49 protein-coding genes and 6 pseudogenes (1 of these 55 only partly in view) are annotated in these 56,520 nt (G+C 69.7%); 28 read left to right on the top strand and 27 right to left on the bottom strand.

Annotated features, from left to right (window positions below; translation table 11 throughout):
• The 4 genes from ABZ898_RS27725 to ABZ898_RS27710 form a co-directional block, all read right to left on the bottom strand.
• A protein-coding gene (locus tag ABZ898_RS27725) for a sensor histidine kinase (RefSeq protein ID WP_361664500.1) crosses the window boundary here: on the bottom strand, window positions 1-1,153 show its 5' portion. 155 nt of this gene lie to the left of the window's left edge; only the first 1,153 of its 1,308 coding nucleotides appear in the window; its start codon is at window positions 1,151-1,153; its stop codon lies off the left edge, out of view.
• Window positions 1,154-1,211: 58 nt separating this feature from the next.
• Window positions 1,212-2,453 (bottom strand): acyltransferase, encoded by a 1,242-nt coding sequence (locus ABZ898_RS27720; RefSeq protein WP_361664497.1) that lies wholly within the window; start codon window positions 2,451-2,453, stop codon window positions 1,212-1,214.
• Complete coding sequence (locus ABZ898_RS27715; protein WP_361664494.1) at window positions 2,446-3,528, bottom strand: alpha/beta hydrolase; 1,083 nt, start codon at window positions 3,526-3,528, stop codon at window positions 2,446-2,448. The genes ABZ898_RS27720 and ABZ898_RS27715 overlap by 8 nt, the downstream gene beginning before the upstream one ends.
• 151 nt (window positions 3,529-3,679) lie before the next feature.
• Window positions 3,680-4,099 (bottom strand): ASCH domain-containing protein, encoded by a 420-nt coding sequence (locus tag ABZ898_RS27710; protein ID WP_361664491.1) that lies wholly within the window; start codon window positions 4,097-4,099, stop codon window positions 3,680-3,682.
• 160 nt (window positions 4,100-4,259) lie between these two features.
• Here ABZ898_RS27710 and ABZ898_RS27705 point away from each other — a divergent pair.
• Window positions 4,260-4,409, top strand: a pseudogene (locus tag ABZ898_RS27705) (hypothetical protein); the annotation flags it as partial.
• 242 nt (window positions 4,410-4,651) lie between these two features.
• Here ABZ898_RS27705 and ABZ898_RS27700 read toward each other — a convergent pair.
• From ABZ898_RS27700 to ABZ898_RS27690, 3 genes are all read right to left on the bottom strand, one after another.
• Complete coding sequence (locus ABZ898_RS27700) at window positions 4,652-6,454, bottom strand: cellulase family glycosylhydrolase (protein ID WP_361664488.1); 1,803 nt, start codon at window positions 6,452-6,454, stop codon at window positions 4,652-4,654.
• Window positions 6,455-6,661: 207 nt separating this feature from the next.
• The gene (locus tag ABZ898_RS27695) at window positions 6,662-7,135 is read right to left on the bottom strand and encodes an SRPBCC family protein (protein ID WP_361664485.1); all 474 of its coding nucleotides are present in this window, start codon (window positions 7,133-7,135) and stop codon (window positions 6,662-6,664) included.
• Window positions 7,136-7,215: 80 nt separating this feature from the next.
• Window positions 7,216-7,515: a UBP-type zinc finger domain-containing protein gene (locus ABZ898_RS27690; RefSeq protein ID WP_361664556.1), complete on the bottom strand. Its 300-nt coding sequence runs from the start codon at window positions 7,513-7,515 to the stop codon at window positions 7,216-7,218.
• Window positions 7,516-7,813: 298 nt separating this feature from the next.
• Here ABZ898_RS27690 and ABZ898_RS27685 point away from each other — a divergent pair, with 298 nt between their 5' ends.
• Window positions 7,814-8,155: a hypothetical protein gene (locus tag ABZ898_RS27685; protein ID WP_361664483.1), complete on the top strand. Its 342-nt coding sequence runs from the start codon at window positions 7,814-7,816 to the stop codon at window positions 8,153-8,155.
• Between the two features lie 71 nt (window positions 8,156-8,226).
• Here the strand turns inward: ABZ898_RS27685 and ABZ898_RS27680 are convergent, their stop codons facing one another.
• A complete protein-coding gene (locus tag ABZ898_RS27680; RefSeq protein ID WP_361664480.1) occupies window positions 8,227-8,526 on the bottom strand; it encodes a putative quinol monooxygenase in 300 nt (99 codons plus the stop codon).
• A 303-nt stretch (window positions 8,527-8,829) separates the two neighbouring features.
• Here ABZ898_RS27680 and ABZ898_RS27675 point away from each other — a divergent pair, with 303 nt between their 5' ends.
• The 5 genes from ABZ898_RS27675 (at window position 8,830) to ABZ898_RS27655 (ending at window position 15,642) form a co-directional block, all read left to right on the top strand.
• Window positions 8,830-10,716, top strand: a complete 1,887-nt coding sequence (locus ABZ898_RS27675; RefSeq protein WP_361664477.1) for a SpoIIE family protein phosphatase — start codon at window positions 8,830-8,832, stop codon at window positions 10,714-10,716.
• A gap of 361 nt (window positions 10,717-11,077) precedes the next feature.
• The gene (kdpF, locus tag ABZ898_RS27670; RefSeq protein ID WP_037659531.1) at window positions 11,078-11,167 is read left to right on the top strand and encodes a K(+)-transporting ATPase subunit F; all 90 of its coding nucleotides are present in this window, start codon (window positions 11,078-11,080) and stop codon (window positions 11,165-11,167) included.
• 7 nt (window positions 11,168-11,174) lie between these two features.
• Complete coding sequence (kdpA, locus tag ABZ898_RS27665; protein WP_361664474.1) at window positions 11,175-12,836, top strand: potassium-transporting ATPase subunit KdpA; 1,662 nt, start codon at window positions 11,175-11,177, stop codon at window positions 12,834-12,836.
• On the top strand, window positions 12,836-14,968 hold the full coding sequence (kdpB, locus tag ABZ898_RS27660) for a potassium-transporting ATPase subunit KdpB (protein ID WP_361664472.1): 2,133 nt from the start codon (window positions 12,836-12,838) through the stop codon (window positions 14,966-14,968). The genes kdpA and kdpB overlap by 1 nt, the downstream gene beginning before the upstream one ends.
• Before the next feature lie 5 nt (window positions 14,969-14,973).
• Complete coding sequence (locus ABZ898_RS27655) at window positions 14,974-15,642, top strand: potassium-transporting ATPase subunit C (RefSeq protein WP_361664469.1); 669 nt, start codon at window positions 14,974-14,976, stop codon at window positions 15,640-15,642.
• Between the two features lie 157 nt (window positions 15,643-15,799).
• On the opposite strand, the pseudogene ABZ898_RS27650 reads toward ABZ898_RS27655, so the two are convergent.
• The 4 genes and pseudogenes from ABZ898_RS27650 to ABZ898_RS27635 all read right to left on the bottom strand — a co-directional run.
• Window positions 15,800-16,504 (bottom strand): annotated as a pseudogene (locus ABZ898_RS27650) (APC family permease); the annotation flags it as partial.
• Between the two features lie 109 nt (window positions 16,505-16,613).
• On the bottom strand, window positions 16,614-17,528 hold the full coding sequence (locus ABZ898_RS27645) for an SDR family NAD(P)-dependent oxidoreductase (protein WP_361664466.1): 915 nt from the start codon (window positions 17,526-17,528) through the stop codon (window positions 16,614-16,616).
• Between the two features lie 396 nt (window positions 17,529-17,924).
• Window positions 17,925-18,584, bottom strand: coding sequence for an MSMEG_1061 family FMN-dependent PPOX-type flavoprotein (locus ABZ898_RS27640; RefSeq protein WP_361664463.1), 660 nt, complete (start codon window positions 18,582-18,584; stop codon window positions 17,925-17,927).
• A 405-nt stretch (window positions 18,585-18,989) separates the two neighbouring features.
• A pseudogene (locus tag ABZ898_RS27635) lies at window positions 18,990-19,169 on the bottom strand (transposase); the annotation flags it as partial.
• 379 nt (window positions 19,170-19,548) lie between these two features.
• Here ABZ898_RS27635 and ABZ898_RS27630 point away from each other — a divergent pair.
• The 3 genes from ABZ898_RS27630 (at window position 19,549) to ABZ898_RS27620 (ending at window position 21,005) form a co-directional block, all read left to right on the top strand.
• On the top strand, window positions 19,549-19,842 hold the full coding sequence (locus ABZ898_RS27630) for a hypothetical protein (protein WP_361664460.1): 294 nt from the start codon (window positions 19,549-19,551) through the stop codon (window positions 19,840-19,842).
• Window positions 19,843-20,064: 222 nt separating this feature from the next.
• Window positions 20,065-20,559 carry a MarR family transcriptional regulator gene (locus tag ABZ898_RS27625; protein WP_361664457.1) on the top strand — a complete coding sequence of 165 codons (495 nt, stop codon included), beginning with the start codon at window positions 20,065-20,067 and terminating at the stop codon, window positions 20,557-20,559.
• Window positions 20,556-21,005: a MarR family transcriptional regulator gene (locus tag ABZ898_RS27620; protein WP_361664454.1), complete on the top strand. Its 450-nt coding sequence runs from the start codon at window positions 20,556-20,558 to the stop codon at window positions 21,003-21,005. The genes ABZ898_RS27625 and ABZ898_RS27620 overlap by 4 nt, the downstream gene beginning before the upstream one ends.
• 282 nt (window positions 21,006-21,287) lie before the next feature.
• On the opposite strand, the gene ABZ898_RS27615 is transcribed toward ABZ898_RS27620, so the two are convergent.
• Window positions 21,288-21,671, bottom strand: coding sequence for a hypothetical protein (locus ABZ898_RS27615; RefSeq protein WP_361664452.1), 384 nt, complete (start codon window positions 21,669-21,671; stop codon window positions 21,288-21,290).
• Between the two features lie 652 nt (window positions 21,672-22,323).
• On the opposite strand from ABZ898_RS27615, the pseudogene ABZ898_RS27610 reads away from it, so the two are divergent.
• The 3 genes and pseudogenes from ABZ898_RS27610 to ABZ898_RS27600 all read left to right on the top strand — a co-directional run bounded on the left by ABZ898_RS27610 (window position 22,324) and on the right by ABZ898_RS27600 (window position 25,011).
• Window positions 22,324-22,847 (top strand): annotated as a pseudogene (locus tag ABZ898_RS27610) (hypothetical protein).
• Complete coding sequence (locus ABZ898_RS27605) at window positions 22,844-23,356, top strand: hypothetical protein (protein ID WP_361664449.1); 513 nt, start codon at window positions 22,844-22,846, stop codon at window positions 23,354-23,356. The pseudogene ABZ898_RS27610 and the gene ABZ898_RS27605 overlap by 4 nt, the downstream one beginning before the upstream one ends.
• A 530-nt stretch (window positions 23,357-23,886) precedes the next feature.
• Window positions 23,887-25,011: an NAD(P)/FAD-dependent oxidoreductase gene (locus tag ABZ898_RS27600; RefSeq protein ID WP_361664447.1), complete on the top strand. Its 1,125-nt coding sequence runs from the start codon at window positions 23,887-23,889 to the stop codon at window positions 25,009-25,011.
• 96 nt (window positions 25,012-25,107) lie between these two features.
• On the opposite strand, the gene ABZ898_RS27595 is transcribed toward ABZ898_RS27600, so the two are convergent.
• The 3 genes from ABZ898_RS27595 to ABZ898_RS27585 all read right to left on the bottom strand — a co-directional run bounded on the left by ABZ898_RS27595 (window position 25,108) and on the right by ABZ898_RS27585 (window position 27,990).
• On the bottom strand, window positions 25,108-26,418 hold the full coding sequence (locus ABZ898_RS27595; protein WP_361664444.1) for an MFS transporter: 1,311 nt from the start codon (window positions 26,416-26,418) through the stop codon (window positions 25,108-25,110).
• A gap of 65 nt (window positions 26,419-26,483) precedes the next feature.
• Window positions 26,484-26,966, bottom strand: coding sequence for a MarR family transcriptional regulator (locus ABZ898_RS27590; RefSeq protein WP_361664441.1), 483 nt, complete (start codon window positions 26,964-26,966; stop codon window positions 26,484-26,486).
• Window positions 26,967-27,048: 82 nt separating this feature from the next.
• The gene (locus ABZ898_RS27585) at window positions 27,049-27,990 is read right to left on the bottom strand and encodes a LysR family transcriptional regulator (RefSeq protein WP_361664439.1); all 942 of its coding nucleotides are present in this window, start codon (window positions 27,988-27,990) and stop codon (window positions 27,049-27,051) included.
• Window positions 27,991-28,140: 150 nt separating this feature from the next.
• Here ABZ898_RS27585 and ABZ898_RS27580 point away from each other — a divergent pair, with 150 nt between their 5' ends.
• The 8 genes from ABZ898_RS27580 to ABZ898_RS27545 all read left to right on the top strand — a co-directional run bounded on the left by ABZ898_RS27580 (window position 28,141) and on the right by ABZ898_RS27545 (window position 37,813).
• On the top strand, window positions 28,141-29,223 hold the full coding sequence (locus ABZ898_RS27580; RefSeq protein WP_361664436.1) for a tartrate dehydrogenase: 1,083 nt from the start codon (window positions 28,141-28,143) through the stop codon (window positions 29,221-29,223).
• Window positions 29,224-29,245: 22 nt separating this feature from the next.
• Complete coding sequence (locus ABZ898_RS27575) at window positions 29,246-30,520, top strand: MFS transporter (RefSeq protein ID WP_361664433.1); 1,275 nt, start codon at window positions 29,246-29,248, stop codon at window positions 30,518-30,520.
• Between the two features lie 65 nt (window positions 30,521-30,585).
• Entirely contained in the window at window positions 30,586-31,551 is a 966-nt protein-coding gene (locus ABZ898_RS27570; RefSeq protein WP_361664430.1) for a phosphoglycerate dehydrogenase, read from the top strand.
• 73 nt (window positions 31,552-31,624) lie between these two features.
• On the top strand, window positions 31,625-33,010 hold the full coding sequence (locus ABZ898_RS27565; protein WP_361664427.1) for an acyclic terpene utilization AtuA family protein: 1,386 nt from the start codon (window positions 31,625-31,627) through the stop codon (window positions 33,008-33,010).
• Window positions 33,003-33,332 (top strand): DUF4387 domain-containing protein, encoded by a 330-nt coding sequence (locus ABZ898_RS27560; RefSeq protein WP_361664424.1) that lies wholly within the window; start codon window positions 33,003-33,005, stop codon window positions 33,330-33,332. The genes ABZ898_RS27565 and ABZ898_RS27560 overlap by 8 nt, the downstream gene beginning before the upstream one ends.
• A gap of 319 nt (window positions 33,333-33,651) precedes the next feature.
• On the top strand, window positions 33,652-33,831 hold the full coding sequence (locus tag ABZ898_RS27555) for a hypothetical protein (protein WP_361664421.1): 180 nt from the start codon (window positions 33,652-33,654) through the stop codon (window positions 33,829-33,831).
• Between the two features lie 606 nt (window positions 33,832-34,437).
• Entirely contained in the window at window positions 34,438-37,143 is a 2,706-nt protein-coding gene (locus tag ABZ898_RS27550) for a fibronectin type III domain-containing protein (RefSeq protein ID WP_361664418.1), read from the top strand.
• Between the two features lie 178 nt (window positions 37,144-37,321).
• A complete protein-coding gene (locus tag ABZ898_RS27545) occupies window positions 37,322-37,813 on the top strand; it encodes a VOC family protein (protein WP_361664415.1) in 492 nt (163 codons plus the stop codon).
• Between the two features lie 140 nt (window positions 37,814-37,953).
• On the opposite strand, the gene ABZ898_RS27540 is transcribed toward ABZ898_RS27545, so the two are convergent.
• On the bottom strand, window positions 37,954-38,712 hold the full coding sequence (locus ABZ898_RS27540; protein ID WP_361664553.1) for a MerR family transcriptional regulator: 759 nt from the start codon (window positions 38,710-38,712) through the stop codon (window positions 37,954-37,956).
• Window positions 38,713-38,977: 265 nt separating this feature from the next.
• Here ABZ898_RS27540 and ABZ898_RS27535 point away from each other — a divergent pair, with 265 nt between their 5' ends.
• Together ABZ898_RS27535 and ABZ898_RS27530 are read left to right on the top strand one after the other, a co-directional pair.
• A complete protein-coding gene (locus ABZ898_RS27535; protein WP_361664413.1) occupies window positions 38,978-40,204 on the top strand; it encodes a serine hydrolase domain-containing protein in 1,227 nt (408 codons plus the stop codon).
• A 473-nt stretch (window positions 40,205-40,677) separates the two neighbouring features.
• Complete coding sequence (locus ABZ898_RS27530) at window positions 40,678-41,001, top strand: hypothetical protein (RefSeq protein WP_361664410.1); 324 nt, start codon at window positions 40,678-40,680, stop codon at window positions 40,999-41,001.
• A 330-nt stretch (window positions 41,002-41,331) separates the two neighbouring features.
• Here ABZ898_RS27530 and ABZ898_RS27525 read toward each other — a convergent pair whose 3' ends face one another.
• The 3 genes from ABZ898_RS27525 to ABZ898_RS27515 all read right to left on the bottom strand — a co-directional run bounded on the left by ABZ898_RS27525 (window position 41,332) and on the right by ABZ898_RS27515 (window position 43,831).
• Window positions 41,332-42,054: a tetratricopeptide repeat protein gene (locus ABZ898_RS27525; protein WP_361664407.1), complete on the bottom strand. Its 723-nt coding sequence runs from the start codon at window positions 42,052-42,054 to the stop codon at window positions 41,332-41,334.
• Complete coding sequence (locus tag ABZ898_RS27520) at window positions 42,051-42,587, bottom strand: hypothetical protein (RefSeq protein ID WP_361664405.1); 537 nt, start codon at window positions 42,585-42,587, stop codon at window positions 42,051-42,053. Before ABZ898_RS27520 ends, ABZ898_RS27525 begins: the two co-directional genes overlap by 4 nt.
• Before the next feature lie 284 nt (window positions 42,588-42,871).
• Window positions 42,872-43,831, bottom strand: a complete 960-nt coding sequence (locus tag ABZ898_RS27515) for an SGNH/GDSL hydrolase family protein (protein WP_361664402.1) — start codon at window positions 43,829-43,831, stop codon at window positions 42,872-42,874.
• A 134-nt stretch (window positions 43,832-43,965) separates the two neighbouring features.
• Here ABZ898_RS27515 and ABZ898_RS27510 point away from each other — a divergent pair.
• Window positions 43,966-44,166 (top strand): annotated as a pseudogene (locus tag ABZ898_RS27510) (phosphodiesterase); the annotation flags it as partial.
• A 56-nt stretch (window positions 44,167-44,222) separates the two neighbouring features.
• Here the strand turns inward: ABZ898_RS27510 and ABZ898_RS27505 are convergent.
• Window positions 44,223-45,005 carry a helix-turn-helix transcriptional regulator gene (locus ABZ898_RS27505; RefSeq protein ID WP_361664399.1) on the bottom strand — a complete coding sequence of 261 codons (783 nt, stop codon included), beginning with the start codon at window positions 45,003-45,005 and terminating at the stop codon, window positions 44,223-44,225.
• A gap of 65 nt (window positions 45,006-45,070) precedes the next feature.
• Here ABZ898_RS27505 and ABZ898_RS27500 point away from each other — a divergent pair, with 65 nt between their 5' ends.
• Both ABZ898_RS27500 and ABZ898_RS27495 read left to right on the top strand, forming a co-directional pair.
• Entirely contained in the window at window positions 45,071-46,531 is a 1,461-nt protein-coding gene (locus tag ABZ898_RS27500) for an MFS transporter (protein ID WP_361664396.1), read from the top strand.
• 119 nt (window positions 46,532-46,650) lie between these two features.
• Window positions 46,651-47,553, top strand: a complete 903-nt coding sequence (locus ABZ898_RS27495; RefSeq protein ID WP_361664393.1) for a carbon-nitrogen hydrolase family protein — start codon at window positions 46,651-46,653, stop codon at window positions 47,551-47,553.
• A gap of 758 nt (window positions 47,554-48,311) precedes the next feature.
• Here ABZ898_RS27495 and ABZ898_RS27490 read toward each other — a convergent pair.
• From ABZ898_RS27490 to ABZ898_RS27480, 3 genes are all read right to left on the bottom strand, one after another.
• Entirely contained in the window at window positions 48,312-49,472 is a 1,161-nt protein-coding gene (locus tag ABZ898_RS27490) for an NAD-dependent formate dehydrogenase (RefSeq protein ID WP_361664390.1), read from the bottom strand.
• Window positions 49,473-49,539: 67 nt separating this feature from the next.
• A complete protein-coding gene (locus ABZ898_RS27485; RefSeq protein WP_361664387.1) occupies window positions 49,540-50,520 on the bottom strand; it encodes an NAD(P)H-quinone oxidoreductase in 981 nt (326 codons plus the stop codon).
• Window positions 50,521-50,579: 59 nt separating this feature from the next.
• The gene (locus tag ABZ898_RS27480; RefSeq protein ID WP_361664384.1) at window positions 50,580-51,203 is read right to left on the bottom strand and encodes a flavin reductase family protein; all 624 of its coding nucleotides are present in this window, start codon (window positions 51,201-51,203) and stop codon (window positions 50,580-50,582) included.
• An 18-nt stretch (window positions 51,204-51,221) separates the two neighbouring features.
• Here ABZ898_RS27480 and ABZ898_RS27475 point away from each other — a divergent pair, with 18 nt between their 5' ends.
• Window positions 51,222-51,599, top strand: a complete 378-nt coding sequence (locus tag ABZ898_RS27475; RefSeq protein WP_361664381.1) for a hypothetical protein — start codon at window positions 51,222-51,224, stop codon at window positions 51,597-51,599.
• On the opposite strand, the gene ABZ898_RS27470 is transcribed toward ABZ898_RS27475, so the two are convergent.
• A complete protein-coding gene (locus ABZ898_RS27470; protein WP_361664379.1) occupies window positions 51,562-51,960 on the bottom strand; it encodes a hypothetical protein in 399 nt (132 codons plus the stop codon). The two genes, ABZ898_RS27475 and ABZ898_RS27470, sit on opposite strands and share 38 nt — an antisense overlap.
• On the bottom strand, window positions 51,957-52,385 hold the full coding sequence (locus tag ABZ898_RS27465) for a hypothetical protein (RefSeq protein ID WP_361664376.1): 429 nt from the start codon (window positions 52,383-52,385) through the stop codon (window positions 51,957-51,959). The genes ABZ898_RS27470 and ABZ898_RS27465 overlap by 4 nt, the downstream gene beginning before the upstream one ends.
• A gap of 331 nt (window positions 52,386-52,716) precedes the next feature.
• Here ABZ898_RS27465 and ABZ898_RS27460 point away from each other — a divergent pair.
• Window positions 52,717-52,929 (top strand): annotated as a pseudogene (locus tag ABZ898_RS27460) (cold-shock protein).
• Between the two features lie 526 nt (window positions 52,930-53,455).
• Here the strand turns inward: ABZ898_RS27460 and ABZ898_RS27455 are convergent.
• The gene (locus tag ABZ898_RS27455) at window positions 53,456-55,969 is read right to left on the bottom strand and encodes a Helicase associated domain protein (protein WP_361664374.1); all 2,514 of its coding nucleotides are present in this window, start codon (window positions 55,967-55,969) and stop codon (window positions 53,456-53,458) included.
• Window positions 55,970-56,520 lie beyond the last annotated feature (551 nt).

The following is a 56,520-nucleotide window of genomic DNA, read 5'->3' as shown; positions in this document are numbered from 1 at the left end:
TGCCCGGCGAGGACCGGACCGGACCGTCCGCGCCGGAGTCGACGACGTCCAGGGATATGCCGTCGTCGAGGCACTCGACCTCCACGCGCACCACCGAACCGGGCGCGTGCCGTAACGCGTTGCTGAGCGCCTCCTGAAGAATCCGGTACGCCGACAGCTCCACCCCCGGCGGGTACGGGCGCCGCTCGCCCCGGAACCGGGCGGTCACGGTCAGACCGGCGGCCCGGATGTTCTCGAACAGGTCCTCCAGCCGCCCGAGATCGGGCTGCGGGGTGTCGGAGACGTCGGGCACCTCCGAGCGCAGCACGCCGAGGACCCGGCGCAGTTCGGTGAGGGCCTCCAGGGCGTTGGTACGAATCCCCTCCAGGTTCTCCCGCAGCTCGTCCGTGGGATTCGCCACGAGGTGTGGGGCCACCTGCGCCTGGATGGAGATGACCGACATGTGGTGGGCGACCACGTCGTGCAGCTCCCGGGCGATCCGGCCGCGCTCCTCCAGCAGCGTGCGCCGCGACCGCTCCTCCTCGGTGAGGCTGGTCTGCTCGACCAGCTGGGCGCGGGCGACCCGGCGTCCGCGCAGCGCGGTACCGAGCACCACGACGACCACGGACAGCACCACCGCGACGACCCCGGTGGACTGATGGGGCCCCGCACCCCACACGCCCTCCAGCAGGAACGTGTACAGCACCGTCACGGCCAGCGCCTCGAGCGCGACCCGGGTGGGCACCCGCAGCGCCAGCAGCAGCAGGACGATCAGGTGGGCGATGATGCCGGCGGCGGTCCACGGCCAGATGACACCACCCCTGCCGGTCCCGTCGGCCAGCCGCGCGTGGATGCCGGCGGCGCCCGCCACGACGGCGGCGGAGGACAGCCACCATGCCGCGAGCGGCCACCGCAGCGCGATCACGACGGCGACGCCCGGTGCGAGACCGGCCACGAAGGCCGCTCCGGGCTGGAGACCGGCGTTGTCCATCAGTTGAGCCACACCGCCGAAGCCGATCCCGAACGCGGCCAGGCACAGCAGGCCGTGGGGGAGCCACCGCAGCCACACGAACGCGGGCAGCGGATCGGAGCGGAAGGTCAGCAGGTCCTCGCGCAGCAGCCGCAGACGCAGTTGCAGCCGCCCCGCCCCCCGGCCCAGGAGCGTCACGGACATCCGGCGGCCCCCCGTCTCCGTCACACGCCCCACCCCGGTCACGATGTTCCGTCCCACCCTAGACACGCCGTACCTCCCGCGCAGCCTCCTTCTTCGGACCCCGGTGCGTTCGTACGACCCTGTTCCACCCGCGCCGCCTCCGCCCGGCCACGGGATGCGGGAAGCGCTGCTCGCACCGACGGAACGCCGTCCACAACAGGGCCAGTACCAGGGCGAAGACGGGCAGCCAGAGCAGTCGCGCGGCCACCCAGGCCGCACTGTCCGGCCGGGTGTGTAGCCCGGGGAAATCGCCGATCAGCAGGACGGCGGAGGTCGTCACCATGAGGGCCGTCTGGTGCCAGAGGTAGAGCGTCATGGCGCTGACGTTGGCCAGGGCGACGCCCGCCCACACGAGCGGACGGCTCATGAGTCGGCGCAGCGGTTCGCGCAGGAGCAGGGCCAGACCGCACTGGGCCAGGCCGAAGGTGACGGCCGCCAGGGTCGGCGGGTCGAGATTGGAGACCGCCGCGCCCGGGACCCCCACCATCGAGGCGGGATACCCGGCGACCGTCACGAGCAGCGCCGTGGCCACCGTGCCACCGGAAAGAAGCAACAACCCCGCCCGGCGGCCCGCCAGTTCACCCCGGGCCCAGGCGGCGCCCAGCGTGAAGGGGACCAGCCAGCCCGCTGCCACGTTCACCCAGCCCGTCCAGGACGGACCGGCGTGCAGGCCGAACCTGAGGACGTCCACCTCGAGGACGGCGGCCAGAGGCCACAGCGGATGCAGGCGGCGTACGAGCGGAGTGGCGGCGGTCAGCGCGACCAGGACCAGCAGGAACCACAGCGGCGAGAGGGCGAGCCGCAGCAGGGAGTGGACCGTGTCCAGGGGTGCCCCCGAGAGCAGCAGGGACAGCGCGGCCACCGCCCACAGGCCGAGGAGGGCCGCCACCGGCCGGGTGAGACGGCTCAGCCGGGCCCGCAGCCACTGCGCGTACGTCAGCCCCCGCGCCCGGGCCCTCGCATGGCTGAGGGTCGCCCCGTGCCCTCCCGCCAGGAAGAACACGGCCAAGGTCTGGAACAGCCAGGAGACGGGGGCCAGCCTGGGCAAGTACTGGAGGGGGCTGTCCGTGCGCAGGGCGCCGTCCTCGGCGACCAGAGCCGTCACGCACCAGTGGCCCAGGATCATGCCGAGGATCGCGAGGGCGCGCAGCGCGTCGACCGCCCGGTCACGTGAGCCCGGGGTGGCCGCGTCGATACGGAGGGCTCCCCGCCGGAAAGCTGTGCGTAAGCGGCTTGAGGAGAAAGGGACTTGGTCAGCCACGGGCACCGGTCACCTCCCCGCGCTCTCCCAGGGTGATCCGGGCGAGGTTGGCCAGGGAGACCGAGCCGGGGGCGAAGTAGCCGCTGTGGCCGGCGTCAGCGGCGTCGAAGACCCGGGCGCCGAAGGACGGGGAGACCGGGTCGGTCCCGAACCCGACCGTGCCGAAGGGGAGGACGACCCGCAGGTGCGGCACGTGGGACACCCAGTCCCGGCTGCCACGGGCGGCCCAGACACGGGCGGAGGTCCGCAGCCCGGAGACGTCCGCCGCGCCCGTTCCCGGGCTGCCGACCAGGACGAGATCGTCCACGTCCACCGCGTGCGCGGCACGAGCGCAGACGACGGACCCGTAGGAATGGCAGAGCAGGGAGAGACGGGCCCCGGCGGGCGCGAGGGCGCGCAACTCCCGCGTGAGCGCGGCGAGGGCGGGGGCCGCCCGGTCGGCGCGGGTGGTGGTCGTCACCGCCGTACCGGCCGTCGCCGGAGTGTCGTAACCGAGCCACGCGACGACGACCGGGCGCGGTTCGGCCGGGGCCCGGTGCGCGAGGTCCGCGTACAGCGCCGTCGCCGTCGCGAGGAAGCGGCCGTAGGTGTCCAGCGAGGTGTCGGAGCCCGGGACCAGGACGGCGATCCGGTCGGCGTGCCCCAGGTCGCCCAGGACCTCGGTGACCCGTCCGGCCCCCCGGCCGTCGAAGGCGAGCAGGTTCCGTCCGGGCACGGTCAGCGCCCGCTCGGCCGCGGCTCGCCGCCGGTCCCCGTGCGCGGCGGCCAGGCGGGCGGCCGCGACAGCGTCGGCCCGGTGCGCGCGGTACGCCTCCGGGAGCGCCGCGGCGGCACGGGGCCGGACAGCGGCCGGGGGCGGAGCCGGAACGGCGGGCTGCGCGGCGGCGGTGAGGGCGGCCGCGGTCGCGGCGGTGAGCAGCGCCGGCAGGAGCCCGCCAACCAGCCGCCGACGCCGGGCCGGGGCCGGAGCGCCGCGCCCGTTCCCCCGATCCCGCCCCACCTGACCCCGCGCCTCCGGGCGTCCGGCCGCGGGCGTTTGCCGGACGCCTCCGGCCGACGGCGATGCGCTTCCCATGTCGCTCCTCCCCGGCCGCCCGCCCTCCGGGCCTGCCAGGAAGGGACGTTAGGAAGGAGAGCCCGTCGTCGGCGTCCCACCTGGGAGCCGTCTTGGGATGTGGCTCTCAGGTATGACCGGTACGACGGGCCGACCCTCTCCGACGTTCACCTCATTCCGAAACGGTCGGTTGACCGGCGTCCGCCCAGTCGTTGACCTGGAAGGTGATGACGTCGACTTCGTCGCTTCCCGCCAGGTCCGGGTAGTGCCTCTTGAGGGCTGCGCGGAGTTCGGTCACGGTCGTCAGCCCCTCGTCCCGGGCGTCCTGGTCGGTGAGGTCGCTGACCAGGCAGTGCCTGATGCCGGTCACCTCCGCCGGCAGGACGACCTCGGGTTCGCTCTCGAACACCAGCCGTGCCGCGCCAAGTTGGGCCGGATCGCGGAAGCGGGTGGTCTTGGTCTTGACGCCGGAGCGGACGTCTTCGAGGTAGCGGGGGTTGAAGCGGATGACCGGGGGACCGGCCGTCTCGGAGTCCTGGTGGGGCGAGGGGTCCTGGTCATCAAGAGCTCGCGCGGACGACGGTACGTACACCTTCTCAGCCTTCCCCTGTGTCAGCAGTAGCCGAAGATCATTCCACGCCGGGCAAGGCGGGCTCCAAGGGTTTTCGGCCTGCTGACGGGGCCGCTACCGGAGGGTCGAGGAGACAGGACCTGCCTGCCGTGCGCATCCCGACCCGCGGGTGCGCGGCCAGATGCCGTTGATGCTGCGCAGGTCGCGACACGCCTACACGCACCCGGAGGCATTGGACGTGCTGGCCGAACTGGCCCGGGACCCCGACGCCGCCGTCCGCGTGACCGTGTGCGAGCAGCTCTACGAATTCGAGGGCCGCAGCGCCTTCGTCGCGGACATCCTGGCCGGGTTCCTGGACGAGGACGACCAGTTGGTCCGCATCAAGGCCGTCAGCGGGCCTCGCCGACGCCGACGACCCTCGCTGCGTGGAGGGGGCCCGCTCGATAGGACCGGTCGATGCCGCGGAGTGGCCGGACACGTGGCTGCTGGATGCGGTGTCGCGGTACGAGCGGCGCCGGGACGCGTGAGCCGACGGGCCCCCGGCGGGCCGGACGGTTCACGTTGCCGCAGGGCTCAGCTCGTCCGGCAGGTGAGTGCCGGTGTGGCGGCGCCTCCCGGGGCCGCGCCGAACCCGAACGAGGCGGTCGCACCGGGAGCGAGCACTCCGTTGTGCCCGGCGTCGGTGGCGGTCACCGCCTTCCCGGTCTGGGTGTAGGAGGCGTTCCACATCCCGCTGACGGTCTGCGGACCCGCCCAGGTCCAGCTGACCTGCCAGCCCTTCGTCGCCGCGCCGCCGGTGTTCTTGACGGTGACATCGGCGTTTAAGCCGCTGCCCCAGTCGCTGCTCACCTTGTACGTCGCCGTGCAGCCCGCGTCTCCTCCGCCGGTGCCCGAGGTCTTCGCCGTGACCTGTGCCGAGGCGGCGGAGGTGTTGCCCGCCGCGTCCCGCGCCCGCACGGTGTAGCCGTAGCTCGTGCCCGCGGCGAGGCCGGTGTCGGTGAAGGAAGTACCGGTGGCCGAGCCGGCCTTGGCGGTGCCCCGGTACACGTCGTACCCGGTCACGCCGGTGTCGTCGGTGGACGCCGACCAGCTCAGCGAGACCGAGGACGCCGTCGTGCCGGTCACGGCAAACCCGGTCGGCGCCGACGGTGCGGTGGTGTCGCCCCCGCCGCCCGAGCCGCCGACGGCGAAACCGGGAGCCTTGATGCTCGCGAGGTAGCCGTCCTTGACGGTGTCCACGCTCTGCCAGTCGTCCTTCAGAATGCCGCCGGTGTCACCGGAGTTGGGGTTCCACGACCAGAACGTCCACTGGAAGCCGTCCGCACCGGCCGTCCGGGTGGGGCGCAGGTAGTCGACCAGAGCGGCGAGCCACTTCTGGTCCACGCCGGCCTGCAGGGTGGTGCCGAACTCGCCGAGCAGCACCGGGGCGATGTTCTGCTTGACGAGGTAGCCCCAGTGCTCGTCCCAGATGGCCGGCATGTTGGCCGGGAACGACGGGTCGCTGAACCACGGCTGCTGAGCGACGCTGGTGGCGTAGTCGTGCGCGGAGTACACCAGGCGGCCGGGGACGCTCAGCCGTACCGGCGCGGCGCCCGCGCCCGCCAGGTTGCCGCCCCACCAGTAGCTCTTGCCGCCGACGGTCTGCACGCCCTCCACGAAGATCAGCAGGTCGGGGTTGGCGGCCAGTACCGCGTTCCCGGCCCGTTCGGCGGCGAGGCGCCAGTCGGTGGCCTGGTCGCCGCAGCCCCAGCAGGCCGGGTCGTGGGGTTCGTTGTGCAGGTCGATGCCCACCACCGCCGAGTTGCCCCGGTAGCGGGTGGCCAGGGCTTCGAGGTCGCTGATCCAGGTGCTCTCCGGGACGGCGGAGGTGTACCAGAGCGCCGACTGCGCCGAGGAGTCGGGCCGGTGGCGGTCGAGCACCACCTTCAGGCCGATCGAGCCTGCGTAGTCGACGATCTTGTCCATGACCTGGAGGGAGTTGAGACCCTGGAGGTCGGCGTTGAGGCCGTTCGCGTACGAGATGCCGTTCGGGGTCGTGTTCTTGAAGATGTCGTCGCTGTAGGGCAGGCGGATCGTGTTGTATCCGAGCGACTTCATCTGGTCGGTCATGGAGCGGTAGTCGCGCGACCAGAGGCCGTGGGCCACGTAGTTGGCCGTCTCGAAGCCGAACCAGTTGATGCCGGCCATCCGCACCGGCTGGTTCTGCGCGTCGAGCAGTCGCCGTCCATCGGTGTGCCAGGGACCGGCGCCCGGCACGGCGGCGTCCCGCGCGGGGGCGGCCTGTGCGGAGACGGCGGTGAGCGGGATCAGCGCGGAGACCGCCAGCAGCAGGGCGACGGTGGCGTGTCGGAGGCGTCGTACGAGCGGGTGTCGCATCGCGGAGTCCTCTCCGGAGAGGCATGGGAGCGCTCCCATTGCGGGAACTGAGCCCATGGAAGCCACTAAGCGTGCACACGTCAACACTTGGCGCACTTGTCGCTCATGACCCCGACGGATACGCCTGGAGGGGGGAGGCGAAGGAGCAGGCGGTCTCGTCTCGCCCCTCCAGGGTGCCCGGTCACTGCACGAAGAGCGGTTACGCCGTCACGAGTTCTTCTGTGCGACCGTGCGCGCGAGAATCCCTAGCGTGGCACGCAGGCCGGCCTCCGGGATGACGGGGAAGATGCCCGCCTTCCGGTACTTGTCGTCGATCTGGCTCCAGTCGTAGTACGAAGTGACCAGCGTGCCCGACTCGTTGGGGGTGAGGCGGTAGCCGTAGAGGTGGCGGATGGGCGGCTGGATGGTGCCCGAGATCGTCCACTCCAGCAGGGCGTCGGGTTCGTAGCGGGTGATGACCACGGTCACGTCGTAACGGCCCATGGGGAGATCTCCGAGCGCCTCACGGTCCATGTGGACGAGGAACTGATCCCCCACCGCACCCACCGGGTCGCCCTCGGCGGACTGGAGCATCCCGGAACTGTCGATGGCCACGTGGCCCTGCGGGGAACGCAGTACGTCGAAGATCGTGGAGGGGGATGCGGCCATCTGGCGTGTGACTTCAAATCGGTCCGTCGTCATGCCACACCCTTACACGCTTCCCCAGGTCAGCCTGCGGTGGGGACCGCTGACGCGGACGCCAGGTGGATGTCAGCGCCGTGTCACCCCGGCCGCAGGAAGACCTCGTCGACGTAGCACCACGCCCATTCCTCCCCCGGCTCGGCCGAGCCGGCCACGGGGTGTCCGGTCGCTTCGTGGTGGGAGGTGGCGTGGGCGCCGGGAGAGCTGTCGCAGCAGCCGAGGTGTCCGCAGGTGAGGCATCTGCGCAGGTGCACCCAGCGCCGTCCCGCGGCCGCGCACTCTTGGCAGCCGGTGCCGGCCTCCGGGGCCGGGTCGGGCTGGTCACCGTGAGAGCAGAACCGGCCCTCCGGTCGGCCGCCGTCCGTTCGCGGCACCCACATGGTCATGGCTCAAGTTTATCGGCCGTGGCGGCTGGGACGCGGTCGGCATCCTGGAGGCCGGGGGTGAGGGTACGCACCTGCACCGGGGGAGTGCGCCCGCTCGGCTCGTCGATCTGGGCTGACCTGGTCCGGGGTTGGCGCCCTGGTGTCCGAGGCCGCGCTCACCTCCCGGCGAGCAGGCCGACCCGCGATGTGATCCACGTCTCGCCGCCGTTCAGGCCGTGAATGTCACAGGCCGAGCCGCCGCATCGTCTTGGGTTCGGAAGCCACCTGCTGCCGCAAGAGAAAGATCACTGACATGGAGATCCTCCGGTACGTCTTCCTCGTCTTCCACCTCTTCGGCTTCGCCGCGCTCCTGGGCGGCATCTTCTACCAGACTCGTGGGAAGGACCCGGTGACCGGCGGGTACATGGTGACCAGCGCGGCCGTCCAACTGGTCACTGGGGCGGGGCTCATATGGACCCGCTCGTCCCTGGACCTCCCGGTGAACGACGCGAAGATGTGGGTGAAGCTTGCCCTGGACGCCCTGATAGCCGCGCTGGCGTGGACAGGCATGCGCAATCAGCGGCCGTGGGCCTTCTACGCCGTCGGAACGTTCACGGCCGCCGCGGCAGTCGTGGCCGTCGCCTGGACGGCGTAGGCCGACGGGAGCGGACATGACTCGCGGCGCAGGTCGGGAAGTAGACCTGCACGGGCCGCACGCAGCCGCGGTCAGATACCAAGACCGCCCGCGACGCGCGTCTCCTGGCGAGTGAACTCACCTGTCAGCAGCGGCATGACCTTGCTGATTGCCGCCTTCGCCTCGGGCGACTGCAACGAGGCGGCGTGATGCTCTTCGCTCTCCCACACCTCGCTCACCCACACGGTGTCCTCGTCGGTGGCCGATTCGGTCACGACGTAGAGATGGCATCCCGCTTCGCGCAGACCATCAGCGCCGGCGACCAGTACGGCGACCACCTCCGCGCGGTGGCCGGGTTTGACCTTCATCGAGCCGATGTAGCCGTAGCGCATGTCACTCCTCATCAGTCATGAACGAGACGCGCCCAGGAAACTACCGGACATGCAAACGAGTGGTGGTCAGTACAGGATGAGAGAAGCCCCGTTGGCGGCCTCACCCCGGCCGCACCAGAGGTGCCGTCCGCGAGGTGATCGACCGCGCTCTCCAGCGGCACCCCGCCGACCGTCCGGCCGTCCTCATAGCCGGAGATCCCGGGGCCGCTTGTTGTGTCAGGGTGGGTCGATTACTGTTGCCGCCCGTCAACGAACTTGACAGTCCCGATGCGCGCGGGACCTTGTGTGTCCAGGAGCAGTCGGGTGACGGAGCGGGAGACGGTCTCTGCGGTCGGGGAGCCGGAGCGACTGGCGGCCTTGCGGGACACGGGTCTGTCGTCCGTGGCGGACGCCGGGATGGACCGCTTCGCCCGTCTGGTGTCCAACCTGCTCGGTGTGCCCGTGGCGCTGGTGTCTCTGGTGGAGGAGGGCCGGCAGGTCTTCCCGGGGATGATCGGCCTGGACGAGCCGTGGGCGGCGGCACGGCAGACCCCGCTGACGCACTCGGTGTGCCGGCACGTCGTAGAGGACCGCAAGCCCTTCACCGTGTCCGACATCCGCACCCACGACCGTACGGCGCGGAGTCCGGCGATCGACGATCTCGGCGTGATCGGATACGCCGGGGCGCCGCTCACCGACGGCGACGGCCATGTACTGGGCTCCTTGTGCGCCATCGACACCCGGCCACGCGTCTGGAACGCGGGCGAGCTGGAGATCCTCGAGGACCTGGCCGCTGCCTGCAGCGCGGAGCTGCGGCTGCGGATCGTCTCCCGCCAGCGTGAGACGGCCCGCCGAGGAGAGGCCGAGGCCCGCCGGGCCGCGGACGAGGCGCACGAACGGGCCCGCACCGCGCTGAAACGCTCACAGCTCATGCTGCGTGCCGCGGACGCCCTCGCCGACACCAGCAGCCTGGCCGACGTGCGCCAGCAGGTCCGTGACCTGATCACCAGCGACCTCAAGCCCGTCTACGTCGGCCTGGTCCTGGCCGAGAAGACCCAGATGCGGCGCCTGGTGGACCGGACGGGCAGCGCTCCCGTGGAGCACACCCACGAGACCTACCCCATCAGCGCGGCCTGGCTCACGGCTCACGCCGCACGCGAGAACTGCATGATCATCATTCGTGATCCCGACGAACTGGCCGCCCGGTACAGCGCGGAAGCGGTCGCCGCGTACGGTGAACTCGGCCTCCACACCGCGGCATGTGTCCCGCTGCCCGGCACCGTCATCCCCCTCGGCACGCTCGTCCTGGGCTGGGACCGGCCCTACGACGTCGACATCACCGAGCGGGCCGTGCTGTCCGTGATCGCCGGGTACACCGCCCGCGCGGTCGAACGCGCCCTCTTCGTCGAACACCGCATCGACGTGGCCCACCAGATGCAGCAGGCCATGCTCACCGAACTGCCGACGGTGCCCGGTCTGGAAACCGCAGCCCTGTACCGGCCGGCCGTCGCGGCCGAACTGGTCGGAGGCGACTGGTACGACCTCTACCGGCTGCCCGGCGGCCCCGACGGCGAGCGGAACCCGGCCGCCGTCGCCCTCACCATCGGCGACATCACCGGACACAACATGCACGCCGCCACCCTCATGGGCCAGACCCGCAGCATGCTCCGCCAAGCCGACCTCGACCACCTCGGCACCAGCCCCGGACACATCGTCACCGCCCTCGAACGCGCCAACCTCGCCCTGGGAATCCACTCCAGCGGCACTCTCGTCCACGCACATCTGCGCCCCGCCGATTCCGCCGATCCAGCCGAGGACGGCAGCTGGGAACTTACCTGGACCAACGCGGGCCACCCACCCCCACTGCTCGCCCTGCCCGACGGCCCGGTCCAACGGCTCGACGAACACGGCCCCCTGATCCACCCCACCTTCGGCGGCGCCCCTCGCCCCACCTATCGCCGCACCCTGGAGCCCGGAAGCCTGCTCCTCCTGTACACGGACGGCCTCGTCGAACACCGCGGCTCGGACCTGGACGCCCTGACCGACAGCACCGCATCACTCCTCGGCGCACACCGTGACAGCGCCCTGCCCACACTCCTCACCCACATCGCGGACCGCGTGGCCGGACCGGCCCCCGGCGACGACGTCGCACTGCTCGTCGTACGCGTCCCAGCCCCCGGCACAGCCGGTACCTCGGCCATGGAGGCGTAGGCACGCACAAGTTCGCCGTGCCGGCGGGAAGCGAGGCTCCCCGCCCAGCCCCGTCGACACGGCGGCGGGGCACACCGCCTTCGCTTCCGGCTGCCGTAGCCCCGCCTGCCAGGACCGTTACGGAGGTCGCGCCCGCCCCCGGTACGGATCAGCGGCCGTAAGAGATCCGTCAAAGCCGAGGGCGGCGCCGTATGAGAGCCGTCAACGGGCGACCGATCCGGCCAAGGAGGCGCTTACCTCTACTTGTCCCTGTTCACCGAACCTCACCCCAGGAGTTCGCGATGGCCGATCTGGCCTTCGTCCTCGCCACGATCGCGGGTTTCGCGCTGGTGGCCCTCGTCGCCAAGGGGGTGACGAAGCTGTGACCGCCGAGAACATCGTCGGCCTGATCGTGGCCGTCGCCCTGCTGGGTTATCTCGTCCTCGCCCTGATCTTCCCGGAGAGGTTCTGAGCACCCCATGGGTCCCGTACTCGCCGGCGTCCTCCAACTGCTCGCCCTCATAGGGGCACTGGCGCTCGCCTACATTCCCCTCGGCAACTACATGGCCAGGGTCTACTCCTCCGACAGGCACTGGCGGCCGGAGAAGTGGATCTACAAGGCCATCGGCGCCAACCCCGACGCCGAGATGACCTGGCCCGCCTACCTGCGCGGCGTCCTCGCCTTCTCCGCGGTCAGCGTCCTCTTCCTCTACCTGCTGCAGCGGCTGCAGGGCATCCTGCCCGGCTCGCTCGGCTTCGACCCGGTCGGCCCGGCCCAGTCGTTCAACACGGCCGTCTCGTTCGTGACCAACACCAACTGGCAGTCGTACTACGGCGAACAGACCATGGGCCACGTCGTCCAGACGGCCGGTCTGGCCGTGCAGAACTTCGTGTCGGCCGCCGTGGGCATGGCCGTCGCGGTGGCCCTCGTGCGCGGCTTCGCCCGGTCCCGCTCCGGTGAGCTGGGCAACTTCTGGTCCGACCTGGTGCGCGGCACGCTGCGCATCCTGCTGCCGGGCGCGGCCATCGGCGCCATCGTCCTGGTGGCCTTCGGCGCGATCCAGAACTTCTCCGGCATCCACGAGGTCGGGCAGTTCATGGGCGGCACCCAGCAGTGGAACGGCGGCGCGGTCGCCTCCCAGGAGGCCATCAAGGAGCTGGGTACCAACGGCGGCGGCTACTTCAACGCCAACAGCGCCCACCCGTTCGAGAACCCGACCCCCTTCACCAACCTCTTCGAGATCTTCCTCATCCTCGTGATCCCGTTCTCCCTGACCCGCACCTTCGGCGTCATGGTCGGCTCGGTCAAGCAGGGCTACGCGATCCTGGCGACGACGGGAACCATCTGGCTCGCCTTCGTCGCCCTGATGATGTGGACGGAGTTCACCCACCACGGCCCGGCGCTGCAGGCCGCGGGCGGTGCGATGGAAGGCAAGGAGGTCCGCTTCGGCGTCGGCGGCTCATCGATCTTCGCGGTGTCCACGACACTGACGTCGACGGGTGCCGTGGACTCCTTCCACTCCTCCTTCACCGGGCTGGGCGGCGGGATCACGATGCTCGGCATGATGCTGGGTGAAATCGCGCCCGGCGGTACCGGTTCCGGGCTCTACGGCACGCTGATCATGGCGATCATCGCGGTGTTCATCGCCGGACTCATGGTCGGCCGTACTCCCGAGTACCTCGGCAAGAAGATCGGCGCCCGCGAGATGAAACTCGCCGCCGCCTACATCCTGATCACGCCGGCCCTGGTCCTCGTCTTCACCGCGGCCTCCCTGGCGCTGCCGACCCCGCCGGACTCCATGCTCAACTCCGGTGCGCACGGGTTCTCCGAGGTTCTCTACGCCTTCACCTCGGCCTCGAACAACAACGGCTCGGCCTTCGCCGGGCTGAACGCCAACACCGACTGGTTCAACACCATGACCGGGCTCGCCATGCTGCTCGGACGTTTCCTGCCCATGGTGTTCGTCCTCGCGCTGGCCGGCTCGCTCGCCGGCCAGAGCCCGGTGCCGGTCTCCGCGGGCACCCTGCGTACCGAGAAGCCGCTGTTCACCGGCCTGCTCGTGGGCGCGATCATGATCATCACCGGTCTGACCTACTTCCCGGCCCTGGCGCTGGGCCCGCTGGCCGAGGGGCTGGCGTGATGACCACCCGGATAGAGAAGCCAGAGGACTCGATGTCCACAGTCACCCCGACCCGGGCACCGCACAGCGACGTACCCTCCGGGCACAAGCCGGCCGAGGGACGCGTCGGCGCGGGCCTCTTCGACCCCAGGGCACTGCTGAAGTCGCTGCCGGACGCCGTCCGCAAACTCGACCCGCGAGTGATGGTCAAGTCACCCGTGATGTTCGTGGTGTGGATCGGCTCCGTGCTGACCACGGCGTTCTCCTTCACCGACCCCACCGACTGGTTCGGCTGGGCCATCAGCGCCTGGCTGTGGCTGACCGTCCTGTTCGCCAACCTCGCCGAGGCCGTCGCCGAGGGGCGGGGCAAGGCCCAGGCCGACACCCTGCGCAGGGCCAAGACCGACACGGTCGCCCGCCGGCTGAACGGCGCGGCCGAGGAGCGGGTCCCCGGTACCGAGCTGCGCGTCGGTGACCTCGTCGTCTGCGAGGCGGGGGAGGTGATCCCCGGCGACGGTGACGTGGTCGAGGGCGTCGCCTCCGTCGACGAATCGGCGATCACCGGCGAGTCCGCACCCGTCATCCGCGAGTCCGGCGGTGACCGCAGCGCCGTCACCGGCGGCACGAAGGTGCTCTCCGACCGGATCGTCATCAAGATCACCACGAAGCCCGGCGAGACCTTCATCGACCGGATGATCAGCCTGGTAGAGGGCGCGGCACGGCAGAAGACGCCCAACGAGATCGCGCTGAACATCCTGCTGGCCTCGCTGACGATCGTGTTCCTGCTGGCGTGCGCCACGCTTCCCCCGCTCGCGGACTACGCCGGCACCCGCCTCTCCATGATCGTTCTGATCGCCCTGCTGGTGTGCCTGATCCCGACCACGATCGGCGCCCTGCTCTCCGCCATCGGCATCGCCGGCATGGACCGCCTCGTCCAGCGCAACGTGCTGGCCATGTCGGGCCGGGCCGTCGAGGCGGCCGGTGACGTCTCCACGCTGCTGCTGGACAAGACCGGAACCATCACTCTGGGCAACCGGCAGGCAGCGGAGTTCGTCCCGGTGGCCGGCACCACCGAGGCGGAGGTCGCCGACGCCGCCCAGATGTCCTCGCTCGCCGACGAGACCCCCGAGGGCCGTTCCGTCGTGGTCCTCGCCAAGGAGAGGTACGGGCTGCGCGAACGCCGCCAGGGCGAGCTGACCGGCGCCGAGTGGATCGGGTTCACCGCCCAGACCCGCATGTCGGGTGTCGACTTCGACGGCAGGAAGGTGCGCAAGGGAGCGGCCGGGTCGGTCATCACGTGGGTGGAGGAGCGGGGCGGCACGGTCGCCGTCGACGCGGACGGAATCGCCAACGCCATCTCCGAGGCGGGCGGAACCCCGCTGCTCGTCGCCGTCGAGGACGCCCGCGGCGCCAGGGTCCTGGGTGTCATCCACCTGAAGGACGTCGTCAAGGACGGCATGCGGGAGCGGTTCGAGGAACTGCGGCGCATGGGCATCAAGACGGTCATGATCACCGGGGACAACCCGCTGACGGCCAAGGCCATCGCCGAGGAGGCGGGCGTCGACGACTTCCTCGCGGAGGCCACTCCCGAGGACAAGATGGCCCTCATCAAGCGGGAGCAGGCAGGCGGCAAGCTCGTCGCCATGACCGGCGACGGCACCAACGACGCCCCCGCACTCGCCCAGGCGGACGTCGGCGTGGCCATGAACACCGGCACGTCTGCCGCCAAGGAGGCCGGCAACATGGTCGACCTCGACTCGAACCCGACCAAGCTCATCGAGATCGTGGAGATCGGCAAGCAACTCCTCATCACCCGGGGCGCGCTGACCACGTTCTCCATCGCCAACGACGTGGCCAAGTACTTCGCGATCATCCCGGCGCTGTTCGCGGCGGTCTACCCGGGCCTGGACAAGCTGAACATCATGGGGCTGTCCTCACCGGACTCCGCGATCCTCTCGGCCGTGATCTTCAACGCGCTGGTCATCATCGCGCTGGTCCCGCTGTCCCTCAAGGGCGTCCGGTACCGGCCGATGAGTGCGGACCGGCTGCTGCGGCGCAACCTGACCGTCTACGGCCTCGGCGGCCTGGTCGCCCCGTTCATCGGCATCAAGCTCATCGACCTGCTCATCTCCCTCATCCCCGGAATCGGCTGATCACCATGAACAACTCCGTTGCGGGCACGGCCCGGCTGCTCGGGGCGGGACTGCGTGCCCTCCTGGTGCTGACCCTGGTGACCGGTGTCATCTACCCGCTGGTCGTCACCGGCGTCGCCCAGGCACTGTTCCACGACAAGGCGAACGGCTCCGAGATCAGGTCGGACGGCAAGGTCGTGGGCTCGTCCCTGATCGGGCAGTCCTACGCCCTCCCTCTGAAGAAAGGGCAGGAGACTCCCGAACCCGACCTGAAGTGGTTCCAGGGCCGGCCGTCCAACGGACTCGGCTCCAACAGCGTCAACACCCGGTACAAGCTGATCCTCTCCGGCGCGACCAACCTGTCCGCCGACAACAAGGACCTGGTCGAGCAGGTGAAGGACGCCAAAGCCGCAGTCGTCAAGGACAACTCCGTGCCAGGTCACACGGTGAACGCGTCCGAGGTGCCCCCGGACGCGGTGACGTCCTCCGGCTCCGGTCTCGACCCGGCCATCTCCCCGGCCTACGCGCAGCTCCAGGTCCACCGGGTCGCCGCGAGGAACGGCCTCCCGGTCGCCCGGGTCGAGAGGCTGGTCGCCGCACACACCGAGGGCCGCACGCTCGGATTCATGGGCGAGCCCCGCGTGAACGTCCTCGAACTCAACATCGCGCTCAAGGACATCGCTGCCGGGAAGTGACGGCCCTGCACGAGACAGGGGGAGGCGGCGCCCGGAGCAGCGCCCTGGGCGCCGCCTCTCGCCGCCATGAGAACGGGAGAGGCACACACCCATGACCAGGTGGGCCTGCCCGACGAGGTGTCGCTCGCGAACGCGTGAGGCCGGGCACCTCCAGCGCCGCGACGGCGACGGCAGCGTAGACGACCAGCGTGAGGCCCAGCGCGAACGGGATCGCCCGGGGGATGGTGCGCGCGGGGTCGCGGACCTCCTCGCCGAGGGTGGCGATGCGCGCGTAGCCGGCGAACGCGAAGAACAGCAGGCCGGCCGCTCGGAGCACCCCGCCGGCCGTGGCGTCCGAGCCGACGGCGAGACGGGCCGCATCCGCCTGGGCCGAGGTGAGGGAGGCGACCACCACGGCGACGAGCACCGCCAGGACCACGGCCACGATCGTACGGGTCAGCAGTACGGACTTCTGCACCCCGGCATAGTTCACCCCGGTCAGCGCCACCACCGCGGCCACCGCGACCGCAGGCGCCTGGCTGGGCCATACGTACGCCCCGACCGTGAGCGCCATCGCCGCGCAGGAGGCGGTCTTGCCGACGACGAAGGACCACCCGGCCAAGTAGCCCCAGAATGCGCCGAGTCGCTCGCGGCCGTAGACGTAGGTGCCGCCGGAGGCCGGGTAGCGGGCCGCGAGCCGGGCTGAGGAAGTGGCGTTGCAGAAGGCGACCACGGCAGCGACCGCCGGGCCGATCACCAGCCCGGACCCGGCGGCGTTCGCGGCCGGTGCCAGGGCGGCGAAGACCCCCGCGCCGATCATCGACCCCAGACCGATCACCACGGCATCGGACACCCCCAGCCGCCGCCGGAGTTCGTCCGGCACCCGGCGCCGGTCGTTGACTCGGACATGGCTTACTCCCTCGGCCGCTCAGCCGTACACCGACATCGGCAGACCATAGGGGAACGCAGAACTCCGAACAGCGTTGAACGCTTCAGATGGTGGCGGCAGGCGCGACGCCGGTCAGCTCCGTGCTCGCCTGCCACAGCCGACGTGCCGTTTCGGCGTCCTCCAGCTGGGCCCACAGCCGCTCGCGGTGCGGCCGCCCCCGCAGTCCGAAGAGGCGTGGGCCCCACAGCTCGCCGCCGGCGATCCGAGGGTCGAGCACCGCCCGGACCGCGGGCCGGGCACCCGCGTGCTTGCCCTGAAGAACCAGCCCGGCCGCCGCCCCGCGCAGCGCCGCCCCGGCCTCGCGTACATGGACCGGCGGCCGCGACGGGGTGAGCGAGTCCAGCGCACCGCCAGGATGGACCACCACGCTCGACACCGTGCAGTCCGCGGCCCGCAGCCGGCGGTCGAGTTCCAGGCCGAAGTACATCTGGGCCAGCTTCGACCGGCCGTAGGTGCGCTTGGCCCGATAGCCGGTCCGGGACTGCAGATCGTCCAGGTCGATCCGCTCGGACTTGGCTGCGAAGCTGCCGACGGTCACGACGCGGGCGCTCGGCGCGGCCTGAAGCAGCGGCAGCAGCCAGTGGGTGAGCGCGAAATGCCCGAGGTGGTTCGTGGCGAAGTGCAGCTCATGACCGTCCCGCGTCTCCCCGCGTTCCAGCCCCTCGACGAGGACGCCGGCGTTGTGGACCACCGCGTCCAGGCGCTCCACCTCCAGGGACTCCGCAGTTCCCCGCAGCGATCCGAGGTCGGTGAGATCCAGGCCCACCGAACGCACCCGCGCACCGGGCACCCGCGCGCGAATCGCCTCCATGGCGGCCTCGGCCCGCTGGGCGCTCCGGCAGCCCAGCACCACCGTGGCGCCGGTACCGGCCAGCTGCTCGGCGGTGAAATACCCGATACCCGTGTTGCCCCCGGTGACCAGATACACGCGGTCAGCGGCGGACGAGGTCTGAGACATGGCGGCAACTCCCCCTGAGGTACGACGGCGGCTCCCGGCGGAGCAACCCGGGACCACGCTGACAGTTGCCTCCGACATGTCACCGATAGCCCTCCGACAGGGGAGGGCCGATCGCGCCGTGAACCGCGCCCGCCCCACCGTGAGGGAGGACGTGGGGAAGCCGGCCACCGCTTCGGGGGCGGATTGCCGCACGCAAGATCCGGCTGGTCGTTGACAGGTTGCAACTCTCCGTGAGGGAATCACCCGTCTGTTCGGATCATGGCGGGAAGGCACCTGGTGCACTGGTACATCGCGACGCAACCAACAGAGAGATCAGGGCTGCCCCCGCGCTGATCTTGGGGCGCCCTGGTCGGAGGTCGGCGGGCTGGTGTGGTTCAGCGATCACCGGTCGGCCCGCTACTCGTACCGATACCTCAGGGAATCCGCCTCAGCCTGCTCGATGTCGGCGATCGTCAGCTCCGGCATCCGCAGCTGGGCCAGCGTCACCTCGGCCGAGCTCGGCTGGGCGTCCGCCGGCAGCCACTGCTCCGGCTTCCAGGCTCCGCTGCGCAGGAGCGACTTGGGGCAGTGCGGGTAGACCTCCTCGATACCCAGCACCAGCGCACTGGCCGGCGGTCTGCCCACGGCGGTCAGCTGCGAGAGCAGCTCCGGGCGGGTGGAGACGCAGGCCCGGCCGTTCACGCGGAGCGTCGTGGTGCGCCCCGGGATGACGAACAGCAGTCCGGCCCTACCCGTGGCGATGACGTTCTTCAGGGTGTCCAGCCGCTTGTTGCCAGTCGCGTCCGGTATTGCCACCGTCCGAGCGTCCAGGACGGCGACGAATCCGGCGGGGCCGCCACGCGGGGAAACGTCACAGTTGCCCTCGGCGTCCGCGCTGGCGACCAGGACCAGCGAAGAGCATCCAATCAACTGCCGCGTCTTGTCGGTGAGTTCCGTCATCTGCTTGCGTACGGCCGCGTCGCCGGGAAGTTCGTAAGCCTGGCGCAGCGCCTCCTGGTCGGACACGGCGTCGAGGCGGAGCGAGTCGAAGGCACTGCCGACAAGTGATCGTGTCATGCCCACGACTTTAATGGGTGTGCCTCTCACGATCTTCGGAGTGTTCGTCGTCGCGTCCGTGGTCCCCTTGCGTCGCACGGTTGCAGTGAGGGCGGGCGTCACGGACCTCGATCGCTCCGGCCCGCGACGTGTACTGGATTCAGCATCGCGGGCCGAACGCGGGTGGGGGCGCATTGGTGTTGGGTGGGCGAGGAGTCCACGCCGGTGACGTGTGCGCCGAGGCCAGCATGCGAGCGGCGTGCCGGCCGGGGCCGCTGCCGAGGTCGAGTACGCGGAGCCCGTTCACGTCACCGAAGACTTCGTGGTGTGGGGGACCGGTGTCGGGGATGTCCCAGGCCCGTCAGTCGACATTCCCCAGGTTCCGTCGCCGGACCATAGCCGGTGACGTTCATAGACCGTTGTTCACGGCCCGAACCGCTCCGGTAGGTCTCGCCACCGCACTGCGGTCCGTACCCGGTGCAGAATCCCGTCGATCACCGGTCGCTGGTCACGCCACCTGCCGCACCGACCGTTGCCCACCAACAGGAACGGCCGCAGCCGCTCCCACTCGGCATCTGACAGATCACCTCGCTCACGCCGCCCCATGCTGCGGCCAACGATGTGAAACCGGCGGGGTCGCATGACCGGCCGGACAGCTCTGAGTTCTTACCGACGGATGACGTACCAGAACGTGAGGGCCCACCGAGCGGCGTTCGGCCTAACCTGGCCTGGTCATCACCGATGGCCTGCCTGGCGTGCGGACATCCGCGCCGAGGGCAGCACCGCGGTCATAGGAAGCGGCTGCCGCGGAGCGGTGCCCTGATCAGGTTCAGGGCACCGCACGATCGCAACGCACTGGCTGGGGCGTTCCGAGGACCTGCCTCCCAAGTCGCCCTCCGCTGGGCCCGCTTGCCCATTCCGGCAGCCGTGGTCACCGCCTGTGCCGATACTCTCCGGATACAGCCCAGACGAATGGTGAGACTCAGTGATCCGAGACCTGTACAACGTCCGCGTACACCCCGAAGAAGGCGGACCCACGCCGCTCACGGAGGAGGAAGAGCAGCGCGCTCGGACGGTGTTGTTCAGCGATCTCGGCAACATCATCGCCGAGCGAGGCTGGGTCCGGTTTCCCGCCTACTCACCGGAGGAACGCCGCCGGCTGGTCGACGTCGCGCACCGTCTGAGTGCTCACTGGGGGCAGCAGGTGTTCATCGAGGCCGAAGATCAGTGCGCCATGAAGCTCTATCTCTCCGGCCACGGACCGCAGCTGCTGCCGTAAGCGGGAGTCGTGATCTTGAACGATCCCAGCCAGTCGACCATCGCTGTTGCGCCGTGAGCAGTTCTGCGACCCGCTGAGCCGCCTCGTCCGGTGGTAGCTCGGCTGGCCCAGGGAGTCGTTCGGCGCCGGGGGGGAAGCCCGCCGCGGCGCCGAGTCCATCGTGTCGTCACATCCGCCGGAAAATAGTAGCCATGTACATAGTAGCCATGTACTCTACTTGTCATGAGCAAGGACTCTCCGGACCCCACGCCCGGCTTCCTGGTATGGCGGCTCGCCAACAAGTGGCGCGTCGCGGTCGACCGCGCGGTGGCTCCGCTGGGTCTCACGCACGCGCAGTACGTATTGGTCGCGTCGCTGCACGGCATGCAGCGCGCCGGCGAGCGGCCCAGCCAGCGCCGGCTCGCCGACCACACCGGTCTGGAGGCGCTGTACGTCTCGAAGCTGGCGCGCGTCCTGGATTCGGCCGGTCTGATCGAGCGCACCCGCGATCCCCGTGACCCGCGCGCCGTACAACTCGCCCTCACCGAGCAAGGACAGGCCGTCACGCGGCAGGCCATCGCCGTGGTCCAGGGGCTGCTCCAGCAACTCCTGGAGCCGCTCGGAGGCCTCAACGACCCGCGGACGCGCGCGTTCACCGAGGAGCTGACGACCCTGCTCGACGTACCTCTCGCTCCATCCGTACCGAACGACCAGAGCACGCAGAGGAGAACATCATGACCACCACCGCCACCCCGCCGGTTGCCGATGCCCGCGCCCTCGCCCTGGCCCACTACGCCGCCCGCGGCGTCCTGGAGCACGTCCTGGCCCGGCACGGCGTCACGTTCCAGCAGCAGGTCGCCCTGCGCGCCGCCATCACCACCGAGACCCCGCAGACGTCGGACGACCTCATCACCCAGGTCCAGGCCTCCCTCAAGGCCGATCCGGACGACATTCGCGCCACCCTCGACGAACTGCTGGCCAAGCAGTTGCTCGTCGCGGACGGCGCGCACCTTCGCCCGACGGACGCGGGGCGTGAGCTGCTCGCCGCCACCGGCGCGGAGACCGCTCCCATCTCCGCCCGCATCTGGGGCGGGATACCCGCCGAGGACCTGACCGCCGCCGGCCGCGTCCTCGCCCTGGTCACCGAGCGCGCCAACGCGGAGCTCGCGGCGCTGACGTCCTGACCTCGCGACCGGTCCTGTAACACGCGGAGACCGTCGCGCAGACCGAGGGGGCGGTCGGGGGATCGAGCGCCCCGACGGCCGCCAGCTGGGCGTTCGGTGACCTCGCGGGTGCTCAGTAGGACTGGTGCAGGCGTCCAACCGGCATCGGGTGGCCCGGTCTGCGGGTCCGTCGATCCGATGCCTACGAGCCCGCGGCAGCCGACTCAACGCGCACTGTTCGATTTTTCGACCCCCTGATGAGCAGGGCCAACGCCGCCTGACCTGCCACGGCGGCGACAGCTGTCACCACCTGTGAAGGAAGCTCCGGACGTCGTCATAGCCGTCGGCGGCCCGACCGTCCACGTCCGACGGGTCGGCCTCGGCCCGCGCCGCCAGGGACCTCGCCAGCGCGAGGGCTTCATCGCTCAGGCGCCCGAAACGTCGAGCGGTGTGTCCCAGGCACAGCCCGGCCAGCCCAAGCAACGGACTGCCCGACACGGCCCGCCTCCCAACCTGCACGCACCAGTGCTCGACGAACTCCGCGTCGTCGTCGTTCAATGCGGTCCCGACCAGAACACCCGCCGCCTCACCCTCCGCCGAGCGGTCCCGCAGAGCCCGCTCCATCGTTTCGATCACCACCCCGTGAGGCAGCGCAGGGGGGTTCTCGAAGCTCAGATGAGAATGCACCCCGCGAGACTACGCGGATGGCGTCCAACAGCTATCTGTAGCTGCCCCGTTCGCCAGACGGCGCGAACGTGGCTATATGCGGTACTAGCTCACAAGGCATCCGCACACGTGGTTGGTGATGCCCGCTGCCGCCGCGTGGCGGTGAAACCGGCCGACGAAAGCGCCCGGAGGAGGATGATCGGCTCGTGCATATGCGACGAGAGGTCCGCTGGGTCCTGTGGGGTTTGTGGCTTGCCTGTCTGGGGTTCTCCATTTGGTTCTTCGTGGAAGTGATCAGAGTGTTCTTGCAGGCCGAATCATGGTGATTCCTGCGCGATCCCCGCGCGCCAGGGCTTTCCCCGGTACTCGGGTGCCGGTGGGGCGGCTGGCATGACTGGGCAGAGTCGTCCGTATGGGGATGTCGTGGGGTGGACTCTCGCTCGGATCGCTTCGCTCGGCGTAGGGCAGCTGGTTGGGGCAGAAGCCTGCCGCCGAGCCTGCAGTCAGCGGCCCATTCGGCGCTGGCAGTGCACCCCCCAAGCCATGGCGTCTGGGGCCGGACAGCCTGACTCTCAGGTGCGCAGGCGCGGCTGTGGTGAGGGGCAGCGGCAGCTTGCCCGGCCTGGTGGGTACTCTCGGCCCTTCACCGATCTTGATTGCAGGGGAGTCGGCTATGCGTACCGCTACCGTGACGGGCGAGGGAGATCAGATCCGCTGGGTCGAGCTGCCCGGCCGGGAGCCCTCCCGCGTCTATATCCACGGCCTGGGCGCGACGTCGCCCGCCTACTTCACCGAGGTCGCGGTCCACCCCTTGTTGGCCGGTCACCGTTCGCTGCTGGTCGACCTGCTCGGGCACGGCATCAGCGACCGGCCGACCGGCTTCGACTATGGTGGTCCACCATGCGCCTGGCCGGACTCGAAGCCCTCCACCGCAGTGGCTCCCACCTGGTCCGCGGGACGGTTCCCACCATGCGCGAGCTACTGTTGGAGCTGAAGATCCCCCGCGCCTACCTGCTGCCTGAGGCCGACGGTCCGCTCGCGGGCACCGACGCACTCGCCCAGGCCGGGGTGACCGTCGTCCCGGTTCCGGACTGTGGCCACAACATCATGCTGGACAACCCTGAAGCCTTCGCACAGGCCACCGCAGCGGCGCTCGCGGACCCGGCTCATCCGTCGGCCCTGGAGGAACTGGGATGACTGGAGAGGAATTCATCGCCCGCGCGATCGCGACCGGTTCGCTTTTCGGCTCCGGAGTCGGGAGCAGCCTCGAGGAACTCGATCACGTCATCCCGCTCTTGCATGTGGACGACATCACCGGCCGCCGCGATTCGAGGACGCTGCGAAGGGACTACGGCCTCTTCGAGGTGACGTGCTCCGACGCCCCGAACTGGAGATGCCAGGCGTTCTCGCTGGAAGTTCAACGGCTTTTGCACCTGCCGGAGTTGAGGAGCGAGGTCGCCGATCAGCTCGGCATCCGGTTCGAGCAGATCACGAGCTGGACGGATGTGCAGAGGGCGCATGAGCGGATTCCCGGGCGTGGCACGCTGGAAGCACTCGACGAGTCACCGGGATACCGACTCTTCCAGGAACGCCAAACCGGCGTGACCATCCACGTCGTGCACGACCCGAGTGCCGTGCGCGGGGACTTCCCGGGACACGGCGATGTGTGGAGCTTGCAGATCACTTCTCCGGCTTTCCTCCGATAGCTCAGGAAGACACAGGATGGCCCGCGGACATTCCTTCTCGGTGTGCCATCGCTGGCTTAGCTTGTTCTTCATCTTCTGCGGTCTTCCACCAGGTAGGACGGGCCCCCACGAAGCACGAAGGCATCAAGCCCTTCGATACGGTCGTCCGCTCGCCGCTCGCCGCTCGCCGCTCGCCTCCGCCCTGCGGACGGTTGCCCCCAGCCGATGCCACCACCCGCCGGAACAGCACCCACCCACAACTCATCCAGCACAAGGCGCTCGACAAGGCTGGTCGGACCGGTTGCCGAGGACGAACGTGGCCGGCGAGGTCCATCGCAGCGTGGACGACCCCAGGTCACCGAGAGGCGGATGCGCGTTATAGTCCCAGGGTCGCGAAAAACGATGCTCCGAGGGTCCACTCCTCGGACGTCGCGCACACATCGCTGCAGATGGTTCTGTTCGGTGAGCGTCTCCTTGCCGAGATCGGGCACCCCGTCCGCTTTCGGCGCTGATCATCGCCGGCGCGTGCCGGCGCAACAGAGGAGCGCAGCATGCAGCGGACCATCGCCATTGTCGGAGCGGGACTGGGCGGGCTGACGCTCGCCCGGGTGCTTCAGGCGCACGGCGTCGCCGCGACGGTCTACGAGGCTGAGGCGTCGGTGGCGAGCCGCACGCAAGGCGGCCTGCTCGACATCCACGAAGAGACAGGCCAGGTCGCGCTTCGCGCAGCCGGTCTCCACAGCAGGTTCCTCACTCTGGTTCGCCCGGGCGAGGACGCCAAACGTGTGGTCGACCGCCACGGCAGGATTCTGCTCGACATACCTGCGGACCCCCGTTCGGCGCGTCCCGAAGTGGACCGCGGCGAACTCAGGCGCCTGCTCGTCGACTCGCTGGCGCCCGGAACGATCAAGTGGGGGCACAAGCTCGCCTCGATCCGGCACCGTGCGGAGGGCGGCTACGACCTCACCTTCGCGGAAGGTTCCACCACGTGCGCCGACATCGTCATCGGCGCGGACGGTGCCTGGTCGACGGTACGTCCGCTGCTCACCCCGGCCAAGCCGCTGTACAGCGGGACCTGCTTCATCGACATCGCGCTCGCCGCAGGCGGCCAGGACCGTCAGGCGAGCGTGGCCGCGATCGGCAATGGCACGCTGATGGCGGTCGAGCCGGGCAGAGGCATCATCGCCCATCGCGACGCCGACGGGCACGTGCGCGGATACGTGGCGTTGAACAAGCCCGAGGAGTGGATGAGGTCGGTCGACTTCGGCGACGACCCGTCCACGGGTCTCCGGCAACTCGCCGATGAGTTCGATGACTGGTCGCCGCTGCTCACCACATTCGTGACACGGAGTCACGCGGAACCGCGGCTCCGACCCATCTATGTCCTTCCCACAGGGCTCACCTGGGACAGGGTGCCCGGTGTGACGCTGGTCGGCGACGCCGCGCATCTGATGTCGCCCTTCGCCGGAGAGGGAGCGAACCTCGCCATGTACGACGGCGCGGACCTGGCGAGCAAGCTGGTCGAGGAACGTGACATCGAGGTCGCGCTGACCGCTTACGAAGAGCGGCTGTTTCGGCGGAGTAGCGACGCCGCCGGCCGCTCGGCGCGGAATCTGGAGACATTCTTCGGCCGGGAAGCACCGCAGAGCGTAGTAGCTCTGTTCGAGCACGCCTGATGCTTCAGTCCGATTTCGTGGTCTCGCTGCGGGCTTGGGGTGGGGGACAGGGCGCGGCCATCGCGTGATCATCAGGGGTGGTGCGCCCATCACCTGTCACAGCTTCGGCAGCGAACGGTCTCCCACGCACACCAGTAGGAACACACCAGCCACGCCGAGCAGCGGCCAGGCCATCGTGTGCAGCCCGGCACTGGTGGCTCCGTCGTCGAAGGAGAGTGCACTGGCGGCGGAGGCGAGAAGCGCGCCCAGGTACATGAAGGTCCGTAGCAGCCCGGCGGACGCGCCGATGCGGGCGGGCTCGGCCTGTGCGTACAACGCCGTCTGGTTGGCCAGGCCGACGAGCCCCTGCGGCAGTCCGAGCAGCACGCCGACGGACACGAGCAGCCACAGGGGACTGTTGTCACGAAGCAGCAGGAGGGAACCGCAGCCCACGCACTGCGCGATGGCGCCGACGACGAGCTTGCCCCGCACCCGGCCGCTGCGCCCGGCCAACGCGGTGACGCCGATGGCCGTCACCGACATCGGCAGGACCAGCAGACCGGCCTGCGGCGCGCTCAGCCCCCGGCCGTCCTGGAACCACTGGCTCAATCCGTAGAGGTAGGAATACGACGCGGTGTAGGTCAGGAGTTGTCGGGCGTACGTGGCGAGCAGCGGCGTGTTGCCCCTGAGGACGCGCAGTTCGAGGAACGGCCCCTCAGTGAGGAGTTCCCGGCGGACGAACGCCGCGCCGATGACGAGGCCGAGCCCTGGCAAGTACCAGCGTGCGGCGGCTGGGTGCAACAGGATGAGCACGAACGCGGTCAGGGACGCGGCGAACAGCAGCATCCCCACCACGTCGGTCCTCGTCGTCCGCGTCGTCAACCCCGCCGACCGCACGGCCGGCGGCAGCCGCAGCGCGCCCAGCACGAGACAGGCCAGGGACAGGGGCACGTTGATCGCGAAGATCCAGTGCCAGCCGCCGGCACCGATCAGCAGTCCGCCCAGGGCGGGGCCGGCGACGGAGATCGTCTGGTTGCAGATCGAGAGCGTGGCCAGGATTGCGCTCGGGTTCTGCCTCCCGGTGCGGTCGGACTCGGAGCGCAGCAGCGACATCGACGCTGGATAGGCGGCCGAAGTGCCGAGACCGAGGAGTACGCGCGAGACGACCAGGACCCACAAGTGCGGTGCGAGGGCACCGAGAAGGCCGGCGAGCCCGACCAGGGCCGTGCCCGCGAGGTAGGGCCGGCGCGGCCCGAACGCGTCGACGAGCCTGCCGACGACCGGCTGGCCGACGGCGGTGGCCAGATAGAGCCCCGCGACGAGCCAGGCCGTCTGCGAGGGCGGGGCGTCGAAAGCCCGCCCGATGGGGATCAACGCGACCGCCAGCATGGAGGAGTTGATCGGGTTCAATACCGATCCGAGGATCATCGGCGCGAGCAGGCGCCGGTCGAAGCTCTCGGATTCGGCCCGAAGCCGGCGCCCGGATATTCGCTTCACATCTGGGCCACTTTGTCGAGCAGGGCCATCGCCGTGACGACGGCCCGCACCTCCTCCTCGCTCCCCAGTTCCTGAAGCGCGCGGGCAAGCCAGGCCTGACGGGCACGGCGGTCCCCTTGGCGCCGCGCATGCCCCTGCTCGGTGAGCGACACCAGCAGGCGGCGTCCGTCGTGGGGGTCCTGGCTGCGCGCCACGAGCCCGGCCCGCTCCAGCGCCATGACGGTCTTCGCCGTGGACTGCGGCCGTACGCCCTCGGCGGCGGCGAGATCGCTCGCGGAGGCGGGCCCGTGCTTTGCCAGGCGGCGCAGGAGCGAGGCCTGAGCGGGAGTGAGCTCCTCCGATTCGCCTCCTTCCGGGCCTGCGGTCCCACCGATGCCTTCGAGGGCCATGAGTCTGCGCCGCAGCCGGGCCTGCACCACCCACACGTCGCCGGCCGCCTGGATCGCCGTCTCGGTCAGGGACTCCTGATCTGCCGTCATGCCCCGCAGCATAGAACGACACCCCAGACTGCACACCCCAGACTGCACACTTCAGGCTGTCGAATTACCCGAGTACGGCCGCCTACCGCGCGCCGTCCAGCCGTTCCGGCAGCCGTTGGGCGAGGTGGTCGATGAGCGCGCTGATCCGGCGCGGGACGTGGCCGTCACTCTCCAGCAGGGCGTAGATGTCGGCCGCCGGCGTGGGCACGTGCGGCAGGACATGGACGAGTTCGCCACGGTCGAGATGAGGCTGGACATGCCATTGCGAACGCATGATCACGCCACGGCCTTCCAGGGCCCACGCGGTCACCACGTCGCCGTCGTTGCTGGACAGGCTGCCGTGGACCCGTACCTGCCGGGGGTTGTCCTCGTCCCCGAAGCGCCAGAGCGCGAAGTCGCTCTCCTTCTCCCGCAGCACGATGCAGTCGTGGTCCGCCAGGTCCTCGACACGGCCCAGGACACCGCGCCCGGCAAGGTAGGACGGTGACGCGCAGGGCACGCGCCGGTTCCGGGCGAGGCGCCGCATGCGCAACGTCGAGTCAGGTGGCGCGCCCACATGCACCGCCACGTCGAACTCGCGCCGCCGCAGCGGGAGGGCGGAGCTCTGCATACGCACGTGCAGACCGGGATGCGCGGCAGCGAACTCACCGAGGAGCGGGGCGATGTGCGCGCGGCCGAGCCCGAGCGTGGCCTCCACGACGACGGTGCCGCGCAGCTCGCCCGCCGTGCCGGCGATGGTCTCCTCGAGTTCCCGGATCTGTTCCACGATGGCCGCCACACGCGCGGCGTACAGCGCGCCCTCCGAGGTCAGCGTCAGCCGCCGGGCACCGCGCTGGACGAGCCGGACGTCGAGGCGGCGCTCCAGCGCGCTGAGGCGTCTGCTGACGACGGGCAGGGAGCAGCCGAGCTCCCGCGATGCGGCCGTCAGGGTCTCGCTCGATGCCACCACATGGAAGAAGTACAGGTCACCCTGCTGTGCGGAGGCGGCGAGCGGAAAGCGGGCGGAGCCGGGGAGGCTTTCCATGGACGAAAACCTACCTTGCCTGTCATGCCCTTGTAACGTCTCGCGGCGGTCGCCAAGGTGATGTCACGCCGCGCAGCAGAGCAGCCCCGTCGATCGGGGTGGGCCCCCGCGGGTCACGTACGTCGATCGTCCAGGCCGAGGAGTCAGCCCGTGCCGAAGAGCTACCGCATCGCAGTGATTCCGGGGGACGGGATCGGCCGGGAGGTGGTGCCTGAGGGCCTGCGGAGTCTGCGGGCCGCCGCCGCGTCCCACGGGTTCGCCCTCGACGTGACCGAGTTCGACTTCGCGAGTGCCGACTACTGGCTCGAACACGGCACGATGCTGCCCGAGGACTGGCGGGACGTGCTCAGCGGCTTCGACGCGATCTACTTCGGGGCGGTCGGATGGCCCGAGGTCGTTCCCGACCATGTGTCGCTGTGGGGCAGCCTGCTGCAGATACGACGGGGTTTCGACCAGTACATCAACCTGCGCCCGGTCCGGCTGCTGCGCGGGGTGCGCGGTCCGCTGCGCGACCACCAGCCCGGCGACATCGACTTCTTCGTCGTGCGGGAGAACACCGAGGGCGAGTACTCCAGCATCGGCGGCCGGATCTTCGAGGGCACCGACCGGGAGACGGTGCTGCAGGAGACCGTGATGACGAGGACCGGCGTCGACCGTGTGCTGCGCTACGCCTTCGAACTGGCCGCCACCCGCCCTGCCAAGCACCTGACCTGGGCGACGAAGAGCAACGGCATCTCGATCTCCATGCCGTACTGGGACGAACGAGCCGCCGAGATGGCGGCCCGCTACCCGCAGGTGCGCGCGGACAAGGACCACATCGACATCCTGACCGCCAAGTTCGTCCTCCAGCCCGACACGTACGACGTCGTGGTGGCCAGCAACCTCTTCGGCGACATCCTCTCCGACCTCGGGCCCGCCTGCACCGGCACGATCGGCATCGCCCCCAGCGCCAACATCAACCCCGACCGGACGTTCCCGAGCCTGTTCGAACCGGTCCACGGATCGGCCCCGGACATCGCCGGCCAGGGCATCGCGAACCCCGTCGGCCAGATCTGGAGCGGCGCCATGATGCTCACTCACCTCGGCGAACTCAAAGCGGCCGAACGCATGGTGAACGCGATCGAGGGCGTCCTGGACGAGCGGCCCGACGTCGTCACCCCCGACCTCGGCGGCACCGGCACCACGGCCGGACTGGGCAAGGCCGTCGCGGACCGCATCGCGGCCTCGGCATGACCTCGAGGAAGGACGGACCCGCATGACCACGACGCCGGCAGAGAAACGCTCAGGCACCCGACGCGTCACCTTTCTGGTCGCCCTCGCGGTCTTCGCACAGGAGTCGACCTGGAACTTCTACGAGTCGCAAGTCCCGCCACTACTGCGGGAACACCTCACCAGCGCGGCCGTGGTGGGCCTGCTGATGGGCATGGACAACCTCCTCGGCATCTTCATCCAGCCGTGGATCGGCGCCCGCTCCGACCGCACGAGAACCGCGTGGGGGCGTCGCATGCCCTACCTGGTCGTCGGCATGCCCATCGCCGCCGTGCTGTTCGTCCTCATCCCGCACGCCGCGGCCTCCCTGCCGCTCCTGATCGCCGTCATGTTCTCCTACGCCCTGGTGGCCAACACCTTCAAGCCGATCGCCGAGGCCCTCGTACCGGACTTCATCGCGCCCGAACGACGCAGCCGCGCCAACGCCGCCGTCAAGATCGCCTCCAGCATCACCACGATCGTCGCCGCGCTCATCAGCCTCCTGCTGGTCGACGACCATCCGAAGACCGCGTTCGCGATTCCCGCACTCATCATGCTGATCTCCATCGGCGTGCTCTCCCTCACCGTGAGGGACAGCCGCTCCTCCGCCTACCGGTCCCTGCCGGCGAAGAGCGAAGACCCCCGTACCACGGAACCCGCCGCGCCCCGGGTGCGTGACACCTTCGTCGACATCATCAAGGACCGCGACCGCAGTCGGCTCCTGCTCCTGGCCGCGATCTTCCTGTTCGGCAGCGCCTGGGCGTCATCCCGGTCACTGATCACGCCGTACGGCATGGAAGCCCTGACCATGTCACGCGGCGACGCCGGAAGCCTCACCCTGCCCAGCGGGATCGCGTTCATCCTCGCGGCCTACCCCGCGGCCATGTTCGCCGAGCGCTTCGGCCGACTGCGGGTGATGGCCACGGGCATGACCGCGTTCGCCGCGGCCATGATCCTGGGGACAGCCGTGCAGAATCCCGCCGGGACTCTCGTGGCCCTGTGCGTCGCCGCGGCCGGCGGGGCCTGCTTCCTCGTCAACGGTGTCGTCGTCCTGTGGAACCTCGCCCCCTCCGCCCAGGTCTTCGCGGCCTACGGCGGCCTGTACACCGTCGCCTGGACCGGAGGCGGCTTTCTCGGCCCCGCGCTGGTGGGCGCGATGGTGGACGTCACCGGCTGGCCGCTGATGCTCGTCGACATCGCCGTGGTCGCCACTCTGTCGATCATCGTCGTCACCAGGATCAGCAGGCTGCGACGGCGCGCCGGCCTGGTGCTCACGCGCTAACCGGCCCTGTCGTCCCGCCGTGGCCATACGTCCAGCGACCGGCACAGCCTGAAGACGAGGAACACGTGTCCCACATCCTGATCACCACCGACTACCTGCGGCCCGGTGACGAGAGCGACCAGTACCTCCGCGGCCACGGCCACACGACCGTCCACGAGCCGATGACCGGCCGCCGCGACCCCGAGTCCCTCGTGGCCGCCCTCGCCGGGACCGACGCGGCCCTGGTCGCCAACGAGCCCCTGACCGCCGAGGTCCTGTCCCGCGCACCCCGACTGCGCGCCCTGGTGCGCACCGGCGTCGGCTACGACTCCATCGACATCGCCGCCGCGGGCAAGCTCGGCATCACGGTCAGCAACCTGCCGGGCGTGAACGCCAACGCCGTGGCCGAGTACACCCTCGGTCTGCTCCTCGCCGCGGCCCGACATCTCGTGCACAGCGCGACGGGGGTCAGGGCCGGCTCCTGGCCGAGGGAGGACGGTCATGAGCTGCGCGGCTCCACGCTCGGGCTGATCGGGTACGGGGCGGCGGCGCGGGCCGTCGTCCCGCTGGCCCGGGCGTTCGGCATGAACGTGCTCTGCACGACCAACGTGCCCGAGACCGAACGCACCGACCCGGCCGTGCGTTTCGTCGAGCTCTCCGAACTCCTCGCCACCGCCGACTACGTGTCGGTCCACACCGCACTCACGGACCGCACCCGCGGCCTGCTGGACGCATCGGCGTTCGCACGAATGAAGACGACGGCGATCCTGATCAACACCGCGCGGGGCGCGATCGTCGACGAGCCCGCCCTCGCCGACGCGGTCCGTACGGGAGGGATCGCGGGCGCCGCCCTCGACGTGGTGCACGAAGAGCCGCTTCCCGCCGACAGCCCCCTGCGCGACGTGGACGGGATCGTCGTCCACTCCCACCTCGCGGGACAGACCGCCGAAGCCCGCCGGGCTTCCGGCATCAAAGGCGCGGAAGAGGTGGTCGCCGCGCTCGACGGCCGACCCCGCTTCGCGGTCAACACCCTCTTCCTGCAAAGCCGCTGACCGGCTGCCACCGCCGGCCGCCACCGACAAGACAAGACCACCACAAGACCGACGACAAGAAGGAGACAGAACGATGGGCGACGAACCGGCCGGCTCCGTGCGGGTCCTGACACCGGCGGGCATGCTCGGCGCCGGCTTCCCTGACATCACGATCGAACGCGGTCTGGAACTGGGCGCCGACGTCATCTCCGTGGACGGCGGCAGCACCGACTCCGGCCCCTACTACCTGGGTTCCTCGCAGCCCAAGACCACCCGCGCGGCAGTCGCCCGCGACCTGCGCGTACTGCTCAAAGCCGCAGCCCGCGTGGACATCCCGCTGATCGTGGGCTCGTGCGGCACCAGCGGCACCGACGACGGCGTGGACTGGGTCGCGGGCATCGTCGACGACATCCAGGCCGAGGAGGGCCTGGACCTGCCGGTCGCACGCATCTACAGCGAGCAGGACGCCGGCCGCCTCAAGGAGCGGCTCGCCGCCGGCCACATCCGACCGCTGCCCCCGCTGGGGGAGCTGCGGCCCGAGACGCTCGACGACTGCACGCACATCGTCGGCATGATGGGACACGAGCCGATCGTCGCCGCCCTGGAGGCCGGCGCCCAGGTCGTGCTCGCGGGCCGCGCCACCGACACGGCCGTCGCAGCCGCCTACCCCCTCATGAAGGGCATGCCGGCCGGCCCGACCTGGCACGCCGCCAAGATCGTCGAGTGCGGCGGGCAGTGCACCAGCAACCCCCGCGAGGGCGGGGTGCTCGCCACCATCGACGCCACCGGGTTCGTCATCGAACCGCTCCACCCGGACGTCTCCTGCACGCCGATCTCGGTCGCCGCGCACATGCTCTACGAGACCGTGAACCCGTTCCGGATGCGCGAGCCCGACGGCACCATCGACGTCAGCGACGCCACCTACACCGCCCTGGACGACCGCAGGGTACGCGTGGAGGGCTCCCTGTTCCACGTCGCCGAGCAGCACACCGTCAAGCTCGAAGGCGCCCGCGTCACGGGCTACGAGACGATGTCCTTCAGCGCCATCCGCGACCCGCACATCCTCGCCAGGATCGAGGACTGGGCCGACCTGCTGCACGAGATCCTCACCCAGCGCGTCGAGCAGACCCTCGGCCTCGGCGCCGACAAGTACGCCTTCGACGTGCGCCTCTACGGCCACAACGCCGTACTCGGCAAGAACGATCCCGCCCGGACACCCCCGCGCGAGGTCGGCGTCATGCTCCTCGTCAGCGCACCGGACCAGGCCACCGCCACCGCCGTGGCGAAGATCGCCAACCCGCTGATGCTGCACCTGCCGACCCGCGACATGAACTACCTGCCGAGCCTCGCCTTCGCCACCTCGCCCGCCGAGACCGAGCGCGGAGCGGCCTACGAGTTCGTGCTCCACCACACCGTGGACAGCATCACCCCCACCGACATGTTCCGCATCGAGGCCCAGGAGCCCGCCCACCATGGCTGAGACCGACACCGTCACCCTGGCCGACCTGTCGCACGAGGTCCGCTCCAAGAACGCCGGACCCTTCTGGGTCACCATCGAACTCTTCCTGCGCGACGAGGACGCCTACCGCATCGCCGCCGACGAGACGTTCCTGGACGAGCACACCGTCGCCCGCCTCTACGGAGTGCTCCCGGACGACATCCAGATCTTCCGCGTCCCCTCGCTGAACGTCGTCAAGATCTCCTTCCCGCGCCCCGTCACCCAGGCGTCCCTGCGCGACCGCGACGTCCACTCCGGCCAGCAACACGTGCCGCTGGCCACGCTGCCCGTGCCCTCCGTCTGATCCCACCAGCCCCCACCACGAAGGGAAGCGGTGCCATGCCGACAGCGCCCAGCCAGCCGGTGCGCCGGCCCCGGCGCACACGACGACGCCGCCTGGCGGTGCCGGCCGCCGTGTCGGCGGCTGTCCTCGCGGGCACCTTCGGCGGGGCGAAGGGCGCACGGGCCGACCCCTCGCAGCCGTCGGCGGCGCCCTGCCCCGCCGGCCTGGTTGCCAAGGCCGCCTGCTATTCCGGCCGGGACACCAACGGCGCCTACTACACGATGGCCGTCCCCACGCGGTGGAACGGCGCCCTCGTCGTACACGCGCACGGCGGCCAAACATGCAGTACGCCACGTTCCTGTTCCAGAACATCGTGTTCAAGCGCCTGGACGGGCGCAACCCGTTCAACAACCGGGCCGTCCTGTACGACGGTTCGCACGACGACAAGGCGCTCAACGCGGGTGTCGCCCGCTTCACGGCGGACCCCACAGCCCGGGTGACGAAGAGGCCCCGGAGGTAGCAGCTGTCTTCCATCCAGAACGTCGGGTGGAACAGGCACGCCCGGACACAGGCCCACCGCCCCCGCGATCGCCCACTCCTGCATCACATTCGACGCCACGTACGGCACCGGCTGCCACTACGACCCCGAATACCGGCCGACGTCCTTCGCCACCGTAGCCCGTCCGCGTCCCGGTGACTTCCGCTGGCCAGCCATGTCCCCTGCACAAGAACGGACTTGGGGCCGGATCGACGGAATCGGCATCGCCCCCTGACCGTCCACGAACCGCCGGCTGAGCAGCCCCACCGATGAGTTCGTGCTTTCTTCACGTGACAGCGTTCCGGCGCGCGGCCCGAGGAGCGATGATGATCACGACGTCGGCCGGTGCGTTCTCCGTACTGCGGCGCGGAGCGGGTGCGTGCGGAGAGCGGCGGCCACGAAGGGGCCCTGGGGAGGCTCGGTCGAGTGCGGAGCGCGTGCCCGTGGCGCGCTCCCGCCGTGCGTTTGCCCCGGCGGCGCCACCTCTTGACGATCCGGAAGGAAACACGGTTCCCCATGCGTGCGTTACACAGATCAGCGAGACCACGGCGCAGGGTCGGCCCGCGCCGAACTCTCGCCGGTCACCTGGTGATATTCCTGCTCACCCTGGCCATGGTGGTGACCGGTTCCGCGCTCAGCGCGGGCCCCGTGTCGGCGGCCGAGGCGGGAGAAGCGGACTCCGGCGCGGCGTGCGCGGCGCACGCCACCTCGTTCGAGGCCACGGCCGACGCCCCGGCCATGAGCATCCGCATGGGCTGCGCCGGAGACGCGGGTGCACTGCGCACGCTCGCCCACAGCGACGGCGACCTCGTCGTCGCGTTCGACTACAACGTGCCCGAGCGCCGCGACGAGATCCGCGCCCTGGCCCAGGACGCGGTCGCGGCCGTCCAGGCCGACCAGGACTCCGGGCACACCCTCGCCCAGGCGCTCTACGACCACGCGCGGGACAACGCGGTGGGGCTCTACCCGGCGACGGACGCCGGTGACTACGACGGCCGGATCACGGCCACGGGCGACAGCATCGTTCTCGTCCTGCCGACGGCAGAGGTCGGAGCGAGCGCCACGTGGTGGCAGAAGTTCATCGCGAACGGGGTCGGCTGGGCCGTGAGCCTCGGGGCGAGCGCCATCTGCCTCGCCCTGATGGCTCCAGGAGCCCCGCTCGCCGCCCCCGTCTGCGCGGGCGTGGGAGGCGCGACCGGCGGGTTCGTCACCGAGGCGATGAACGCGGCCTTCGACAACGTGTCCTTCGGGGACACGGACACCTTGGCCGCCCTGCTCGGCGCGGCCTTCTGGGGCGCGGTGTCGGGTGCCGCCTCGGGCTACCTGGTCAAGTGGGCGGGCGACTCCGCCGGGGTCTTCGTCACCAGGCTCCAGCTCAGCCTGCGCGCCTTCGCCGCCAAGATCGGCAACCTCGGCAACCCCTTGACGTACATCAGCGACCGCCTGAACGAGATGGTGCCGGCCCTGCTGCGCCGCCTGAACGACCTCCAGCACGGCATCGGAGGAAACGGCGCACCCCTGCGGGTCATGGTCGTCGGCGACTCCATGACACAGGGATACGAGGGCGACTGGACCTGGCGCTACCGCCTCTGGAAGTGGTTCCACGACCAGCACATCGCCGTCGACTTCGTCGGACCGTACAAGGGCACAAAGGCGCAGGCCCAGCCGCAGCCCCCGGCGCGGCCCGCTCTGCAGGGCGAGACCCCCGGTGCCTCGCTGGACGCCCCGGACACCTCCGGCGGCTACGCGGCAGGCGTCGACCCCGCCTTCGACAGCGACCACTTCGGGGTCTGGGGCCGTCAGGCGATGCAGGACAAGAAGCTGATCCGGGGGATGGTGGCGCAGTACAACCCGGACCTCATCCTCGTCGGCCTCGGCTTCAACGACATGGGCTGGTTCGTGAGCGGCCCGCAGGGGACGCTCGACAGCATGAAGACCTTCGTGGACGAGGCGCGGGCCGCCCGTCCCGACGTCAAGTTCGCCGTCGCCGACGTCCCCCAGCGCACGTACATCGGCGGCCGGGACGACCTTCCCCTCAGCACCACCGACTACGACCTGATGCTGCGCCAGGCACTCCCGCAGTGGAGCACCCCCGTCTCACCGGTCGAGCTCGTCGACTGGTCGGGCAACTACAGCTGCGCCCGCAACGCCTGCCCCGCCGGCTACGACGGGCTGCACCCCAACGCGCTCGGCGAGTTCCAGATCGCGCACGCCTTCGAGACCACCCTCCACGACCGGTACGGCATCGGCCAGACCGTGCCCAACGTCCCCCGCACGGCCCCGGACCGACCCGTGGGCATCGCGGCGAACGTCCAGGCCGCCCCCAGCGACCTGGGCGTCACGGTCACCTGGAACCGGGTGTACGGCGCGCGCGGCTACACGGTCCGCTCCCGCATGGTGGGCGCCACCGCCTGGACCGAGACACCGGTCCAGGCGAACCGCTACGACACGACGGGGACCCAGGACGGCTGGGAATGGGAGTACTCCGTCCGCGTCGACGACGCGGACGACGGCATCTCCGCATGGTCCCCGATCGTCCGGGCCACCGCACACCCCCACACCGAGGCGGCACCCACGCACATCCTCACCAACCCGACCACGGACGGCGTGGACCTCTCCTGGGAGCCCGCCACGGGACCGTACAGCGACAGCGTGGAACGCTACGAGATCATCACCTGGGACAAGGACACCCCGGGCGCCTTCCTGCAGAGCACGGCCACGCGCGGCACCTCGGCACACATCGACGGCCTGACCCCGAACCATCACTACCTGATCGCCATGGTCACCTGGAACGCGGTGGGCGGCGGTATACCCAACGGCGCCCGCCCCGTCACCATCGGCGCCCGCACCCCACCGGTCCCGACGGACCTGCGCATCAAGTCCCTGGACGCCACGACGGTGCAGCTCGACTGGAGCGGTTCCCCGCAGGCCGCCGGATACCGCGTCTGGTACCGCAACCGCACGACGAACGGCCCCTGGCAGTCCGACGAGACCATCTCCGACACCCCCCAGCGCGGCATCGCCTTCCTCTTCCCCGGCAACTGGAACTTCGAGTTCGCGGTAACAGCAGTCAACGGCCAGACGGAATCGGCGCGATCCGGCACGGCCTCCATCCCCGCACCACCGAGCACCGGCACCGGCGGAACGGGCGCCTCCGGCACGGGCTCGAACAACGCCTCCCGTAAGGCGGTCCGCGCGGGCGGCGGTACGGACCCGGACCTCGCCCCGCTCCTCCTGGGCAAGGCCCCGACCGCCACCGCCGATTCGGTACCCACCGCACACCCTCACCCGTAGTTCCTCGCCGCCCTTGCGTGCCCGGCTCGTCGCCGGGGCACGCAAGGGCACTCAACGGGAACGCGTCCGCCTGATCCCTCTGCCTCTGGGCGACGCTTGACCTCAAGGAAACTTGAGCTTCTAGGTTCCTTCCGGAGCCGCAGGAACCGACCGGCGGTGCCTTTCAAGGAGGTTCGCCATGACCGAGCGCGCAGTCCCCACCGAGATCCCCGACCGCTACCGCTATGCCGTGATCCCGCACATCATGGTCGAAGACGCCGCCGCGGCGATCGATTTCTACGAACGGGCGTTCGGTGCCCGTGAGGACTTCAGGGTCGATGCTCCGGGCGGCGGGATTCTGCACGCCGAGATCACCATCGGACGGTCGGTGCTGATGCTGGGCGACGCCGGCGTGGACGGGGCGAAGACCGCCTCCTTCGCCGCGCCGACCTCGCTCGGCGGCGGTACGTCCGTCACGCTGCACGTCTTCGTGTCGGACGTCGACAGCCTGGCGGAGCGCGCGCAGGCGGCCGGCGCCGAGATCCTCCAGCCGCCGAAAGACATGTTCCACGGTGACCGCACCGTCATCCTCAAGGACCCTTCGGGTCACCTGTGGGTATTTCTGACCCATGTGGAAGACGTGTCGGGCGAGGAGCTCCGGCGTCGCCTGGCCGCCGCCGGGTTGGAGTGACTGGCGAGAGCGAGCGTGCTCCCGTGCTGTTGGTGACATGCAGCGAGCGGATCTGGCTTCGCCTCGGCGTTCCCGCTCGGTACCGGCACCGGCCCCGCACCCGCCGACCCGGCTGCCGTGCCGGGTCCGCCGAGCGACCGTCACTGTCTCGGAACGGTGATGCCCGCTGCGCGCAAGTGCGCCTCGACCAGGGTGTTCAACCGGGCGATGGACGGTGACTGGTCTGCCCGGTGATGGTTGACCATGGCGTACCGGGAGGCGGCGTCGGACTGGTCCTGAAACCCGGCCGGCATCGCCAGCAGCGCCTGTTGGGTCAGCAGTCTGTCGGCCAGAGCGGACGCCAACTCCTCGATCCGCGGGTCGTCCGGATCCCAGGCCCTCGCATCCCAACCGCGCTTGGTCAGCTCGACGGACTCGGGGTCGTCCAGGGAGTGTTCGAGCCGGGCGAGGAAACTGTCGAAGATCTCCGGAACCAGTGCCCGGGCCAGCACCAGAGCCTCCCGTTGACCGGCCACGTAGTCGGGACCGAAGCCGAGTTCGACGAGCCGCTCCAAGACCGCGCAGGCCCGGTCGGGCAGCAGGGCGCGGTCACCATGGTCGAGACGGTGCAGCCTGTCGCGGCGCGCGATCAGGTCGTCGATCCGTTCGGTGAGTTGCTGGTGGACGTCGTCCAGGGTGGCGGCGAACGTCGTGGGATCGGCATCGAGCAGGTCACCGATCTCGGCCAGCGGCACGCCTGCCGCGGCCAGGGTCCGGACCTGGACCAGCCGGAACAGCTCGTCCGACCGGTAACGGCGGTAGCCGGAGCCGTCGCGTTCCGGCTCGGCCACCAGGCCGAGCCGGTGATAGTGCCGCACGGTTTTGATCGTGACACCGACGAACGCCGCCGCCTGACCGATCGTGAGCCCTTCTGCTATCGGCTCGGCGCACCTCCGGATCGTGGGCGGCTACGGTCTCACGCACCGCGTCGGTGACGCCCGGGAAGTCCGGATGATCACCGGGATGAGATTAGCGCGCACCAGCGGTGCCGGTCACCCATTGATCCGTACAGAGGGTTGACCTTGACCTTGGGTCAAGGCTGCAGGCTCTGCACATGGCCGTTCGAAGGGCCAGGCAGCCAATCCTGGCCGCCGTGAGAACGACACCGTGAACAGGAGATTCATCATGGGGACAAGCAACAGCGGCTTCTCCGACGCAGGGCTGCGCCGGCTGCGCGAGGTGCTGACACAGCACGTTGAGTCCAAGAAGATTCCCGGCCTAGTCGCCCTCGTCGGCCGCGGCGGCCGGACGCACGTCGAAGCGATCGGGACGATGGGACATGACGGTGGCGCGCCGATGCGCCGGGACACGATCTTCCGTATGGCGTCCACGTCCAAGCCGGTCACGATGGCGGCGGCGATGCTCCTCCTCGACGAGTGCCGACTGCGGCTGGACGACCCCGTGGACCAGTGGCTGCCCGAACTCGCCGACCGGCAGGTGCTGAAGCGGCCCGACGGACCCCTGGACGACACCGTCCCGGCACACCGGCCGATCACCGTACGGGACCTGCTGACCTCCACGTTCGGGCTCGGGGTGGACTTCGAGTCGATGGCCTCCCCGATCAGGGCCGCGACCTTTGAGCGTCTCGACTACAGCGTGGCATCCGAGCCGGCCCCGGAGCCGGACGAGTGGATGCGCCGCCTCGGCGAACTGCCGCTGCAGTACCAGCCCGGAGTGCGGTGGCAGTACGACCTCAGCAACGAGGTGGTCGGTGTGCTGGTCTCCAGGGTCACGGGACAGTCGTTGGAGACGTTCCTGCGGGCACGCATCCTCGAGCCGCTGGGGATGAAGGACACCGCCTTCCACGTGCCCGCCGACAAGATCGACCGACTGCCGCCGCTGTACGGGCCCGACCCGCGGACCGGCGAGTTCCTCGTGTGGGACGAGGCGGCAGGGGGCAGGTTCAGCGCGCCTCCCGCGTTCCAGGGCGCCGGCGGCGGGCTGGTCTCCACCGCCGACGACTACCACGCCTACTTCCAGATGCTGCTGAACCACGGGATGCACGGGAGTGAACGGATCTTGTCCCGGGCCGCCGTCGAGTTGATGACCACCAACCGCCTCTCGCCCGAGCAACTAGCCGCCCGTGAGGCCATGTTCAGCAACGTCGCCCACCTCTCGTCCGGCCAGGGGGCGAACGGCGGCTGGGGCTTCGGGATGGCGGTGCGCACCTGTCGCAGCGACTACGCGCCCATCGGCCAGTTCGGCTGGTTCGGCGGTTCCGGCACCACCGCCTACGCGGACAGGACCAACCAGCTCACCGGAGTCCTGCTCACCCAGGTCGGCCTGTCCACCCCGGATTCGCCGCGTGCCATGAACGACTTCTGGACCACCCTCTACCAGGCCATCGACTGACGACGAGCTGGTACCGCATCAGGCAACATTCGCCCTGTCGACGACTTGGCGTAGGCGTTCGCCGGTGGCGTGGCGGTTTCGGCAGATGGGCCTAGATGCGGTTCAGCCAGGAGCTGATGGTTGATGTGTAGGCGAACTCGACGTTGTCGGCTGCGGCCCAGTCGCGCTGGTGATGGCATCAACCACCGCTTCTCCCTCTGTCGATCAACCTGATCGGGGGATAAGATCACCAGCAAGGCGGGGCCGTAGCACAGAGGTAGTGCGCCGCGACATCATCTCGGAGGACGTCGGTTCGAATCCGACCGCCCCGCCCCTTAAGCAACAGCGCCCTCTGACCGCCTCCGGCGGCCGGTGATTCGGCGCAGAAACAGCATTGGTCGCCCCGGTCCCTGTTCCTGTGGTCGCCCCATCATGCACTTCGCTCAGGGTTGGGTGCCACCACGCGACCTGCGCGGCATAAGGTCGGGTGCACCATGACCGACCACGACATCTACGGCACCAGGAGTCACACTGCCGACGAGCTTGCGTGCCTCGCCAGCAGCTCCCTCGGGCTGGTCTTCACCGAGCACGACAGCTCTTACCGGGGGATCTATCACCGCGCGGACGGCCCCGACTGCAGAATCGAGATCCAGCCGAACCCGATTCCCGGCGACGACGATGAAGACGACCTCTACGCCCCCGAGCATCCGACCGCACGGGTGTTGATGCTGACGACCACTTCAGAACCCAACGTCACCCTGCGGAGTCGACTGCTTGCCATCGAAGGGCTTACCCACCTCAAGCACGAGTCATGGTGACCAGATCGAAGCCTCACCCCGCCCGTCGGGGTCAGCCGGCGCAGGCTGGACACCAGGATGACGGTCGCCGGGGTGGGCTGTGACTGCGGGCGTCGCACTCGTCAACCACGGCCTGGTCGAAGCGCGGGAGCGCGGCTGGAGCCCCGGGTTTCACGCGTTGAGGATGGCGCCCTCGCCGCGTGAGCGTCGACCAGTGCTGTTGAACCGCGAGTACGGGTGATCAAGCTGGTGCATGGCGGACGCTCCAGGGCGATCATGACGGCGTCGACGCCGAGGTGTCCGATGACGTTGCTCAGCAGGTCGTGGTCGGATCGGCAGAAGCCCATCGACTCAGCCACGCATGCCCAAAGCGGCTTCTCGAGCGGAAGAAAGATTCCCGCGAACACCTGCAGTGCGGGGATGCGCCTCGCCCAGTACAGCCACAGAGTGGGTCACGGTCCTTTCAAGTAGGGCGCTGGCGCGGTCGAAGTCTCCTGCCGCCTGGTAGGCGGCGGCGAGGTTGTTGCGGCTGTGCAGGGTGTCGGGGTGGAGGTCGCCCAGGACCGTAACCAACGTGCGGGCGTCGAGTTCCTCCCGCACGGTGGGCGCAGTGTTCTTGGAGACGAGCTGCAAGAGCAGGTCGGTCGCGTCGTCGGGGTCGAGCGAGCTCAAGGGCCACGTGGCGACAGCATCAGGCCAGCCGGTAGCCCGACGGTCGGTGGCCAGGTGATGGCCGCAGTGCAAGGCGCCGAGGTAGGGGCTGAGGTCGTCGGGGTCTTCGACGTTGTCGTAGATGAGCAGCCAGTTGTCGTGCCAGGCCAGCCACTGCACTGCCCACGCCACCAGTACGCCGCGCTCGGCGGTGGCCGCCCATTCTGGAGTCAGACGGTGGGTGAGGGCGATCAGGGATCCTTCGATCTCGTCGGGGGAGGCGCCGTTGAACCACCAGATCAGCCCGTAGTCTCCGCGGTGGCGGTGGGCGTAGTTGCAGGGCCAGGGTGCTCTTGCCGATCCCCCCCCGAGCCCGTGTGCGGTCCCGCCCTGCGAGATCGCGCCCTCACCAGAGCTGATCAAGGTGCGGCGCAGCCAGGCCAGTTCCTCCTCGCGCCCGAGGCACAGACCGGCCGGCGGCAGATTCGAGGTTCCCGGAGCCGCCTCCGTCCGCTGTGCCGCCCGCAAGGCATCCGGGGGGGCAGGACGACATGCCCGCTGATGGCAGTCCCGATGTGCTGCGCGGCGATCGAATGCTCACTAGCCGCCGTGATTGGCACCCCACCCGCAGCCTGAGCGGGCAGCAGCCCGGCCCGCTCCTCCCGGAGCTCGACATCATCCTGCAGGGCCTGCTTGAGGATCCGGCTCAGTGCAGCGGTGGTGTACGCATCGCTGTCTTCGTCGACGGCTTCCTTTACAACCTGCTCCAGCTCCGCCCGCCCCGCGACATCGCGCCGACGCCATACCGCCTGCAGGATCCGCTGCCCCGCACTCACGGTGCTGTCCGCGGCCGCGTCCGTCGTCCGGGTCAGCACCGCGGCACCGTAAGCGCTCACCGCAGTGGTCACGGCCGGGCCGCCCTGCTCCATCCACTGCGCGATTTCGGCACTCACCATGACCCAACCCTTGGCCACCCCCTGGTGCCGAACATCTTCGGCACCAGCCCATACGGTGCGCTTCAGGATATGGATGCCGCCCTACGGCGCGCAGGGCTTCTGAGGAGTGCACCTATCTCCCGTTCCAGGCTCCGACCTGCCGGGCGACGGGGGCCGCGTCCGTGCCATGGCGCACGAATCTGGTCAGGTGTGAGAAGCCGAGATGGATGGGCGTGGAAAGAGGGACCCGCCCCGACTGGTGCCGGGGCCAGTCCCTCGGGAGCGTCCCGAGCGGCGTGGTGGGGTCAGTTGGTGGTGAGAGTGTTGAGCAGGGCTTCTTCGATGTGGTCGGCGGCGTTGCGGTGGCCGAGGGCGTTGGGGTGGACGAAGGACAGCTGGTCGGGGAGGGTGATGAATCCTTCGACCCACTTGGTGTTGTCACAGACACTGTGGTTCTGGGACGAGGGGGAGAGGTCGACGAAGTCGGCGTAGTCCTGAGTGCCGGCCGACTTCTCGATGGCCTGGTTGAGGGGGTCCAGGACGTCGGTGCGCAGCCAGGCCAGGTCGCCCTGGGTGATGGTGCCGAACTGTGTCAGGTCGCCGTAGGTGCACTTGGAGGCGTCGTTGGGGATGATCGTGGGGTAGCCGACGGCCAGGATCTTCGCCTTCGGGGCGCGCTCATGCAGAACGATGAGCATCCGGTCGTACTCGGTGCTCACCTTGTCCAGCCGGGCCTGGATGCCGGAGCCCAGGGCGTCCTTGCAGGGGGTTCCCTTGCCCTCCGCTTCCGCGCCCAGGGTCGGGCACTTCATGAGGATGTCGGCGAAGCCAAGGGTGTTGCCGCCTACGCCGACGGTGATGACGTCCGTGCCGGGCCCCACCGCCTCCGACTGCGGGGGCACTGCGGGGAAGGGGTAGCCCGGGTCTGCGGAGATGGGCGGCAGGTGGCGGCCGATCGGGTCCTGGGCCCGGTCGGTGATGGTCTCGATCGTGGCGGCACCGCAGCTGACATTGGTCAGCTCGAAGAGACCGCCGAAGTCACGGTCGATCACCTGCGGGTAGGAACGGTCGGTGCGCTCGCAGCCGTCACGCGGGACTTCGAAGGTGTCCCCGGCGGCGCGGATGACGCCGGCGGTGTAGGAGTCGCCCAGAGCGACCCACTGCTTCTCCTCGGCGGCGGAAGCGGGCAGGGTGACGGCGATCTGAACGGCGGTGAGGGCTGCGGCCGCGCCGAGCAGGGCGACGCGGGTACCGATGCGGGCCACGACATCTCCATGGTGAGGGTGACAATCCACCGCGACCATATACGCAGAGTCACCGATAATGCTGGAATGGTTACGGAGCTTGACATCGTCATGCTGGAACAGCCGCACAGCCGGCCACCCTGCTGAGGCGCCCCCCCCAGATCGTCGCCCTGACCGGACACGCCCACACGGCGGCAGCCTCGACCTTCGCGGCCCACTCCGGCCCAGTTGTCACTGGGCCCCTGAGGATGCCCTGGGAAGGTGACGACCTCGCGGACCGGGTCCAGTCACCCGGCATCGCCCATGTACTGGGTGGCGGCCGACGCTTGACCACCCACTACCGCGTCGTCCTCTGAGCCCGCCGAGTCCGCTCGCCCCGGAGTCCTTGTAGTCCGCAGGGTTGTTCCCGCGGTCAGCCAGCCAGCCGTAGGTGGAAGGTTCCGGCCAGGCCGTCGGTGCCGGACTCGGTGACATGGACGACGCGGGGGCTGTTGCCGTAGCGCAGCCAGCCCAACTCGAAGAGCCGGGCGGTCAGCGCCGCGCCCACCGCGCCCGCGAGGTGGTGGCGCTGCTCGCTCCAGTCCACGCAGTACCGGATCAACGGGCGGCGGGACGGCAGCCGGGCCAGGTCGACGCCGAACCGGACCAGCGCCTGCCGGCCGGTCTCGGTGAGCCGGTAGTCGACGTCATGGCCGTATCCGGCCGCGCCGTCGCGCACCGCTTGGTCGGGGCGGTGGGTGCCGTCGTGCCCGGCGAGCAGGCCGCCCTCGAGCAGGGACTCCAGCAGGCCCACACCGAGTTCGCCGGCGAGATGGTCGTAACAGGTGCGGGAACGGCGCAGCGCGCCGGCGGTGCTGCTCTCCCGCAGTGAGGTGACCGGGAGGGGCTGCGCGATGACGGCCAGCGCCTCCAGGGCGAGGCTGATGTCCGGGCCGGCCAGGCGGTAGTAACGGCACCGGCCCGCGCTTTCCACGCTGACCATGCGCGCCTCGACGAGCTTGCCCAGATGGACACTTGCCGTCGCGGCGCTCACGCCTGCCTCGACGGCAAGCAGCCCGGCGGGCAACGCGCGGCCGTCGCCGAGCGCCTTCAGCATCCGGGCGCGCGAGGGATCGGCGATCAGGGCGGCAGCCCGGGCGATGTCGGGCTGATGGTGCACCTGGTCCCGGCGTCGACCGCTCATCGTCCTGGCCATAGGGCAAGCATAGTCCGGCAACACTTCGACGGGTGACGAAGTTTCGTGACCCGAGACTGGATCACATGACCTCCACCGAGCCCTCCTGCTCCGGCACGCGCACACCCGTCGCCGCCGCCCCGCCCTCCGGCCGGCCGACGCTCTCGCTGCCGCCGCTCATCGCGCTGAGCCTCGGCTACTTCCTGGTGATGCTCGACGTCACCGTCGTGAACGTGGCCGTGCCCTCCCTCCAGGACTCGCTGCACGCCAGTCCTGCGGACATGCAGTGGATCGTCGACGGCTACAGCGCCGTCTTCGCCGGACTGCTGCTGCTCGGCGGCGCACTCGGCGACCGTTTCGGGCACCGCAGGCTGTTCCTCGCCGGCCTGGGAGCTTTCGCGGCAGCCTCAGCGGGCTGCGGGGTGGCGTCCGCACCGCAGGTCCTGATCGCGGCCCGGCTCGCCCAGGGCGCCGGCGCCGCGCTGCTGGTGCCCGCGTCGTTCGCCCTGCTCCAGGCCGCCTACCCCGACCGAGCCCAGCGTGCCCGGGCGGTCGGCTACTGGGGACTCGTCTCGGCAGTCGCGTTCGGCGCCGGACCCGCGGTCGGTGGCCTGCTGGTCTCCGGCTTCGACTGGCGTTCGGTGTTCTGGGTGAACCTGCCCGTGGCGGCGGCAGCGGTCCTGCTGACCCTGCGTCACGTGCCGGCACCGGCCCGGTCGTCCCGGCCGGGCCGGATGGACCCGGCCGGTCTGCTGCTCGGCGTGGGCGGGCTGCTCGGGCTGGCCGGCGGCCTCAACGAAGCAGGCACCGCCGGGTGGACCTCGCCACGGGTGCTGACACTCTTCGCGGCAGGCACTGTAGCCCTGGCCGCGTTCATCGCCGTCGAACTGCGGCTGGAGAGGGCCGCCGCCCTGCGCCCGGAGGGCAGACAGCCGCTGCTGCCGCTGTCGCTCCTCCGCGAGATCCGGCTCAGCGCGACCAACCTCATCGGCCTGCTCCTCAGCTTCGGCTACTACGGAATCCTCTTCGTCGCCACGCTGTACTTCCAGCAGGAGCGTCACCTCAGCCCCCTGGCCACGGGGTTCGCCCTGCTGCCATCGGTCTGCATGGGCTTCCTCGCGGCCCCGCTGTCGAGCCGCCTTACCGCCCGCAACGGCCCGTACCCGCCCATGACCGGCGCGCTGCTCCTCGGCAGCGCCGGCTTCCTGGGCTGGCTGGCCGCCGGACCCGACACCCCCTACCCCGTGCTGCTCTTCGCGCTCATGGCCACGGGCCTGGCGACACCCGTCACCGTCGTGGCCGCCACCGTCGCCGTCATGGAGGCGAGCCCCGCGGACAAGGCCGGCGTGGCGTCAGCGCTGTTCAACGTCTCCCGCCAGGTGGGCTGCGCCATCGGTGTCGCCCTCTTCGGCACACTCCTCACCTCGACGGGCGGCAGGATCGAGGGCCTGCACGCGTCCGCGGTCATCGCGGCGGTGGCGTTCCTGCTGGCATCGGCGCTGGCAGCAACCGTAGGGCGCCGAGCGGATGTCGCCCAGGCTCGGTGAACTGCCTGAACTGCGCCGCGAACCGTGCGGACAACGACAACGCGTCCTGTGAGGTGTCTTTCCTGCGGGGGAGTGCCTGATGTGAGCTGGATGATCGTGGAGTGGCAGGATCGAACTCCATGAAGATCGCAGCAGGTCAGTTCACCTGTGTTCCGGCTGATGTAGCCGCCAATGTCCGTCAGATGACCGTCCTCGCGGGCCAGGCCCGCGCTCAGGGCGCGGAGCTCGTGGTGTTCCCCGAGCTGGCCCTGACCGGGTACGAGCTTGAGACTGTCCTCGCCGACCCGGGGCTGTGGGCGACGGCGGACGATCCGCGCCTGGACATGCTCCGGGACAGTGGCATCGCCACCGTCGTCAATTGCGCAGCAGCCACCGGCGGGCCCCGCCCCGCGATCGAGACCCTGGTCTTCGGGGCGGACGGCGAACTGCTCACCAGCTACCGCAAGCAGCACCTGTTCGAGCATGAGCAGGCGGTGTTCACCGCCGGGCACCACGACGGACGATTCGACTTCAACGGTGTGCGCTTCGCGCTCGCCACCTGCTACGACAACCACTTCCCCGACCTGACCGCACGCGGCTCCGCCGACGGCTGTCAGGTACACCTGGCCAGCTCGCTGTACGGCACGGGCAGTGGAGTCGATGAGCTGACGGCGATCTATCCGCGCATCGCCAAAGACTCGAACATGCACGTCGTGCTGGCCAACCATGTCGGACCGGCCGGAGCATGGACCGGCTGCGGCCGCTCCTCCGTCTGGGCCCCGGACGGCACCCTCTCGCGGAAGGCGACACAGCCACGGCCATGCTCGTCACGGCCGACGTCGGATGAGGCCGGGCTGCTCACGCATGAGACCAGTTCCGCATGGTTGTTCACGCTTGAGGTTTACGACACCCCACTGAAGCGTGCCGCCGTCACCCCTTCGAAGCTTCCCGAGCCGCCGATCGGACCTGCCCGGCAAGGGGCTGCTGGTGGTCCCACGAGCGTCGCCCGGCTGGCCGGAACGGCGGCCGATGGCCGTTCCTGAAGGTGTCAGCCCGGCTTCTCCTCTGACCAGAGCGGGTCTGTACGCCGAGGGCTACGTCGCCCTGGTAGCCACCGCGCTTGCCTTCACCGTCTGGTTCACCGGACTGCGGCACCTGCCGACGGGCACCGTGGAATCCGCGGAGCCGTTGAGGTCGGTGACATCGACATCGCGGTCCAGCACACCACTGACCCACGTTGGACCGAGCTAACTCTCGATGCCCTATTTTAGGGCCGCGACGGCTATTCCCCGATGCGTCAGCCTCCGCGCGGCAACCGCCGGGGCGTCAGCTTCCAGTTCCAGGGCCGCGACTCCCCGCAGGGCGAGGACATCAAACTGCTCCTGCTCTGGCGCCAAGACGAACCGGTCACACTCGCCCGACAGTGCCTGGCCGCGATCACACCTGACCCGACTGCCGGCCGCGCGCCCCGCGACCACGTCCTGCCGCCTACGAGACACTCGCCGGCCTCATCCCGCGGCCCGTCCGCATCGACCTCCACCGCTGGTCCACCGACCGCAACATCACCGTGACTGCCCTCTCCCTGCCCGACGCCCAGCCCCGCTCCGCCACAGCCATCAACCACATGGACGACCGGTGGGTACCCAACGGCCCGCTGCGTCGACCTGTGCTGGCGCTACTGGCGAAGCGCCAAACGGTACGTCGCGGACGGACGCCACTGGTTCGAGGTCTTGCCGCAACACCCCGGCAGCCCCCCAATGCCCTGCACATCACACCGGGTGCACGGCCCAGGCTCTAGACGTCACTTCAATTCGTACGACTGGGCCCCCACCCCGGCGAGATTCCCGCCGTCCACGACGAGGTATTCCTCGCAGATGGGGCGCTGCTCGAAATAACACTGGAGGATGTCGAGCGTCCCGGCGGCATAGCGGGCCTGCGCGGAAAGCGTCGTCCCAGAAATGTGGGGCGTCATTCCGTTGAACGGCATCGTGCGCCAGGGATGGTCGGCCGGGGCGGGCTCCGGATACCAGACGTCTCCCGCATAACCGGCGATGTGGCCGGAACGCAGAGCCTCCATGACCGCGTCGCGGTCGACAAGTTTTGCCCGCCCGCAATTGATGATGTACGTCCCGCGTTTCATCGTGCCGAATGTCTCCGCGTTCAGCATGTTCTCCGTCGACGGGTACAACGGCAATTGCAGGCTCAGGATGTCGATATCGGTGATCATCGACTCCAGGTCGGGATGGTAGGTGAGGCCCAGTTCCTTCTCGATCTCTGGGTCGAGCGGGTGTCGCTGGTGGTAGTGCAGTTCCAGGCCGAACGGCTTCAGCCGTCGCAGTACGGCCAGTCCGATACGGCCCGCGCCGACCGCCCCGTACTTCATGCCCTGGACGTCGTAGCCGCGCTCCACACAGTCCGCGATGTTCCAGACCCCGCTGGCGGAAATGCCGTGCGAGGGAAGGTAGTTGCGGACCTGGGACAGGATCATCATGACGGTGTGCTCGGCCACGCTGACACTGTTGGAGCCGGTGACCTCGGCGACGGTGATCCCGGCCTGCGCCGCGGCCTCCAGGTCGACATGGTCGGAGCCGATGCCCGCCGTGAGCGCCAGTTTCAGCTTCGACGCCTTCGCCAGGCGCTCCTTCGTCAGATACGCCGGCCAGAACGGCTGCGAAATGACGACTTCGGCCTCGGGGAGATACTTCTCGAACTCGCTCTGCTCCCCGTCCTTGTCGCTCGTGACGATCAGCCGGTGGCCGTTCTTCTCCAGATAGCTCCGCAGTCCGAGTTCACCGGAGACGCAGCCGACGAGTTCACCCGGCTTGAATCCGAGCGGGCCCTCGGGGGTGGGGGCCGGCCGGCCGTTGACGTTCCATTCGATGTCCGGGATCTCATCCCGCGCATATACCGGCGGATATCCGGCCTGCGGGTCGGGATAGAGCACGCACAGAACGGTCGACATCAGCAACCCCTTCATGAAATGGTGATCATCCGGACACTGCTTTTGATCCCCTCCCCAGTCATCGCCGCTACGGTGCGGTGAGCAGCACCTTGCCGATATGACTGCTGTCCATCGCGCGGTGCGCCTCCGCCGCGTCCCGCATGGGCAGCTCCTGGTCGATCACGGGCCGGACCTTCCCCGACTCGATCAGGGGCCAGACGTGCTCGCGTACGCCCGCGACGATGGCGGCCTTCTCCTTCGGCGGCCGGGCCCGCAGTGAGGTTGCCGTGACGGTGCCCTCCTTCATCAGCAGCGCGGCGATGTTCAGCTCGCCCTTGGTGCCGCCCTGGAGACCGATGATCGCCAGGCGGCCCTCGGTGGCGAGGGCCCGCACATTGCGGTCCAGGTACTCCCCGCCGCCCATGTTGTCGAGGATGACGTCGGCGCCCGCGCCGTCGGTGGCCCGCTCGATCGCGGTGACGAAGTCCTGCTCGTGATAGTTGATCAGGATGTCCGCGCCCAGCTCGGCGCAGAAGTCCAGCTTCGCCCGCGAGCCGGCGGTCACCGCGACGCGGGCGCCGGTCGCCTTGGCCACCTGGATCGCCATGGTGCCGATACCGCCCGCGCCGCCCTGGACGAGGAGCAGCTCGCCGGCGCGCAGCTTCGCGACCATGAAGACGTTGGACCAGACCGTGCACACCACCTCGGGCAGCGCCGCCGCCTGCACCAGGCCGACGCCCTTGGGCACGGGCAGCAGCTGCCCGGCCGGGACGGCGACCTTCTCGGCGTAGCCGCCGCCCGTGAGCAGCGCGCACACCTCGTCGCCGACCGCCCACCCGGAGACCTCGGGGCCGAGCGCGGTGATCCGGCCTGAGCACTCCAGGCCTAGGTAGGGCGAGGCGCCGGGCGGCGAGGGGTAGGCGCCCTGGCGCTGCATGATGTCGGCGCGGTTGACGCCGGTGGCCACGACGTCGACCAGCACCTCGCCCGGACCGGGCACCGGGTCGGGGACCTCGGTCCAGTTCAGCTTCTCGGGGCCGCCGGGTTCGGACACAGTGATCGCGTGCATGCGCGCGACGCTACCCCCGCAAAAGCCGCATAACCGTCAGAATCGCCCGGGGTGAGGTGTCAGCTGCGCTCACCCTGCTGCCAGTCGCGCCAGCGGATGCGAGGCTTCTCCAGCACCTTGCCGAGGATGCCCCACTCGTCGCGGCCCAGCCGGGACAGCGGGCGCAGCCGCTCGATGTCCGGGAGACCGTCCTCGGCGAGCGCCTCTTCGCTGACCACCGCGTGCACCACCCGGCCGAACACCACCGTGGAGTCGCCCAGCGTCAGCAGACTGTGCAGCTCGCACTCCAGCGCCGCCGGCGAGGCCGCGACCCGGGGCGGCTTCACCCGCAGGGAGGGCTCGGGCTCCAGGCCCACCGCCCTGAACTCGCTGACGTCGGACGGGAAGTCCGTCCCGGTGTCGTTGATCTCCTTGAAGAGTCCCTCCGGCGCGAGGTTGACCACGAACTGCCCGGTCTCCTCCACGTTCCGCAGCGAGTCCTTGCGGGTCACCGAGGTGAACTGCACGATCGGCGGGTGCACGCAGGAGACCGAGAAGAAGGAGTGCGGGGCCAGGTTCGGCCGGTCCGGGTGGTCCTTGGGGACCGTGGAGACCCACGCGATCGGCCGCGGCACCACCACCGCGGTGAGGAGCCGGTAGAAGGCGTGGGGAGCCATGGCCGAGGGATCGAAGTCGGAGCGCATGATCCCCAGTATTCCGCCATGACCGAGCGGCGGTGCGTAGCCTCGGGGCTCGTCGATCACCTCGATCACACCGGCGCGCACGGTGCCGCGGACGCGGACGCGGTCGAGGACTGGGGCGACGACATGGAGAACGAAAGGGAAGACGCAAAGCTCCGGCATCCGGTCGGCAGCAGGACTCACGGGGTGGTCCGCATCCGACGACCGTTCGGAGGGTTCATCGAGCTGGACGGCTCTCCCGACGCGATCGGATTCCTGGACATCGCCTCGTACAGCCCCGATCCACCGGCGCTCGACCGGCCTGAGGTCGGAGTAGGAGTTTCGGTCCAAGTGGCGTTCCACGACGAACAGAAGAGGCAGATCAGAGTCCGGGTAGGCGAACCGTTCCGGAGACGTTGATCCACCAGATCAGCGTGTAGTCGCCGCCGCCGCGGCGGCGGTGGGCGTCGTGCAGGGCCAGGGTGCTCTTGCTGATCCCCCCCCCGAGCCCGTGCACGGTCCCGCCCTGCGTGATCGCCCCTTCACCGGAACTCGCCAGGGTGCGGCGCAGCCAGCCCAGTTCCTCTTCCCGCCCAAGACACAGACCGGCCGGCGGCAGGCTCGAAGTACCGGGAGCCGCCTCGGTCCGCTCTACCGCACGCAAGGTTTCCGGGGGCAGGACGATGTCCCCGCTGATCGCCATACCGATGCGATCAGCCGCGATCGACCGCACCCCGTCAGCCCGGACCTGCTGCCCGGGCACACTGTTCTCGTTGGTCATGGGCGGGGTGGGGTGTGGCCGTCACCGGTGATCGCGGTCCCGATGTGCTGCGCGGCGATCGACCGCTCACCAGCCGCCGTCACCGTCACCCCACCCACGGCCGGCGAGGGCGGCAGCCCGGCCAGCTCCTCCCGGAGCTCGGCATCATCTTGCAAGGCCCGCTTGAGAATCCGGCCCAGTACGGCCGTGGTGTACGCCTCGCTGTCCTCCTCGACGGCCTCGTCCACGACCTGCTCCAGCTCCGCCCGCCCCGCGTCATCGCGACGACGCCACACCGCCTGCAGGATCCGCTGCCCCACACCCACGGTGCTGTCCGCGGCCGCGTCCGTCGTCCGGGTCAGGACCGCGGCCCCATACGCGCTCACCGCGGCGGAAACGGCTGGCCCGGCCTGCTCCACCCACTGCGCGATCTCGACACTCACCATGACCCAACCCCCCGGTCGCACACGGGCGCCGAACCTGCCGGCACCAGCCCCTTTCTGGTGCGCTTCTGCATATGGACGCCGCTCTACGGTGCGCAGGACTTCCGGCGAGTGCACTTCCTCCATTGCAGGCTCTGACCTGCCAGGCAACAGGCGGCATCCCCGTCACAGCGCTCGACCCGTAGCGTTGGCGAGCCCGGCGTGTGCCTTGGCTGTCTCCCCAAACCGGATGCCAGCCGATCGGCTTGGACACACCCCTCGCGGCTGACCAGCAACAGGCCGCTCCGAGTGCCATGATCGGGACCGGTTCTACCGAGGGTCTGGGAGAGATGACGTGGCGGAGCGGCAGAACGGCACGGTGAAGTGGTTCAACGAGGAGCAGGGCTACGGGTTCATCGCTGCGGAGTCCGGACCCGATCTGTTCGTCCACTTCAGGGCGATCGAAGGTGACGGCTTCAAGACCCTGTAAGAGGGACAGCGGGTGACCTTCGAAGCCGTCCAGGGCCAGAAAGGCCTGCAGGCCGACAAAGTTCAGGCAGCTGGGTAGCTCCTCTCAAGCGCCACCGCTCACGTATGGGTTCCCCGCCTTGCTTGGATTCTGAGGCATTTGGGGCTTTATGTCGGAGTCGGTGAAAGTCATGAGAATGGGGCTGCGGCCCGCTTAGAGTTGCAGGTCAGTGAGTCTGCTCCCCGCACGCGCGGGGATGCTCCGCCGCATCGCGTCGGCAACGCCACCGTGTGAATGTCAGCCCCGTGCGCCGGCGTGTGGTCCCCGGTCACGTCGCCCTCGTCTCCGCGGGAATGGTCCGGGTGATGCCATCGCGCAGCAGCCCTCAGCGAGGTCGCCCCCGGCGTCCGCGGGGGTGGTCCTTGCAGTCGGGGGCCCGGGTCCTGTCGTTGGCCCTGCGCCCCGGCCATCTGGCTCCGCTTCGTGGATCTACCCATGGCCAGAAGGTCCGTGATGCCAGGCGGCCGTTCGAAGCAGCGCAGGCGCCTGTGCGGGGCCGTCTCCCGGCCCCCACACGACGGAGGGCCCAGTCTCCCGGCCGGGCCCCTCCATGCCCTTTGACGGGCTATGCCGTCTCTTCCTGTGCGTGGGCTTGGATGTGTGCCCATTCCAGTCCGAGGCCGGCCAGCCGCTCCAACTGCTCTCGCCCCAGCCCCGCCCGCCTGCTCTTGATATTGGACAACCACACCCCGAGCCGGACCGATGTTCCGTCTTCCAGAATCTCGGTGTGGGCTCGGCTGACGGCCTCGACACCGCCCGTGCGTGCCCGGCACTGCTCCAGGGCCGCACATCCCCGCAGGAACGCCGCGGACGCGCCCTTGGCCGTTTTCCCGGCCCCCGTCTGCCCGCCCGCCGCCTTCTCGGCCGCCGTTTTCGGCTTCACCGCAGGCAGGGGCGTGACCCCGAGCGCGGTCAGGCGTTCGCGTTGCCCGGCCGCGAGCTGTTCCCACACCACGTGATCACGCTGCCGCTGGAGCCACCGCCCGACATCCGTCCCCGAGGCGGTGACGCCGGGCACGATGTCGTCCAGGCTGCTCCCCATGGCGAGCAGTTGGCCTACGGCCATGTAGGCGCGTTGCCAGTCGACCGGCCAGGCCGGACGCCAGTCCGGATCGATTGCCGCGAGCTGCGCCGCCCGCCGCTGCGCCCGTACCGGGTCTTTCCCCAGTCCGCCTGGCTTGCGGCAGTTGGCGAGCCATTGCCCGACCGGTTTGTCGAGTGCCGATGCGGTGACCGGGGCGGCCAGGGTGCCCGCCGACGCGTAGTAGGCCCGCGCGGCAGCGAGGTTCTCCTCCCACCCCGCATCGGCCGGGTTCCACTCGATCCCCAGCTCCTCCAGGTCCACCGCCCGCTGCGCGGCCAGCGTCCCCGCCTGGAGAGCCCGTCGTTGATCCGCCAGCCACCGCCCCAGCGGGAACGAATGCTGGTTCGGGGTGAGCTCCCGGTGCTCGTACGGCACCGTCAGGTGCCCCGTCCGGCGCTGGAACGCCACCGCGGCGCGATGGCCGGCCTTCCAGTTCGCGTGCTCCGGCTCGAGCAGGTTGTACCTGACGAACCGCGCGACCAGAGCCGGGTCACGATGGCTGCCGAACCGCAGCAGCGCCCGCTGCTCCGCCTCACCCTCCGCAGGCTCCGCGCCCAGGTACGACGAGCCCGCCTTGGTCCGCTTCATTGATTCCTGAGGAATGGCGAGCATTTCCACGGCACGCTCATCATGCGCCCGCAACCCATTCAACACTTTTACCAGCGGCCGATAAGCCAATGAATACGGCATATCCTCCGGGCTCTCGTCCCGCCCGAGAATGACCGGCACCACCAGCGTCGCCATTTTCCCCTGTCCCGGCTTCTGCCTCAGTGCCCTTCCGATTGCCTGGACGATGTCGACGGCCGATCCCTTCGGGTCGATCAGGGCCACCGAGTCCACTGATGGCACGTCAACACCTTCACTCAGGACGCGGCAGTTCGACATCACCGCCCGCCCCACCCGCTCCCCGAACCGGGCCAGCCGATCCGCCCGCAGGTCCGCATCGTGTTCGCCCGACAGCCACGATGTCCACACCTCCGCCGGATACCGGTCCGGGTCCTCGGCGTGCAGCCGCGTGACGATCCTGCCCAGCCCCTCGGAGAACGCCCGCGCCTCCATGGTGCGGTGATGAAACGTGATGCACCGCGTCAGACCATGCGTCGCCATCGTCTCCAGCAGCGCGGCCTGCAGCACCGCCAACCGCTCACCGCGCACACTCTCGTCGTTACGTGCTTCCCCGTAGAGCCGCTCCGGGGTGAGGCTCTCGTCCCGGACCTCCGCCACCACGATCTGATACCGCGCCAGCAGACCCCGCGCGATACTTTCCGACAAGTCCAGCTCGAACAGGACCGGCCCGTAGACCGCCTCATCATCCATCGAACAGGCCATCTCTTCCGGCAGCCGGTCCAGCGCGGCCGGCGCCTGCCCGGCGCCCGTGCCGCGTGCAAGCCGCGGGGCCCGCTCCTCCCAGACCCGGGGCGTCGCCGTCATGTACAGCCGCCGCATCGCGGGCAGCAGCTCCTGGTCGTGCACCGCCGCCCACGCCTTCCCCAAAGATCCACTGGTCCGGTGGGCCTCATCGACCAGGACCAGGTCCCACACATCCATCGGAAGACCGTAGGCACCCGTGTGCGCGTCGCTCAGCACCGGCAAGGAGGCGTACGTCGCAAACACCGTCACGGGCCCGGAGCCGTGCCACAGCGAGAGCTGCGGCACGCTCGTGGTGCACCGCACTCCCATGGCGTGCAGACGCGGGTCGTCATGCAGCGAGCACACCGCCGCCATGGGCCCCGAGTGCCCGAACCCACGCCACTCCACGACGGTCTGAGCGAGCAATTCAAGCGTCGGCACCAGAACCAGCACACGCCCATGCGGAACGAGTTTCTTCGCCGCCGCAGCACCGATGAACGTCTTTCCCGTACCGCACGCACTGACCACCGTTCCGCGCAATCCACCGGACGGAATCCGCTTCCCGGGCGGGATATCCAGGCCCGCCACGATGGCCTCCAGCGCCTCGGTCTGGTGAGGTCGGAGGGGAATAACGTCCTGCGTCATGGGGTCCGTCTCCAGTCCGAGATGGGTAAGCGGTCCGTTCGTGATTCTACCCGGTGCATCAGATCGACGGGTGGGTTTGATGCACCAGCACGCCAGTTCGGCTGATACTCCCCACTCGGCGTCTCGATGCGTGCTACGCTCCCGGACGGTCGAGCGCTTCCGCACGCCGGTCAGGCGCCCCTTTGGGGCGTGTATTCGGTGGTCAGTCAGGTGAGGTCAAGTCAGTTCGGCGTCGTGGTCCTAGAGTTGCTCCCCGCGGGGCCGGCCTCCGGGTGGTGGGCACCGGTTCGTGATTCTACCCGGCAGACGACGTGATGCACCCGCCTCCGCTCCTCCCGCTGCCCGGCGTAAGCCGGTTCGGGGTGGGAGCGGAGCGGACACCCCCAGCGGGCCGCTGTGCGGCCCGCACGCATTGAAGCGCAGCGGAAATGCGGATTCCCGCAAAGCGGGAATCCCATAAAACGCGACAGCGTTTTATGGTTGTTTTTGAATTCCGCTTGCGGAATTCCTGCTTTTCCAGGCGCTCGCGCCTGGTTTCCCGCGGAGCGGGA

The organism is Streptomyces sp. NPDC046860 (assembly GCF_040645115.1).
GTDB lineage: Bacteria > Actinomycetota > Actinomycetes > Streptomycetales > Streptomycetaceae > Streptomyces.
The sequence above is the reverse complement of the archived record's forward strand: the minus strand, read 5'-3'. Positions and strand labels throughout refer to the sequence as shown.

Coding starts and splice junctions, on each gene's coding strand:
- ABZ898_RS27475 (WP_361664381.1), top strand. CDS start 51,222: ATGACCGAGCGGCGGTGCGTAGCCTCGGGGCTCGTCGATCACCTCGAT.
- ABZ898_RS27470 (WP_361664379.1), bottom strand. CDS start 51,960: ATGACCAACGAGAACAGTGTGCCCGGGCAGCAGGTCCGGGCTGACGGG.
- ABZ898_RS27685 (WP_361664483.1), top strand. CDS start 7,814: ATGGAGATCCTCCGGTACGTCTTCCTCGTCTTCCACCTCTTCGGCTTC.
- ABZ898_RS27565 (WP_361664427.1), top strand. CDS start 31,625: ATGGGCGACGAACCGGCCGGCTCCGTGCGGGTCCTGACACCGGCGGGC.
- ABZ898_RS27555 (WP_361664421.1), top strand. CDS start 33,652: ATGCAGTACGCCACGTTCCTGTTCCAGAACATCGTGTTCAAGCGCCTG.
- ABZ898_RS27655 (WP_361664469.1), top strand. CDS start 14,974: ATGAACAACTCCGTTGCGGGCACGGCCCGGCTGCTCGGGGCGGGACTG.
- ABZ898_RS27690 (WP_361664556.1), bottom strand. CDS start 7,515: ATGTGGGTGCCGCGAACGGACGGCGGCCGACCGGAGGGCCGGTTCTGC.
- ABZ898_RS27575 (WP_361664433.1), top strand. CDS start 29,246: ATGACCACGACGCCGGCAGAGAAACGCTCAGGCACCCGACGCGTCACC.
- ABZ898_RS27560 (WP_361664424.1), top strand. CDS start 33,003: ATGGCTGAGACCGACACCGTCACCCTGGCCGACCTGTCGCACGAGGTC.
- ABZ898_RS27505 (WP_361664399.1), bottom strand. CDS start 45,005: ATGGCCAGGACGATGAGCGGTCGACGCCGGGACCAGGTGCACCATCAG.
- ABZ898_RS27600 (WP_361664447.1), top strand. CDS start 23,887: ATGCAGCGGACCATCGCCATTGTCGGAGCGGGACTGGGCGGGCTGACG.
- ABZ898_RS27465 (WP_361664376.1), bottom strand. CDS start 52,385: ATGGTGAGTGTCGAGATCGCGCAGTGGGTGGAGCAGGCCGGGCCAGCC.
- ABZ898_RS27480 (WP_361664384.1), bottom strand. CDS start 51,203: ATGCGCTCCGACTTCGATCCCTCGGCCATGGCTCCCCACGCCTTCTAC.
- ABZ898_RS27455 (WP_361664374.1), bottom strand. CDS start 55,969: ATGACGCAGGACGTTATTCCCCTCCGACCTCACCAGACCGAGGCGCTG.
- ABZ898_RS27520 (WP_361664405.1), bottom strand. CDS start 42,587: ATGGTGAGTGCCGAAATCGCGCAGTGGATGGAGCAGGGCGGCCCGGCC.
- ABZ898_RS27545 (WP_361664415.1), top strand. CDS start 37,322: ATGACCGAGCGCGCAGTCCCCACCGAGATCCCCGACCGCTACCGCTAT.
- ABZ898_RS27500 (WP_361664396.1), top strand. CDS start 45,071: ATGACCTCCACCGAGCCCTCCTGCTCCGGCACGCGCACACCCGTCGCC.
- ABZ898_RS27715 (WP_361664494.1), bottom strand. CDS start 3,528: ATGGGAAGCGCATCGCCGTCGGCCGGAGGCGTCCGGCAAACGCCCGCG.
- ABZ898_RS27595 (WP_361664444.1), bottom strand. CDS start 26,418: ATGATCCTCGGATCGGTATTGAACCCGATCAACTCCTCCATGCTGGCG.
- ABZ898_RS27605 (WP_361664449.1), top strand. CDS start 22,844: ATGACTGGAGAGGAATTCATCGCCCGCGCGATCGCGACCGGTTCGCTT.
- ABZ898_RS27620 (WP_361664454.1), top strand. CDS start 20,556: ATGACCACCACCGCCACCCCGCCGGTTGCCGATGCCCGCGCCCTCGCC.
- ABZ898_RS27700 (WP_361664488.1), bottom strand. CDS start 6,454: ATGCGACACCCGCTCGTACGACGCCTCCGACACGCCACCGTCGCCCTG.
- ABZ898_RS27530 (WP_361664410.1), top strand. CDS start 40,678: ATGACCGACCACGACATCTACGGCACCAGGAGTCACACTGCCGACGAG.
- ABZ898_RS27680 (WP_361664480.1), bottom strand. CDS start 8,526: ATGCGCTACGGCTACATCGGCTCGATGAAGGTCAAACCCGGCCACCGC.
- ABZ898_RS27625 (WP_361664457.1), top strand. CDS start 20,065: ATGAGCAAGGACTCTCCGGACCCCACGCCCGGCTTCCTGGTATGGCGG.
- kdpB (WP_361664472.1), top strand. CDS start 12,836: ATGACCACCCGGATAGAGAAGCCAGAGGACTCGATGTCCACAGTCACC.
- ABZ898_RS27695 (WP_361664485.1), bottom strand. CDS start 7,135: ATGACGACGGACCGATTTGAAGTCACACGCCAGATGGCCGCATCCCCC.
- ABZ898_RS27590 (WP_361664441.1), bottom strand. CDS start 26,966: ATGACGGCAGATCAGGAGTCCCTGACCGAGACGGCGATCCAGGCGGCC.
- ABZ898_RS27490 (WP_361664390.1), bottom strand. CDS start 49,472: ATGTCGACCGTTCTGTGCGTGCTCTATCCCGACCCGCAGGCCGGATAT.
- ABZ898_RS27645 (WP_361664466.1), bottom strand. CDS start 17,528: ATGTCTCAGACCTCGTCCGCCGCTGACCGCGTGTATCTGGTCACCGGG.
- ABZ898_RS27495 (WP_361664393.1), top strand. CDS start 46,651: ATGAAGATCGCAGCAGGTCAGTTCACCTGTGTTCCGGCTGATGTAGCC.
- ABZ898_RS27485 (WP_361664387.1), bottom strand. CDS start 50,520: ATGCACGCGATCACTGTGTCCGAACCCGGCGGCCCCGAGAAGCTGAAC.
- ABZ898_RS27585 (WP_361664439.1), bottom strand. CDS start 27,990: ATGGAAAGCCTCCCCGGCTCCGCCCGCTTTCCGCTCGCCGCCTCCGCA.
- ABZ898_RS27535 (WP_361664413.1), top strand. CDS start 38,978: ATGGGGACAAGCAACAGCGGCTTCTCCGACGCAGGGCTGCGCCGGCTG.
- kdpA (WP_361664474.1), top strand. CDS start 11,175: ATGGGTCCCGTACTCGCCGGCGTCCTCCAACTGCTCGCCCTCATAGGG.
- ABZ898_RS27640 (WP_361664463.1), bottom strand. CDS start 18,584: ATGACACGATCACTTGTCGGCAGTGCCTTCGACTCGCTCCGCCTCGAC.